Genomic DNA, 57,671 nt, shown 5'->3' on the forward strand with positions numbered 1-57,671 from the left:
AATAAACTCCTTCTCATTACCTCAATTTCTAGCTTTCTTTCACCGTCTGTTTCCGAAAGGGATTGCAAAGGTAAACACATTTTTCGTAAATGCAATACACCCAAAAAGAAAAAGTTACGCAACCGTTTTAACTACCTATTCCTCAACGGTATATTTTATCAACTTCCATGAAAATAAAAAAACCGGCCCTTCCCGAGGCCGGTTTCATTTTAAAAGACTAAGCTTATTTTTATTTAAGCCGGTACTTCTTCTTTAATAATTGTAGCTTCCCTGTCAGGCCCAATAGACACTAATGTAACAGGAACCCCTACATATTCTTCAATAAAGTCAATATACTCTCTTACTTCAACAGGTAAAGAATCGAAGTCTCGGATACCTTCTAGATCGCAATCCCAACCTTTGAAAGATCTATAAATCGGTTCAACCGTACTTGTGCTTAAGTCATACGGTAATTCTTGATTTATTGTTCCATCTTCATGTTTATAATCGGTGCACACTTTAAGCTCTTTAAAATCATTCAGCACATCTGCTTTCATCATATAAAGCTGAGTAACACCATTCAACATAACAGCATATTTCAATGCAGGCAAATCAAGCCAGCCGCATCTTCTTGGTCTTCCAGTAGTCGCCCCAAATTCGTTACCGATCTTTCTTAACTTCTCTCCTGTCTCATCGTTAAGCTCAGTTGGAAATGGTCCACTTCCGACTCTGGTACAATAAGCTTTAAATATACCAAATACTTCTCCAATTCTAGATGGCGACACTCCTAATCCTGTACAAGCACCGGCAGTCATTGTATTACTACTAGTAACAAAAGGATAAGAACCAAAATCAATATCAAGCAATGAACCCTGAGCGCCTTCGGCTAAAACCGACTTTTCAGTTTTTAGATAATCATTGATGACATATTCGCTTTCAATGAATTTGTATTGTTTTAAAAATTCGATTGCAGCATAAAAATCTTTTTCAAGCTCAGGAAGGTCATATTCAAATTCATAAGCCTTTAATATAGACTCATGATGCTTGACAAGTCGATCATATTTTTGAGAAAAATCCTTTGTGAGGATATCCCCTATTCTTAAACCAACTCTTGCAATTTTATCTTGATAAGTAGGTCCGATTCCTTTTAATGTAGATCCAATCTTTTTATCTCCTTTAGATTTTTCATAAGCTGCATCTAGCAATCTATGAGTAGGAAGAATTAGCTGTGCCTTTTTAGAAATAGATAAGCAGTTTTTACAATCAACTCCTGCATCAAGAAGCTTTTCAATTTCTTTTCTCAATATAACCGGGTCTAGCACAACGCCATTACCAATTACATTATCTACTCCTTCTCTGAATACACCTGAAGGGATTTGATGTAGGACATGCTTTCTGCCTTCAAACTCTAGTGTGTGTCCGGCATTAGGTCCGCCTTGAAATCTGGCAACCACATTGTACTTTGGAGCAAGTACGTCTACTACTTTTCCTTTGCCTTCGTCTCCCCATTGAAGGCCCAACAATACGTCAACTTTCATTAGCTGTTACTTAAGCTTTTTTTTGCTCCCTCTAGGGAATCTTCTATCTGAAAAATATTATTAAGTTTTGTTATGATGAGAAGTTTTTTGACCTGATCACCTGGATTAACCAATACTACTTCTCCTCCTCTATTCCTAAACTTGGTCAGGATTGTAATTAAAACTCCTATACCACTACTATTAATATATCTTAATCCTGAAATATCAATTGCACAAAGCTTCACTCCTTTATCAATATTCTCCTGAATCACTTCAATTAGCTCTGCACCATCGCTTTCACCAATAAGGTCTCCTGAAAATGAAAGAACAAAAACCTCGTCTTCTAATTTATAATTATATTTCATATCAAAATCAATTTGAAAAGGAATGTTTTTCTAAGATTTGCCTTTTCACCACAAATATATATAATTGATCGACAACAGCCGAAAAAAAGAAATTTTTATATATTTATTCCTTTGGATTATACCTTGTTACTGACTCTACACCATCAACATTCTTAAGTTTGTCCATTAAATTTTTAAGATGAAACTTATTATCAACATAAAGTTTAATATTTCCATTAAAAATTCCATTCTCAGTACTAATCTGCACAGAACGCATATTTACCTGTAATTCTGATGAAATAATTTTAGTAACATCATTAACAAGGCCAATTCTATCTGTTCCAGTTATTTGAAGTCCGGCAAGAGCAGCTGTCTCTTTTTGACTTTTCCATTTAGCTTTAATTACACGGTACCCATAATTGGAAAGTAATTCAACAGCATTAGGGCAAGATGTTCTGTGTATTTTAATTCCATCTGATACAGTAATAAAGCCAAAAACATCATCTCCTGGAATAGGATTACAACACTTAGCAAGTGTATAATCAACTTTATCCATATCTTCTCCGATCAAAAGCACATCGCGGTCTTCTTCCGTAACTCTCCTTAATTCGGAAGCGAATTTTTTCGGATCTTCGAGCTTTACTTTCTTTTTTGCTGGTTCGGTAGCAGGTTCATCTTTCTTATAGAGAATAGATTTTAACCCTTTGATATCTATAATCCCCTTCCCAATCTTATAGTACATATCAAGAGCGGTTCGTTCATTATATCTATCGCGAAGTTTATCAACTACACTACTATTGAAGTCAACTTTTAAGCGCTTAAGCTTTCTTTGTAAAATTTCCTTCCCATCTGCAGCAGCAGCTTTTTTCTCTTCTTTCAAAAAGTCTTTAACTCTTGCTTTTGCTTTACTTGTAACTACAAAACGCAACCAGTCTTCGGAAGGCTTTTGCTTAGATGAAGTAAGAACTTCTACCTGATCTCCATTTTTCAGGACATGATCTATCGAAACAAGTTTTTGATTAATCTTCGCACCAATGCACCGCTTCCCAACTTCACTATGTATCTCAAAAGCAAAATCTAAAGTGGTTGCACCATTTGGTAATGATATAAGATCTCCTTTGGGCGTAAAAACAAAGATTTCCTTATTGAATAAGTTATATCTAAAATCATCCACAAACTCGATAGCCTGAGTTGTATCACCAGCTTCAAGTACTTCACGTACCCTGCTTATCCATGCCTCAAGGCCAACTTCAGGATTGGCATTAGCAGAATCTTTATACTTCCAATGAGCAGCATACCCTTTTTCAGCAATATCATCCATTCTTCTTGATCTGATTTGCACTTCTACCCATTGGCCACCTTTACTCATTACTGTTGTGTGAAGTGATTCATAACCGTTGGCTTTTGGTGTACTAATCCAATCCCTTAGTCGATCCGGGTTAGGCTTATAAAAATCGGTAACTACAGAATATGCCTGCCAACAAGCTGGTTTTTCCTGTTCAAGGTCGGTATCTATAATTATCCTGATGGCAAAAACATCATAGACTTCTTCAAACGGAATGTTTTGCTTGGTCATTTTTGACCATATACTATAAACAGACTTGGTACGACCTTTAATTTCAAATTCAAATCCTTGCTTTTCAAGTTCAATCTTTATTGGATTTGTAAAGCGTCGGATAAACCTATCCCTTATTGGCTTATCCGCTTTAAGTTTTGTGACTATTTCATTGTATACTTCAGGCTCCGTATACTTGAGAAACAAATCTTCAAGTTCAGATTTTATAGCATACAAACCCAATCTGTGAGCCAAGGGAGCATAAAGGTATATTGTTTCGCTGGCTATCTTAAGCTGCTTGTTTCTAGGCATGCTTTCAAGAGTCCTCATATTATGGAGCCTGTCAGCAAGCTTTATCAGGATTACTCTTACATCTTCTGAAAGAGTTAGAAGCATTTTCCTGAAATTCTCAGCTTGTTGGGAAGTACCATATTCGAATACTCCCGATATTTTAGTTAGACCATCGATGATTTGAGCCACTTTCGGCCCAAACTCATGTTCGATATCTTCAAGCTCGATATCAGTATCTTCTACAACATCATGTAAAAGTGCTGAAACAATAGATGTAGTCCCAAGACCTATCTCCTTGACACAGATATGAGCTACTTCTAATGGATGAAAGATATATGGCTCACCAGATTTGCGTCGCATATCTTTATGAGCCTCGACAGATAGGTTAAAAGCCTTACGAATAATTTTTGCATCATTATTTTTCAGGAAGGGTTTTGCAGCCCTTAATAACCTTCTGTACTTATTTATTATCTCTTTGTTTTCTTCTTCTACAGCTACAACATCAGCCATATTTAAAATTTATTTTATTTTTTTTTCAAACCTTATTGCGAATTAAAAAATCTTTTTTACATTTGCACACTCAATTGCGGATGTGGCGAAATTGGTAGACGCACTAGACTTAGGATCTAGCGCCGCGAGGCATGGGGGTTCGAGTCCCTCCATCCGCACTTACTCACCCTCGATCAGATACAATAATATCTTGGTTGAGGGTTTTTTAATTATTGTCGTACTATAAATGTAAGTCAGCCTTGGATATTACGTTAAACAAGAAATCCAACACAGAAGCTACCATTAAAATTAGCTTAAATGAAAGTGATTACCAATCTCAGGTAGCCGAAAAAATCAAAGAGTACAGCAAAAAAGCTAACCTTAAAGGTTTCCGCCCTGGAAAAGTGCCTACAGGCGTAATTAAACGCATGTACGGAAAATCAATTCTTGTTGAGGAAGTTAATCATATCGTTTCTCATAAAGTTTCTGATTACATCAAAGAAAACAACATTCAGGTATTAGGACAACCTATTCCAAATGAGACAGCGATTAACTCTATTGATTGGGATACTCAGAAAGACTTTGATTTTGAGTACGAAATAGGATACGCTACAGAATTTAAAGCAGATGTTTCTAAAAGAAAAAAACTTACTAAGTACGTAATCAAAACTAGTAAGAAAAATATTGACGAAACAATCGAGCGACTTCAAAAACAACTTGGAGAAACAATTGAACCTGAAACTGCAGATGCCGGTGATGTTTTTACTGGAAAACTTACTGCTGAGGATGGTTCTTTTGAAAAAGATTTAAGTCTAACTATAGATAAGGCAACTAAAAAAGAGCAAAAGGTATTTATCGGAACTAAAGTTGGTGACGAGATAACTTTTGACATTAGAAAATCTTTCAAGAAAGACGAAGATCTTGCAGAAGCTATAGGACAATCTATCGATGAGGTAAAAGACTTAAATGGCAACTTTACTTTCAAAATTGAAAAAATTGAAAGAAAAGGAGAAGCTGAATTAAATCAAGAATTCTTCGACAAGGTATTTGGAAAAGATGCTGTTAAAAGCGAAGAAGAATTCAGAACTAAAGTTGAAGAAACTATAAAAGAAAACTACGATAGAGAAAGCGGATACCTTCTAGACCGAGATATCAGAGATAAATTCGTAGAGCTTACCAAGATCGAGTTACCTGAAGAATTCTTAAAGCAATGGATTGTTCAAAGTAATGATGGTCAAGTAACACTTGAACAAGTTGAAGATGAATTCGAAGCATATTCTCGTGATCTTAAGTGGAGTATGATCATTGATCAGATAGCTGAAGAAAATGAAATCAAAGTTGAAAACGATGAGATCGTGGATGAAGCTAAAAAATCAATTGCTCAACAGTTTGGCGGAATGCAAATGAATGAAGAAATGAGCCAGATGCTTGATCAAATTGCTCAAAACTATCTTCAGCAAAATAATGGTCAGAACTACATGAACATTTACAATCAGGTAAAAGGTCAGAAAGTTCTTGATTTTATAAAAGATAAAATTGATATCACAGAAGAAAAAGTTGACGTTGATAAATTCAACGAACTTGCTCAAAACTAAATTTAACGAATACCGTTAATAAAAAAGTCCGGCAGTAGTTGGACTTTTTTATTATTCAATTTAGTAAAAAAGGTACTTGTATTGGCAATTATAACCTACAGGTAGTAGATTGTTTGTGAAATTACAGTCACTTAAACCCATGAAAGAAATCAATACTGAAGAATTTAGAAAATATGCAGTTAAACACAGAGGCATTAGTGGCTCAACGTTTGACGATTATTCAAAAGAAATGCAGAACATGACTCCTTATGTTATTGAGGAGCGTCCAACAAATTTCAGACAGATCGATGTATTTTCGCGTTTGATTATGGACAGGATTATATTTTTAGGCACTCCGGTTAATGATGAAGTGGCTAATATAATTACTGCACAATTATTATTCTTAGAATCTGTTGATTCAAAAAAAGATGTCTTATTATACATTAATAGTCCAGGTGGTTCGGTTACTGCAGGATTAGGTATGTATGATACAATGCAATATATCCAACCAGATGTTGCTACGATCTGTACCGGTTTAGCAGCTTCTATGGGTGCTGTTTTATTAGCTGGAGGAACCAAAGATAAGCGTGCAGCACTACCTCATAGTAGAATCATGATTCACCAGCCATCCGGCGGAATGCAAGGAACATCTGCAGACATGGAAATCAGCTATAAGCTAATCATGTCTTTGAAAAAAGAATTGTATGATATTTTATCCAAACATACTGGTCAGACTTATGAACAAATCGAACTTGACTCTGACAGAGATTATTGGATGAAATCCGAAGAAGCCAAAAAATATGGCTTAATCGATGAAGTATTAAATAGAAATTAAAGGAAGGAAATTTATGTCCCAGGAAGTAACGTGTTCATTTTGCGGGAGGAATAAGAAGGATGTGGACCTGATGATTTCCGGTATTCATGCTCATATTTGTAATTTGTGCATCAGCCAGGCAAATCAAATCCTGACAGAAGAATTAAAAAACAACAAAAAAGCAGAGTCTCCTCAGTTTAATCTTCTTAAACCGAAAGAGATTAAAACTCATCTTGATGAGTACGTAGTTGGTCAGGATGAAGCTAAAAAAGTTATATCTGTTGCAGTTTATAATCACTATAAAAGATTAATGCAGCAAAAAACCGATGATGATGTGATTATTGAAAAATCTAACATTATTATGGTTGGAGAAACAGGTACAGGAAAAACATATTTGGCTAAGAATTTAGCTAAAATTCTTGAGGTGCCATTTTGTATTGCTGATGCTACAGTTTTAACAGAAGCTGGTTATGTTGGAGAGGATGTTGAAAGTATTTTAACACGACTTCTACAAGCAGCAAATTATGATGTTGAAGCAGCAGAAAGAGGTATTGTTTACATTGATGAGCTAGACAAGATCGCCAGAAAATCTGATAATCCATCAATAACACGTGATGTTAGTGGTGAGGGAGTTCAGCAGGCTCTTCTGAAATTATTAGAAGGAACTGCAGTTAATGTACCACCTCAAGGCGGAAGAAAACATCCTGATCAAAAAATGATCACTGTTAATACTGAAAATATTCTTTTTATATGTGGGGGAGCGTTTGACGGAATTGCCAACCATATTACCAGAAGAATGGACACAAGACCAATCGGTTTTGCAGGTGAAAAGGATAGAGCTGCCAAAGAAGTGGATGAACAATCTGTTTTAAGCCATGTTACAGCTCAGGATCTTAAAAGCTTTGGTTTAATACCTGAATTGATCGGTCGTCTTCCAGTACTGACATATTTAAATCCTTTAACTTCTGAGACACTTAAAATGATTCTTCAGGAACCTAAAAACGCTTTGGTAAAACAATATACCAAGTTGTTTGAAATGGAAGGAGTCAAAATTCGTTTTACTGAAGGAGCAATTGATTATATTGTTAAGAAGGCAACTGAATTTAACCTTGGAGCAAGAGGACTTAGATCAATTTGCGAAGCTATTATGAATGATAGCATGTATGAGTTACCATCAATGGAAGATGTTTCTGAACTAACTATTGATAAGGAATATGCTCAATCAAGATTTGAAAAATCAAATTTTAAAAAGTTAAAAGTGGCTTAACCTCTCAGATTAAGCCTTGAAAATATAAGCTTTCCAGTTTCCTGGGAAGCTTTTTTATTCCCCAAAATTTCCTTTATCTCACTAAAACCTTTCTTCATTTCTTCACCCTTCCCACTGTACAAAATAGCCTTTAATCCGGAAATCATTTGTTCTGAAGTCATATCATCCTGGATCAACTCTGGCACTACCTCTCGACCGGCAATTAGATTAGGAAGACCTATAAAATCAACCTTGATTAATCTTTTAGCTATCATATAACTAATCTTTCCTGCTTTATAACAAATCAGATGAGGCACATTAAAAAGAGCTGTTTCTAATGTCGCTGTACCACTTGTTACCAAAGCCGCATCTGCTGTTTTTAATAAATCATATGTCTGATCTGACAACAGAGTAACATTAGAGAAGTCATTTACTGTAGAATATAGCTCTTTTGGTAAATTATCAACTGCTGCAACGACAAAATGACAATCAGGAAATTCAGGAATCACCTGCAACATTTCCTTAAGCATTGAAGACACTTCCTGATATCTGCTTCCTGGCAATAATGCAATTATTTTTTTCGAGTTATCACCAATTATTTCCTTCGCAAAATTATCTTTTGGATTGAATGACCTGATTTGATCAAATAATGGATTCCCAACATAATCAGTCTGGTAATCAAACTGTTTATAAAAATTAACCTCAAATGGCAGAATACAATACATATAATCAACTAGTTTTTTGATTTTATATGCTCTTTTTGTATTCCATGCCCAAATTTTAGGTGAAATATAGTAATGCACTGGGATATTGTTTTCTTTGGCATGGGAAGCCATACGAAGATTAAAACCTGCAAAATCTACTAAAATAATGGCGTCAGGCTTTTCCCTGGAAATATCCTCCTTACACTTCTTAATAGCTTTTCTTATAGTTCCATAGTTTTGGATAACTTCCCAAAACCCCATAAAACTTATCGATTGGTAATGGGTAAGCACCTTCATGCCAGCATTACGCATATAGTCACCCCCCCAACCAATAAATTCTGAAGAGCTATCTATAGAACTTAAGGCTTTGATTAAGTTTCCGGCATGCATATCTCCGGATCTTTCTCCTGCTATTAAAAAATACTTCACCGATATCAGCTATTAATTACTCTCCAAAATACTCAACATAATTCTTATGTGTTTCGAAAAGTGTAAGTTTATGAAGAGCACAATCTTTCCCCATTGTTTGAATTTCTGGCTCAAGAATTTTCCAAATCTCTACAATCAGATTTTCACAACTTGGTAGCTTACCCTTCATAAACTCAACATCCAAATTAAGGTTTTTATGATCGATTTTTTCGATAACTTCCTCATTCACCAGGTCACCCAACTTTTTCATATCAACTACAAAACCCGTATCTTCATCGGGAGTACCTTTAACCGTAACGATTAATTCAAAATTATGGCCATGCCAATTAGAGTTTGCACAAGGACCAAAAACTTCCTTATTCTTTTCCTCAGTCCAGCTATCGTTATATAGCTTATGAGCGGCATTGAAATGCTCTTTTCTATTAACGTATATCATCTCATTCTAATTATTGTGCAAATATAGGAAAAGATAAGCCAATGACTTCCATACAAATAACTCAATGACTTATATTTGTTTCTCATTATGATATTTATTAATCACAATAAAGAACCAATATCCACTCAAATTATTGAATACCTAAATAAAATAGGTTTTAATAATCTATTAATTATTGATGAAGATGAATCAGTCAGTCAAGAACTTATTTATGAATTAGCTACTAAACCAGAGGACATTAATAACGTCATGTCTAAGTATCAGTGGGAAAGTGAACTATTTATATTTATAGAACCATCAAAAATTAGCTTTAAAGAAATTATTGGTCAGTGTTTCAAATATCAAATTCCTCTAATAGCAATCAATTCTTCATTTAATGTAAATGCTTCTGAAACACAGCTTCCCTTTTTCTATAAACACATTTCAATACCCGACAATACACTTAACTCTTCAGATCAACAGACATTACTAAATATTTTGGAAATGATATAAAAAAAGCCCGTTCTATTGAACAGGCTTTCATTTATAATTAATAAATCTTAATATTTCACAATCTTTATTCTATGCGATTTTTCTGGTGTCTGTACTTCAACTATATATAAGCCAGGAGTCCAGTTAGCTCCATCTATTTCTAGTTGCCTATCAGAAATTGATATATCTTTCATTAACCTTCCTTGAATATTGATAACTCTAAGACTTTCAACTTCCAGAGGTAGATTAATTATTTTCCATCTACCTGAAGCACTTGGGTTAGGATAAACCACAATAGCCTCTTCATTCAAATCATCCCCAACAGATGTAATAATCAAAGGTCTTGTACTTATATCCTGACAGCCATTTTCGCCAGTAACAGTAAGAGTTACATTAAAATCTCCATAATTTTCATAAACATGTTCAGGATTTTGATTTACTGAAGTTACACCATCTCCAAAACTCCAAAACCAAGCAACAGCATCAGTACTTTGGTCTGTGAACAAAATCGACTCCTTATCGAAAATTGAAGATTCATCAGTACTTGCACTAAATAAACTTGTTGGCTTAGCTTTTAATGTTATTTCAGTTTGACCTTGAATATTATTACACCCAAATTGATTATTAGTTACAGTTACTGTATAAACACCAGCATCCTTTACAGTAATTATTCTTTCAGTTTCACCTGTAGACCAAAGATACTGGTTTCCATCCTGAACCGATAAAACAATAGAATCACCATCACAAATCGCTGATGAGCCTTTAGAAAGCCTAATTTCTGGATTGGCAATTACATTTACAACGGCTGGAGTTCTCACACTTTCGAATGAGTTTGTAGCATTTGACACATATAAAATAGTATCGCTTTTAACATTTGACAAGGTAATTTGACTATTATTAGTCAATACAGGTTCGCCACCGGTAAAGTCTTTATACCAATTATACTTAGATGCTCCTGTAGCTTTAATAGTAACATTAGATCCATAGCAAATATTAAGAGTATCAACACTCGGTTTATTTGCCTTCAAGGTCTGATTATATTTAGAATATGCTATTTCTGCAGATTCAACCAATTCAGACAGTTGATCACCTGCTATTAGAGCAAAAGCGACTTTTGTAGACTCACCTGCATTTATAGCTAGCGGACCAATCGAAACTGTATGAGAAACATCATTACCATCTTCCTGTATACCTGCTCTTGGCTTACCAATACCAGATGTCATTGACTCAATTTTCTCTTCATCAGTATAACCATCATATACTCCCCATGGGTTATCTGGGATATCAGAATCATTATCAATTGCCCAATAATTAAAGTCCCCTACCAATGTTTGTATACCAACATAAATACTGTCTGATTCTTTTAAATTATGAACAAACCCTAAATTAATATTGCCATTAGAATAGTATCCAGCTCTATCCGGAGGCCCTACTAATTGAGAAATATCCCAATCAGCGAATAATCCAACATAAAGATCATTCATATCTGAACCAGATTGATTCTCTATTTCATATTCGACAATGATATATTTATCATCTGGCTCTTCACCCCAAACCATAGAGCGGTAATTCACTAATACATTTAATGGATTATCAGATTTAGAATCATCAAATGATCCGAATGCTTCTTCAGTTGAAAACTCACCTGGTACAATATTTTTAATTCTGTCAACTGGTTTAAAATCATCATCTGTATTTACTCCTTCTCCCCTAATATTATTTGAAAGTTTTCCACCTGAAGTCATTAAAAGTCCCATTTCAAATAATAAATTCCTATCATTATATAAAAAGCCAATCCCCTCTTCCGCATTAGTTAATGCATCATTAAACCCAATTCTTCCTTCTCCGGTTATGGTAGAGGAAACCAAGTTCCTTTGGATGTTTATGTAAGTAGGGTTTAATAATAACGTGATATATTGATAGTCTTCATATGCTCCATCCGAGAATGAAATCTTAAAAGGCACCTCTAAATCATTTGGAATATTTGCGGCAATTTTAATTCGGAATGGATTATCAATTGTGTTTAATTGAGTAGTACTATCAATTACACCAGGGAAAATTTCTGAATTTAAAATTTCAACAAAAGGTGAAACTGTAGAAATTGTCACTTTTGTAGCATTTGATGTTTTCCACAGGGTATTACTTAAAATTCCATAAGCTACTGCCGTATCACCTGCACTTGCAACTTGTCCGGTCCGTTCGTTCCTAATTTTCACATCATCAAAAGATAGCGAAGGTGTTTGAATAGTTAGAGCTTTAAAAACATCTAACCGTCCATACCCAAGCCTATCTCGATATTTGGACTCAACATTATTATAAATTGAAGGGTCAGCCGAAATTCTTAAAAGATCTAGAATTTGTTTTGGAGATAAGTCAGGATATTTACCCTTTACTAGTGCAGCAGCACCTGCTACAATCGGTGATGAAAAACTTGTCCCGTCTGTATATGTATATGAATTATTATAATTAGTAGTATAAATTCTTGAACCTGGAGCTATAATATCAACATAATACCCATAATTTGAGAATGAAGACACTTTATCTTCGCTATCTGAAGATGCTACAGCAAAAACCCCATCATATGCAGCTGGATATTCATTACTGTTCAAACCACTGTTACCCGCAGCGGCAATAAAAATAACTCCATTTTCGATACCATAATCAATAACTGACTGCCATATATCACTACGGCTTGTAGTACCAAAAGACATATTCACAATATCAGCACCTTGTTCAATCATATATAATACTCCAGCCAAAGTGAAGTATACACTACGGTCGTTTTGAGCCTGATTATCAAATGAGTGCTTAGTAATCAATAAACTTGCATTATAACCTACTCCGGCAATACCTAAATTATTGTTTGTTGCAGCTGCAGCTACACCAGAAACAAGGTTACCATGGTTTGTCCCAGGTACATTTTTTAAAACCCCAACGCCTGGATCCCCTGCATAATTAAGATTAGTTGTATCAGGCCCTGCAAAATCCCATCCTTGATAATTATCTATATAGCCATCGTTATCATCATCAATATTATTATTTGGAATTTCATCATCATTAATAGCTAATTTTGATACCAAATCATCATGATTCAAATCTATTCCACTATCAACAATTCCTATGACAACATTCGCATTCGACTTAGAAATATCCCATGCTTCAAATGCATTTATTAATTCTAAATAATACTGATTCCCAATAGATATATCATTAGGAGTTTCATATGTTTGATGAATAATATCCTTCTCGGCAAACTCTATCCTACCATCTGATTTAAGTGAGTTTAAAAAGGTTTTTTCAGAAATACCTTTTGGTTTAGTAACAAAATAAATTTCGTCAACAATGGTAGGCTTATTTCTAGCCTTAGCATTTATTATGCTCCTCGCTGAGTGAAACGAATAGCTTTCAGGAAAACTAACAGACAGCTCCTCTGTGGAGACAAAATCCCTAGTTTTTATTACATATCTTGTTTGAGCTTGTAATTGACCTAATCCAAAAAGCAAAACAATAAAAAGTATAAATTTTCTCATATAAATAGTATTGAGTGTCCTTTTAAAAATAAATAAGGGAGCTGATTTTATTCCCCATTATAAAAGCGTCACTAAAATAATTAATTTACCAGACAGTTCTTACATCATAAAACAAATTAATATATATTAAATAAAAGATAATGTGTTAAAGGCGATAAACAGACTTAATCACATAAGAAAAGGCCACAATATTTTTGTGGCCTTAACTTTTATATTGAACAAATAATAATCAAGGAATATTTGATCTATAAGAAATATCAACTGTCGAATTTGTTATAGGATCATAGCCTGAATCAACAACCTCAGCATTTAAGCTAACAGCATCAATTGAGATTAAAACAAATTGATTTTCTCCTGTTAAATCAGATAGCTTCAATATTATATATCCTCCTAAAGAAGCTTTATCAGTTAAATTTGAGATTGCCATAGAAGAAGGAGTCCCAGCATTAAAAGCATCCCTAACAGACTCATACCCAGAAAATTCTTCAGTAGGGTTAGGGATTACCCAAGTAACACCAGTACCCATTTCTAACACTAACTCCCCTCCAATTATACCAAGACTAATATCTTCTGTATTTTCAGAATCAGGAATCAAAGAATCTTCGCTAAAATCAAACTTATTATTCTCGGTATCAAGAATAGCAGGCTCTGTGTCGGTTGATGGAGTCACCACAAATTCATCAGGCAGTAATCTAAATACACCTTCAGTTGAAAGTGGAACCTCTATTGCCAAGATATCAGTTGTTAAAGTATCAGATAAGCCATCTGTAGATACAGCTACAATTGCTACGGTAAAAGCCTCGCCAACGCCTAAATCACCTTCTGAAGGAAAAGTAAGAGTCTGAGACTTTCCAGAAAAATCAGTAACTCCACCAGCATCAACGGTAGCCACTGGTGAAGTTTGAAAATCTGCCCCTCCATACTTTGTAAAAAACTCAACTCTATCGATGCCTTTATTTTTTGTCTTAACATTATACTCAACATCCACATCACTCCCAAAAGTTGAAAGTCCTGGTGTTCCGGAATCAAAAGAAATTGGATTTGCAATAGACAAACCAAAATCTCTAAATGCAGATTCTCCTCCTGCAGTGGCAGTTGTTCTTAAAACTACTGTTCCACCAGCTTCTTCCAAGCTATCTACAGAAACAGATCCAAGGATACTGCTCCAAGGCTCATTTATTTCAAAAGCCCCTGATGACTCGGTAATTGAATAGGTATGCATTTCACCACTAATCCATGATTGAACCGTTACAGATTCTGCTCCTGTGGCTTCAACAGGTATAATAACCTGATCTAAAGTAGTAAAAGTACCATTATACGAAGGAAAATCATCCCCAAAAGTAATGGGTACAACTGCTTTAGAAAATTTCAGCAATTCATCATCTTCGTCACAGCTAATAAACACTGCAAAGATTCCCAATAAAAATATTTTTATATAACTTTTCATAAATTCATAGGTCAAGGTTAAATTAATCAAATACAGGTGGATTAACATTAAGGACCTCTTCACCTCCAACCAGGAATCCTTGTCTTTCTGAAGCAGTTGTTAAATTCTCTTCATTAAATAAGAACTCACTTTCCGGATAAATAAACCTTAATGGAATTGTATTCACATCATCTCCTGAATAAAAATCAGCCTGAGCATCACTTGGAATTTCTAAGGTTGGAAAACCTGTTCTTCTAAAATCATTCCAAGCAACTCTTGTATTTGGATATACTGCCTTGTACTTCTCATTCATGACTCCCTCCAAAGTTGGAGCAGATATACTTAAATTATATACAATTATATCCTCTTCAGGCACCCCGATCTCCTCCATATTTGCTCTTACAGCTTGTTGGACCATCATTGTTACATCCTCGCCATTACGAGCAGCTATTTCTGCTTTCATAAACAACACTTCAGCGTAAGTTATTAATGGCAAAGGAGATGCTTGACTTGCCCAATATCCTCCTACAAAATCATCATCAGGAGTAATATATTCGGCTCTGGGATCTCTGTCTAATCGACTAATGAAATTCGGGTGTGCCGCCATTGTCCCTGGTCTTTCAAAGGCTCCAAAAGAATATAATGGATTTCCACTTGTCAATGAACTAGCAAAAGGATAAAGAGCTGATCCACTATTACTTGTGATAGCATTATCTAATGCTGCACTTGCGGCTGTATAATTTCCTTCTGTAAGAAGATATCTGGCTTTCAGACTATAAGCTGTAGCTATCCAACTATCCGGATCACCACCAAACACTACATCATCACCACCAGGCTGAATATCTCCGCCGTCAGAGGATAACTCTGTTATAGCTTCATCTAATAATGTTTGTATAGAAGTAAATATTTGTTCCTGAGTATCATAAATAGGACGAATATTTCCTTCATCGCCTTTAAACGCCTCCGAATATGGAATATCACCAAACATCGTAGTTAACATACCTAATGCTTCTGCCATATATATTTTAGCAATTCCAGAATAATATGGTGCATTTAATGCTCCCTCACCATTTGTTCTTTCTATAATGAAGTTCAGATCCTTCATGCCTCCACCATACATACCAAACTGCCAAAAGTTATCTAAAGCATTTCTAGGTATTAGATATTGACTGTACTGTTGCTGTTGAGCTTCCAGACCTAAGAAGTATTGCATTACAATCCCTGGGTTTCTAGCACCTAATGCGCCACTATTAAAAGCCATATGTGCACTACCAGAAGGTAAAATCAGACTTAATTCTGTTAGCTGATCTTCTGATAAGTTTCCTGGATCTATATTTGTCTCTGCCAAATCACAAGAGGAGGCAAAAACGAAAAAGATTCCAACGAGTATATATGAAATTTCTTTATTTATTCTCATCTCGATAATTTTTAGAATGTAAATCTTAATGCAATTGAATAACCTCTTGTGTTTGGGTTATTAAAATAGTCTAAACCGAAACCATTACTTGTTTGAGTAAGGTTAGTTTCCGGGTCAATGCCTGTATATGGAGTAAATAAGAGCAGGTTACGACCTGTTAAAGTGATATCCAATCCATCAAATGGCCCTGACTCCATGACGCTTCTTGGAAATGAATAGGATAAAGAAACTTGTCTCAACCTTATCCAGGACGCATCCTGAACATTTTCCTCCCCAAGAGTACCAAAACCGTATCTTTGCCATTTATTACTTCCAATCCCTATAGCATTATTATTCAAGTCAACTTGCTGTGTATTTGTAACATAAATTGGATTACCAGCATCATCGGTTCCTGACTGGACTACACCTTCAAAAACGACATTTTGACCAGCTTCACCGCGATAATCAGCAGTTTCTTGAGTAACTCCAAAATATTCTGCTACACCATTGGTACCATTCCAAACATCTCCACCATATCTAAAATCCCAAAGGAAGCTAAAATTAAAATCCCCAAATTGGAATGAATTACTAATCCCCATCAACCAATCAGGATTAGGATCTCCTATTATTTTGGGGTCGGCAGCTTGTAAAGGAAATCCATCAGTACCGATTATTAATTGACCATCATCCGTTCTTTGAAACCCTTGTCCAAATAAAACTCCAAATGGCTCTCCCTCTATAGCTCTGGATGAAGTACTAGTAAATCCATTTAAAAATATGTTATCTATACCTTCAGCTAATTCTTCAACAGTGGTTTCATAAGCCGTAAAGTTCAAGCTAATATCCCAACTAAAATTATCAGACTCATAAGCAACTCCATTTAATACTAGTTCAATTCCTTCATTACTAATTAAACCTGCGTTTTGGATTCTGTTCAAATACCCTGAAGACGAAGAGATATCAACCGGAATAATCTGATCTTTTGTCTCTGAATAATAATAAGTAACATCTAAGCCTAATCTATTATCAAAAAACTTTAAATCGGCACCAACTTCAAATGTGCTTGTTAATTCAGCTCGTAAATTATTATTGGCTAACACCCCATTTTGTTCAAAAGCATTATTCCCTAAAAATGGGAATTGAATAACAGCATCGGCAATAAATCCATCGCCACCACCAACTGCTTGTGTAAAGTAATTTTGTGTGGCATACAATGGTGCATCATTACCAACTTGACCATAACTGGCTCTAATCTTACCATAAGAAAGGAATGAACTTTGCATATTAAAGGCTTGAGTAAAATCAAAACCTAAACTTACTGCAGGGTAAAAAAATGAATTATCTCCTTCTGGTAAAGTTGATGACCAATCATTTCTAGCTGACAAGTTTAAGAATAGAAAATTTCTAAACCCTAATTTTACATTTGCAAAAACCCCAACAAGCTCTCTTTGATTTATATTTTCGAATGAAACTACATCTGAAGCATTAGCTATATTATAAAAGCCAGGTTGACTCAATGTATTACCTATCACTGTATTAATTCGAACATTACTTTTATAATAGTTATGACCTAGTAAAGCATTAATCGAAAAGTCTCCATCAAAATCCTTATTATAAGTTATATAGAAGTCAGAATTTAAATCCCTACTATAAATATTATCATTTCTAATCTGGCCTGGATTCCAATCTGGAACAATATCCACTCTCCCTAATCTTCTGTCCGAATACTGATCAATACCCAATTTATAAGTAGCTTTTAAGTTATCTATTATTTCATAATCAAAACTGACAAAACCAATTATCCTATTTACTTCATCAGTTGTATAATTCTTATTAACTACCCAAAAGGGGTTGTCATAAATACCATTACGGTAACTTCTTTGTGTTCCATCAGGGTTAGTGTAAGTTGCAGGATCATCTGCGGCATCTTGTCCAGTTTTACCGTTACCTATATCAAATGATGGGGCATTTCTAACTAACCCAAGCATGATACCTCTCAAATTAGAACCTTGTTGCATTCTAACTCCACCAGAATTCACATAGTTTGCAGAAATTGAAGCAGTGAACTTCTCTGTTAAATCTGCAGAAATATTAGATTTAAATGAATACCTCTCGAATTCTGAATTTGGAGAAATACCTTCTTGCCTTAAATATCCGGCTGAGGCATAATATCTAACATTTTCCGTCCCTCCTCGAACTGAGATATTATTATCAGAATTCAAACCCCTAATGAAGAAAGTTTCAAACGAATTATACCCATTCAAGTCAGGGTTTTCATCGATTCTTTCTCCCCAAGAGAATCCTTCAAAAGTTTCAGGACCTCTAAAGACACCATTTCTACCCTGAGAAAACTCTCGTTGTAAATCTGGTAACTTGTTGACTTCTGTTACTTCAAAACTCGTAGAAAAGGTTATGGAAGGCTTTGTATTTTTAACACCTTTTTTTGTTGTGATAATAATCGCTCCATTTGCTGCCCTTATACCATATAATACAGTAGCTGCAGGACCTTTCAAAACACTAATAGATTCAATATCTTCAGGGTTAATATCTACAGCTCTATTTGAAGTATTGGTTCCATCAACTCCAGGACCATTATCAGCAGCGGTACCAAATTGACTATTATCAATTGGAACACCATCAACAACAAATAATGGAGAGTTATTCCCGAAGATTGAGGTATTACCTCTGATTCGTATTGAAGAGGATGAACCAGGGTCTCCGGATGAGGAATAAACATTAACACCAGCGGCCTTAGAATTCAAGGCATTTACCAAATTTGGTTCTTTTGATTTGGTTAGATTATCTCCTTTTACCTCTTGAACCGAATAACCTAGCTCTCTTTGACTTTGCTCAATTCCTACTGCAGTTACTACTACTTCACTTAATTGTTGTACATCTTCCTGCAAAACAACATTAATTGTACTTCTAGCTCCAACAGGAATTTCTTGCGAAACATATCCAATTGAAGAAAATACCAACGTGACATCAGAAGAAGGAATACCTATGGAATAATTTCCTGAAATATCAGTAACAACTCCTCGGCCAGTACCTTGAATAAGGACATTTACACCTGGTATGCCTTCACCATTGGCACCTGTTACGGTACCAGTTACAGTACTCTCCTGAGCTAATGTTTGGAACATTAGCAATAGAAGAGCACAGAGAAACAGTAAACTTTTTCTCATACTCTTAAAGGTTTAGATTTAAAATTAACACCAATATTAATTTAACAATTTTTTGCAAATTGTTAAAGGAATAATCTAAATCAATGGTTAATTGCACTCAAAACCTTTAAAAATCTGGATATTAACGTATTAAGTGAGTTGTTAAATTTAAATATTCAAACTTAAATACTGAATTATTATAAAAACGACAATGTAATATCAAAAATTACAAATCATATTTGATATTCTCTTAAAAGCATAAAAAAAGGGACACATAATTGTGTCCCTTAAAACATTATCGTAATAATTTAAATATTAGTAGCCAGGATTTTGTTGCATATTAGAGTTTGCATTCAATTCAGCTTGAGGAATTGGTAAAGCAAACTTAAAGCTACCAGCATCAAGAGTTTGAGCTTCAGGATCTAGAGCTAGTCCACCACCATCAGATTCATCACCAAATGCCGAACGAGAAATAGTCTCACCCCATCTCTTAAGATCGAAGAATCTATGACCTTCAAATGCAAGTTCTTTTCTTCTTTCTTCTTTGATAGCATCAAGAAGTGCAGTTCCAACTTCGATACCAGCAACATAATCAGTGTATCTGTTAGATCTTAATTCATTAAGATCAGCTAAAGCTTCAACAGGTTGATTATCTCTGTAATAAGCTTCTGCTCTATTAAGATACATTTCTGCTAATCTGATGATTTTAGTATCTATAACATTTACATCACTACCAGGACGCCCGAAATGCTTTGCAATATGGTTAAAATCCTTACCAGCAAAAGCACTAGTAGAGAAGTACGCATCTTTTCTTACATCTGTATTTGAGAATGAAGAATAGAAAGCATAATCAGCAACATATTCAGATCTTACACCAGTAGGACCAGTTTGGCTATATTCTACACCAGGAGAAATATTGTCCTGATCAGTAATTATAGCTTTAAAAATCACACCAGTTTCAGTTTGATCTATCCAAATATCACCAAATTCACCTGTACCTGCTAGATCACCAGCAGCGTTAATTGCATTAGTTGAATGAGTGATAGCTGCAGACCAATTTTCAAGATAAAGATTCACTCTTGATAATAACCCTTGAACAGCAGCATAATTTAATCTACCTACTCCATTATCATCATTAATTAATGTAGCAGCAGTATTTAAATCATCCAATGCTAGATTGTAAACCTCATTAACATTACTTGACCTGCTTGGCTTTTGAGAAGCATCAGATGAAGTAATATAAGGAATTCCTAAATCATCTGAACCAGCATTTTGAGGAAGTACAGAAAAAACTCTAGCTAAGTCAAAGTGAGCCATAGCTCTAATAGCCAAAGCTTCAGCTCTAATATTATCTTTAAAAGCACCATCCTCAAGGTTATCAATATTCTCAAGAATAAGGTTTGCTCTGTTAATCACAATATAAGCATCAGACCAAAGCCCTCCCCAAGTTGCATTAGCTGCAAAATTCCAAACATGAAGAGTTCTTTTAGAGTTTCTTCCTTCTGAACAAATAATTAGATTGTCAGATGTTATATCTGGTACAGATATAAACCATCCACCATAATATGAACCTCTTAGTAGACCACTATACAAACCACGTGCAGCGTTTGAAAAATCACTAGGAGACGTGAAAGCATCACCCGTTTCAAGGGCATCATATGGATTCAGTTCCAATTTATCATCACATGACACAGCTGCAAACAGAGCCATAATCATTAGATATAATATACTTCTTTTCATAAGATTCTGTAATTTTTTAATTAAAAAGTAACGTTAACACCAGCTGTATAACCTCTAGTATTAGGATAAGTAAATAATGTAAACTCTCCTAAAGTAGTTAGGTTAGACTCATCACTACCTCTACCAACTTCTGGATCACCTGTGAAGTGAGGGTTGATTGTTAACAAGTTAGTTCCTTGTACATAAAACTCAACATTTGATAATTTAGCTTTTTCGATTAAACTCTTAGGTAGAGAATAAGCTAAAGTTACATTTCTAAGTCTTATGAAATCTCCTTTTTGAAGATATCTGTCAGAATCATAGATGTCATTGTTTGCATCCGGACGAGGTAACACACCTGTATCACCTGGGTTTTTCCAGTAATTCAATGCATCTTTTCTTTGGTTAATATTGTAGTTAGATCCATCACTCATTAACACAGCTTCATTCTGGTAGTTGTAAATATAGTTACCACCTTGATAGAAGAAGTTAACATTTAAGCTAAGACCTTTCCATGAAGAATTAAATCCAAAGTTACCAAAGTAAGTTGGAAGTGGAGACTTTCCTTCTAACGCAACAGCATCATCATAAGAGTGAACATTAGTTATTTCACCATTGATATCATAATATAATGCGTCACCATTATCAGGGTCAACACCTGCATATCTTACTAAATAATATGTATTTGCAGTTAATCCTTCTCTTAATAATGAAATACCTGAGTTACCGTCGATAATATCTTCTCCACCGTTATCTAGCTCAAGAACTTCGTTTTTAACAGTACTGTAAGATCCAAAAATGTTAAATTTGAAATCTCCTTGATCAACAACAATTGCATTTAATTCTAATTCAATACCACTGTTTTTGATCTTACCTACGTTCTCTGTTCTACTTGTGAAACCAACTGTTTGAGAAAGAGGTCTTGGGAATAATAAGTTATAAGTATCTCTGTTATAGTAATCAAAGCTACCAGATAATCTGTTATTCCACAATCCAAAGTCAATACCAACACTGTAGTTAAAGTTCTCTTCCCACTGTAAGTTAGGATTTTCTAACTGACCAGGGAATGATGCTGATGTGTTGTTGTAGTTACCAATGTTATAATATCCTAAGGCCGCATATAATGAAGTTGGAACGTTACCTGAAGTACCAGCAGATGCTCTAAACTTCAATTGCTCTAACCAACTTACATCATTAAGGAAACCTTCTTCAGTCATATTCCAACCAAAACTACCCGCATAGAAAATACCATATCTGTTATCAGCACCAAATCGAGACGAACCATCTCGTCTAACACTACCAGTAACAAAGTACTTTTCACCAAAGTTATAGTTAACATTTAAGAATTGAGACCATAAAGCCCACTCATCAATACTAGTAAAACCACCTGTGATCTCAGAAGCATTATCCTGAGTAAAGAAATCTTCTGAAGGAAAACCTTTACCACTAATGCTGTACTGCTCTAGTCTACTCTTAACATATTCAGTACCACCTAATACATTGATGTTGTGGTTACCCATTGGCTTAAAAGTATATTCTAAAGTATTTGTCCAAGTAGTTAATGATCTATCATATCCGTTATCAGTTTTGATACCAGGAGCATTCGGATCTCCAACATAACCATCAAGAACCGAATTAGGTTGGATATAATATTCTCTTCTGTAAATCTGATAATTCATAGAAACTCTTGAAGTATAAACCAGACCTTCAATTGGAGTGATTCTCGCGAACACACCACCTATCGCACTAAGTCTTTCGTTACTTTCCGGGTTATTTCTTAATGCCTCAGAAATACTAAAACCTTGTCTTGTAAGGTTATATACTTTATCACCATTCTCATCTAGAACAAAATCTCCATTAGCATCTAATTGAAATTCTGACTCATAAGGATTGTATGCATAAATAGCATAGAATGGATTTTGAACATTAAATCTGTCCCTTGTTTCTCTTTCCTTAGTTTGAGAAACAGTTAAATTGTTACCAAAAGTCAACCAATCAGTAGTTTTAAACTCTAAGTTTAAACGACCTGAAAGTCTTTCGAAATTCGATCCTACAGAAATACCTTCTTCATCATAAGAACCTAAAGAGAAAAAGTATTTCGCTCTGTCAGTTGTTGAAGCTAATGATAAATCGTGTGATTGTACCTGACCTGTTCTTAAAAGAACGTCCTGCCAATCTGTTTCAGGATAAGCTGGAGAAGTACTAACAAAATCAGCTGTAGCTTGTGACATTCCACCAGTAGCAACTTCATATGCAAGTTTTTCTTCTTTATTCATCATATCGAAGTTATCAGGAATTTTCTCCTTCTGACCAAATTGGAATTTGTAAGTGATTGTTGGCTTACCTTTTTCAGCAGCACCACTCTTAGTAGTAATTAAAACTACACCATTTGATGCTCTAGCACCATATATTGATGTAGAAGCAGCATCCTTAAGAATCGAAATACTTTGGATATCATTAGGGTTAAGCGCATTGTAATCGCTTTGCGTCATCTGGATACCATCAATAATAAATAATGGCTCATTAGATGCGTTAACAGAACCCACACCACGAATCCTAATGTAAGCATTACCACCTGGTCTACCGTTCTGGCTAACTGCCAAAACTCCAGGAGATTGTCCTTGAAGTAGATTATCAACACTACCGATAGGCTGTTGTGTTAAATTATCTCCATCAACAACTGCAATAGATGATGTAAGATCTGATTTTTTTACTGAACGATAACCAGTTACAACAACCTCACTTAGCTCAGAAATATCTTCTTCTAAAGTGATATTAATTGTAGTCTGATTATTTACAGCAATTTCTTGCTTAGTATATCCAACACTAGTAAAAACTAATATTGCATCACCAGGCGCACTCACACTATAGCTTCCACTTACATCAGTGGTAGTTCCTATAGTTGTTCCTTTAATCAAGACGTTTACACCGGGAATTCCTTCTCCGGCAACATCAACTACCTTTCCGGTAATTGACACATCCTGACCCATGGTTTGAAAAACCAAGAACAGGAACGTACTGAATAACAGTAAACTTTTCCTCATATTAAATAAAGATTTAGGTTTAGAATTGAATTGATTATTACATTTATTTTATAACACTAATTTTCCGTTTAAAAAAAAATCACCTTACCTAACTTCACAATTAATAAAAATGTTTAAAAAATAATGTGTTTCACTAATCATCAGCATAGATAAAGAGCCAGCTATGTAAGTTTAAATAAATTTACTACATTTTTGGAAGCACCAATATAATAAACTTAACCTTACATTGAAAATAATTAAGTCACATTGATTTATTTTTTTTTAACATTTGTTAAGAAGTTTTCATACACCTCAACAATAAACTTACTCACCATAAGTCTTTTAACTAATTGCACATAGATTTATCAATTATAAGGTTAATTAAATAATTTCAACCTTTAGGTCGTACAAAAGACATTTTAAAATTAAGTTATCAAATGATTTAATTAAAAAATAAGCGCCTAGAGGCGCTTATTCATAGTAATTACTAATTGATAATTATTTTATTTTTCCAGAGAATATTTTCTTTTTTATCATACACATTTAATATGTAGATGCCAGGGCTAAAGCATTTTTTAATTATTACACTTTTTGAATCATTAATCAATCCGGATTGAACAACCTGACCTGAGGTATTATATAACAAATAACTAATTTCACCTTCAACACCTTTAATCGTTATCTCTTCTCCATTTTTTAAGATGGTAGGGTAAATAACAACATCAGTTCTCAGATCAGGGTCAACTGATAAATATGCATTAGTACTTTGAATAATCAAATCGTCTATTAACCATCCCCAACCATTAACATTTGAATCTGTGGTCATTCTAAACCTAATTAATATTTCATCACCAGGGTTAAAAAAATCCAATAGATCAATATAATGTTCCTCAAAATCAGACATACTTGGAGAATCACCAGCTTCAAATAATTCTAGCCATGAATTTTGGTAGCTTGCATTATAGGGTTCAATTAATGAAGTCCAATTAAACCCGTCCAGGGAAGCTTCAACTACCACATAATCTTTCAATAAATTATTTTGAGTTAAGTATGGTTCGACTAGTGCAATATCTTTATAGCTTATAAATGCATCTGACTCTTTTACTTTTATTGGGTAATTAAGAGTTCCTATGTACTCAGTATTATCCTTGTAATTATGCGAAGTTTGCAATGGTTTGCCGTTGAATATTGCAGATGATAATTGCTTAAACTCTTTATTATTAAAATCATTTGTAATAGAAGAAAAATAATTTGTGTATTGATCTACAGAAGATGGCCAACTAACTAAAGTTGATTGATAACTTTTTCCTGGATAAGCCAATCCATCTTTATAGCCTATTAAAAAGAAATCTAAATTATTGTCTTTTCCAGATAATTCTACAAGAATTGATGTTGTTCCAGAAGGAATTTCTTTCACATATAATGTATCATAATTATTTATTAACAGACCTACACTATCAAAATCATTTCGTAACTCTAAATTAAAAATCGGATCCATTCTCAAGGATGATGTTACTGAATTTAACTGAGGGGCTAAAATTGTCGTCGGTAATTCAGATAATGTAACAGACCAAATACCTCTTCCATGTGTAGCCATCACAATTTGATCATCTTCCACCTTAATATCCCAAACTGAAACAGAAGGAAGATTTGAATTCAACTTATGCCACGAAAGTCCTCCATCAGTTGATTCTACAATACCTATTTCTGTTCCTACCCAAATCACATTTGGGTCAAATGGCATTACTTGAAGATCAAAGACCGCAACATCAGGAAACCCATTATTGGAACTACTTGAAGTGCCAAATCCTGAAATATCTGCCCAAGTTTGACCATAATCTGATGTTTTTAATACTTTAGGAGATTTTGCAAATGAAAATAATGCAAATGCAATTGACGGATCTTTTGGATGGGTGGCTAAACCCGAAATCAACCCCATATCCACATCTGCGTAGTTATTCACCGGTTCAAATGATAACCCGTTATCCTTTGAAACAAAAATATTTGAAACCCCTTCAACCATACCTGCACCAGCATAAACTACCATTGGAGTTGCTTCTGATATTTTCACCTGGGCAAAAGTTGAAAGTCTCCAGGTATCTCCCGGGTTTATCAGTTTCCAACTATCTGCAAAATCATTTGTTCTCCAAATTCCAGACCTACCTACGGCATATACCACATCAGGCTGGGAATTAGAATTTTCTAATTTGGTTATAAATGGTGCATTAGATGAATTATTATCGGTTATACCAGTAATTGCACTTTGAAAAGAACTTCCACTATTAATAGACTTGTTAATATCATTATAATAAACCGACCCTAAAACTTTTGTCGGCTCGGTATAATGCCATACAACACCAAACCCATCACCTCCCAATGCTCTTCTATAATTTGTAGTTGAAGAACTATTCATACTAAAAGGAGTCATCCACGTACCGTTATCTTGAGTTCCGCCTATATATCTATTTTCTCCGGGTGCCTTATCAACAAAATAAAATTGGGTTGTATTATATCCATTTCCGGCATTTGTCCAGTCACCATCGTTTTCACCTGGATTTGTGTCTACATTAGAAACATATACTCCACCATCATTTGCATTAATGATTTTCCATTTTCTTTCCTCTTCATCAACAATTAAAGGAACTAAATTATGATGATCAGGGTGGAGTCCACTTACGGTTGTTGCTCCTGTAGTTTGTCTAAAAGCATTTTCTCCTGAAAATTGAAAATATGCATCAGAAATATCTTCAGTTTCTCTAATTCTTCCATTCAAAGCTCCCCAATTAATTCGGAAGGTTGACTTTGGTAAATTCTCAGGCTCCCATGAGGCTGATTCTGCTAAGTATGGCCATAAAAAATAAAGCTGAGAAACTTCGTGCCCACCATCAACTGACAATTGATTAGAAGGAGACTCATTATAATCTATGTTATGTATATACAAGTATTCACGTGACTGCTGATTTTCTTGTCCCTCGGTTGTATTTAAAGTAATTAAATTATATTTACCATCCCTTTGCTGATCTCTGAAAGAAACCATTAATTGCCGATTATTATCAACATCCCAAACCTGAAATGGCACTTCAACATAATTAACATATGAATAATCCTCTTTAGCCACTCCAGGTCCACTCCCGGGTGGCACTACAAACCTATGAGCTTTTTGACTAATTCCAGGGCCAAATTTTATTTCAATTGAGGTGAAATGAGAAGGACTTAAATTTCCTTTTCCAATTTTCCCTCCTATAAATTCCCCTCCGAATTCAACCAAATCAAAAAGCTTTGCTCCATCAGAAGCAACATTTAAAACAGTAGGCTCGGTTTCAGTCTGATTATCACTGATAGTAAATTTCCAAAGATTTACACCTCCAACGTAAACAACATCTTTCTTAAAAGGATGGGCTAGAACTATATTATCATACCATCCTTGACCTCCTAAAAAATCAACATTCGTATTGATATCGTCAGCTCTATTTGATTCTATTACTAAATTCCAAGTTGCGGCCCCATCATCAGAAATATATAAATCAGATTCATTTCCGGATTTACCTCCTTCAACTGAAGCAAACAATCTATCAACCTTAACAGGTGAAACTGCTATTTCAACCCTTCCTGAAGGGTCCATTCCCGTTTTTGATAAAGACCAAGATTCACCTTCATCAATAGATTTCAACACCCCAAGATTCTTTTCAGCGGCATAAATTACATTAAAATTACCAGGCTCGTAATCTAAATCCTGTACATAAGATCGTTGAGCAGTATATACTCTTTTCCAAGATAACCCACCGTCTGTACTTTTAAATATCCCACTATTAAATTCTCTAGCATTTAATGGGTCATTATTAGCACAAACTAAAAGAGTTTTTTCATCATCCGGATGAACAATTATTCTACTTATAGTTTGAAAATCATCATTAGCTGTCGCTTCCAATTGGAACCAATCATCCCCGCCATTTATTGATTTAAAAACACCTGCTCCTTTAATAAACCCTGCCGAAGTTGAAAATCCTTCCCCAGTACCAGCATATAATACTTTCGAATTTGAAGGTGCGATAACTAGCCAACTAATTGATATGTTAGGAAGGTTAGAAGTTTTATTAACCCAACTATTTCCTGCATTGGTAGTTTTCCAAATACCCCCACCTACGGAACCAGCAAACCATGTATTTCCTGAGGGATCATCCGGGTCTACCACGATCCCTCTTGTTCTTCCAGGAACGTTAGCAGGACCTCTTTCGTCAAAGCTTACAGCTTGCGACCTTATTTGAGGTTGATTTAATAGCTTGTTATTTTCATTTACAAGATAATTAACATCATAATTAGGGTGTTGATCACCATACTTTGTACGAACAGCATTATAATATTTAAGATACTCATCAGGTTTATCAGCTTTATGAGCACCATTTTGCTTTGATTTCACTTTATTATTCCACCAAAATTGAAATTGATCATCATATTGAAAATTTTGACTACCAAATTCAGTGGGATTCCCTGAATCACTAATTTTTAAATAAACAATTACAAGGCAAAACAACCCTGTTAAAAGTAAAAGTTTTCTCATATTATTTTTGGTTAAAGATTGGTTGATAAGACTTTGTATTGGTTTTTAGGTTATAAAAATAATCACTTGTCTCGGTGTCAGACTGAATACCTTCGAACCTGTCAACTTTAATTATTTCATCAGTCATCCATGACACACTTCCATTTGGTATATGGTCATGATAATGAATGGAATCAGAATGGTCAAAAACATAAAATTCATTATCCTTTCTAGTGTCTATTTTATTGACACATTGAAGAAGAGTCATAGTATTATTAGAATTTGGTAGAGTTATCAATGTATCACATGACAAGTTATCAACTATTATCGAATTACATTCATTATGTGAATTTTGAGTAATTTTTGAAGAAGTGCATCCAAAAAAAAATACTACAACAATAAAAAAAAACAATAAAAACCGTAATACCACAATTAATCCAGATTGAAAGACCATTAAAATTAACAATAGACTATGGAATTATCCTAAATATCAAAAGAATAAAATAAAAAAAGGCCACCTCTATGAGGCAGCCTAATATTAATTTATAGTTAAGATATATTATTTAGCATCCCACCAAACTCGAGCTGTAAGCTCATCAACCTGATCAGCATTAGTAACAGAAGTACCGTTTACACTTTGCTCAACATTTGTATATTGCGCACGCAAAGGAATTTCATCAGCATCCAATACGCTTTCAGGTGCTGGAACAAGAGCCGGATAGTCAAGTCTTCTCCATTCGGCAAAAGCCTCAAGACCATTACTGTAAAGAGAAACCCACTTCTCATAACCAATTACTAGTTCCCAAGGCTTGGAAGCATAAGCAGCAGTTTTCGCTGTTGCGTAAGTAACAGCATCTGCATTATCTACGCCCCACTCAGCCATTGAAGCCATGATAGCATCATTGAACTTATCTGCAGCAACACCTGAAACAAAGCCTCTTTCAATAGCTTCAGCTTCTAGGAAAAGAACTTCAGCATAAGTCATCCACTTAGCAGGAGCTGTTGCTTCTCTTAAAACATCAGATGGTCTTGAACTTACACTTTTTAATGCAAATGCATCACCATCAGATAATCCGTAAGGCATACCAACAATATTGCCATCGATATTTTCTTCAGCGAAGAAAGGTAATCTTGGATCATTGTATAACTCCATTGAATCTGTTAATGTTTTTGAAATACAAAAATCATCTCGTACAGGAGCTACTTTAGCATCTAAATGCCAAGGGTTAGCAATACGTTGATCTGCACCAAATACATAGTAAGGAGCCTCTGCATTTGATGTAAGAACACCACCTGCAATAGCTTCACTAGCTAAAGTAGAGGCTCTATTTGCATCCTTATCAGAAATCCTCATCGCTATTCTTAACTTAAGAGAGTTTCCAAATTTCTCCCACATTGCCATGTTTCCATCGTAGATATTATCACCTTCAGTAAAACCAGCCGCAGTCGGAGTAATAGAAGAAATTGCAGTATTAAGATTAGTGATCAATTGATCATAAACACTCTCTTGAGTATCATATGCAGGAGAAGTAATTTCAGAAATTCTGAAAGCCTCAGAATAAGGCACATCACCCCACATATCAGTGATAGCCTGCATTGCAAACACTTCCATGATAGTAAGAGTTGCTAACCTATTATTTGTAACTGCATCACCTTGAGATTCTCTTTGAGACTCTACTATTTTCTTTGCTTCCATTATGTCCATTAATGGAGAAGAATACCAGCTATTCCAAGATCCATCGAAAGCATCCGGAGTTATCTGATATCTTGATTCAGAAGCATATTCATTCTGAGATAAATGTTGAACCATCAACATACCAAACTCAAAGCTCAGAGCACGACCCCAATAAAGATCAGACAAATTATTCTGAGCATTCGCCAATAATGAAGCCGCTTCAACACGAGTTGGTGCATTCGGGTTTTCATTTAGCTCTGCTAGGTCACACGCACTTGTCATTCCAAGAATAACAAAAAATACGGCTAATATTTTAAAAGATATTTTCATAATTTTTTCCTTTTTTAAAATCTCGACAAATTAATCTAGGCCAAACAAAAATTAGAATTTAAAGCTTAGATCAAATCCAAGAGATCTGGTTGTAGGAACCTGTGCATTCTCTAAGCCTTGAAGGTTACCAGCACCATTAACACCTTGAGGATCAAGGTAAGGAAGGTCGCTGTAAAGAATTGCAAGGTTTCTACCAAGAACTCCAAAAGTAACATCTCTAAATGGAAGGTTTCCAAGAACAGACTTAGGTAAAGTATAGCTTAATCTAACTTCTCTTAACTTCACAAAAGATGCATCATATACGTTTGGAGTAGCTATATTATAAAAAGTCTGGTAATAGGTTTGTGGATCGACCGGAGTTGTGTTCGGAGTACCATCTAAGTAAACACCATCAACAATTAAACCATTTTCACGAATACCATCAGCAGCTGTTTCAGGGTGCATTCCAGAGTATTTAGCCCACTGTAATGAAGTTGAGTGAATAACTCCTCCACCCTGGAAATCGATCAAACCAGTTAAAGAAAGACCTTTATAAGAGAATGTATTTCTGAAACCACCAGTGAAGTCCGCAACAGCGCTACCAAAATAGGTTCTACCTGCATTTGAAGGAAGCCCGTTAGCACCAACCACAACTTCACCTTTATCATTTCTTACAAAATCATTACCAAAGAATGCCATGTAAGGATATCCTTTTTCAACTCTAACATCTCCAGCCCAAGTAGTTCCCAAAATAATACTTTCAACACCAGGAGCTAATTCTACTACCTCATTATTATAAGTAGCAAAGTTTAATGACATATCCCAAGAGAAATCTTCTGTTTGAACAGGAGTACCTCTTAACATTACTTCGAAACCAGAGTTTCTCATCGAACCACCGTTAATATACTGCGAAGTATATCCAGTTGTTGCAGAAGTAGGTACTGTAAAGATCTGATCTCTTGTAGTTTTGTCGTAATAAGTCACGTCAAATGATAGTCTGTTCTTGAAGAAAGCCATTTCCAGACCGAATTCTACCTCATCAGTTTTTTCAGGCCCAAGGAACGGGTTAGCATTCTGATTAGGCACTGTAAATCTTGGAGTACCTATTGCTGGCTGAACTGAGTCAAATATAGGAGAAAGAGCAAATGGGTTTGGCGCGTTAGCTGTCTGACCAAATGATGCTCTTACTTTACCAAAACTAATAAGATCACTGTTTTGTAAAGATCCTAATTCAGTAAATACAAAAGCAAGTGAAGCAGATGGGTAGTAGTACTGGTTTTCATCCTCTGGAAGAGTAGAAGCCCAGTCACTTCTAAGACCTAAATCTAAGAACAACATACTTTTGTAACCTAATGATGCAGTCGCAAATAATGAGTTGATTCCTTGCTTAGATTCATAAGTACTTGGGATTGGTGCATCTACAGAGTTGTCAATGTTAAACCATCCTGGAATTACAAGACCACCGTTTGTTTGAACGGTAACACGTGTTGCACCTTGTCTCATGATATTACCTCCAGCCATTGCATTCAATGAGAAGTCAGAACCAAAGGTCTTTTCATACAATAATTTTGCTTCGTAGTTATTCTCAAAAAATGTTCTTTGAGTTTCACTGTAGTAAGCCTGATCTACTGAACCGTTAGGTAATCCTTCTTGAGCTCTAAAAGTAAAACCGTCTCTCATAGCCTTAAGATTTACACTAAGACCGTCAACGATTTCGTAGTTAAGATTTACGTTACCAAAGAATCGATCACGAGAATCTTCTTGAAGAATATTATTTCTTAACCAGTATGGGTTATCAAAGAAATAAGGGGCTGGCTCAAAACCAACAAGATTTCCGCTTCCATCTATGATAGGACCTGTAGCGTTCCAAGTGTACTGTCTTCCATCCTTCCAAGTGTAATTATCTTCTAAACGCTTAACATCAAGCTGTGTCTGCCACCACTGAGTGAAAGCCTGCATTGGGTTTTTGTTATCATAACCAGTAGCGTTACGTCCGTTTGCAGCCTGGTTAACAAAGTTACCAGCTGATGAAACTGTTAATTTTTCAGATAAGTTATAAGAAACGTTGAATGCTACTGTGTTTCTCTGAAGGTTAGATACAGGAGTGATACCATCCTGATTTAAGTTTGTATAAGAAACTCTGAATGTACCATTGTCATTTCCTCCACTAAAAGCAACTGAATTTGTAGCTGTTAGACCAGTTTCGAAAAACTCTGAATAATCATTAGCTGGTGCTGTCCAAGGACGAGTCTCACCATAGTTTGCAGACTGAGGATCCCAAGAATCCCAATGTCTAACCATTGTATTCGGATCATATTTTGGTCCCCAAGAACCATCTTTTGAATAAATTGGAGCAAGAAAATCAACAGATTGGCCGTTAATTTGCTCTGTAAATTCAACAAAACCAGAACCAGTTGGAGAAATAGCTCCTCCTCCATATTCTTGCTGATATTCGATAAGAGCAAGTGGCTTTTCGAATGTCCAGCTAGAGTTAACTGCAACTCCGATTCCTTTAGACTTAGCTCCTGACTTAGTAGTAATTAAAATCACACCATTAGAACCTCGAGTACCGTAAAGTGCAGTTGCAGAAGCACCTTTCAACACAGTTACAGACTCTATATCCTGAGGGTTAATATCAGCAGCAGCGTTACCATAATCGTAAGCACCACCACCAAAACCTCTTTGCTGAGCTGTAGTAGCGTAGTTATCATTGTTGATTGGCATTCCATCAACTACGAATAACGGCTGGTTTTCACCAAGGAAAGAGTTAACACCACGAATTGTAATACGTGAAGAACCACCTAGAGCACCTTGAGTACCCTGGATCTGAACACCAGCAACCTGACCTTGTAAGCTGTTTACGATGTTAGTTTCTTTTGTTTCAGCAAGTGCCTCACCAGCTACGTTCTGAACTGCAGAACCTACTGCTCTTTTGTCTCTTGAAACACCGAGCGCAGTAACAACTACCTCAGTTAATTGTTGTACATCTTCCAGTAATACAACATCAATTGATGATTTTCCTGCTACAGAAATTTCTTGTGTCAGGTAACCAATTGAAGAATATTGTAATACTGCTTCACCCGAAGGAACTTGTAAACTATAATTTCCTTGGATGTCAGTCACCACACCGAGAGTCGTTCCTTTTACAAGGACGTTAACACCCGGTATGCCTTCTCCATTTTCGCCGGTTACTGTACCGGATACCGATTTCTCCTGCGCCTGTGCTATAAAGCCAAGGACACAAAAGAATGATAAGAGGAAAATTCTCTTCATACTGTTTAGGTTTAGGTTTAACGGTTTTTAATAAAAGTTTCCTATCAAATCTAAATGATAATTAATGTTAAAAAAAAATTATTATCAAATAAATATTCGACATTTTGAAAAAACAAATTTATCAAAATTTAATTTTGCTATTATAAGAAAAAATAACCTTATATTCTAGCCTTTAATAAATCCTAAGTATTTAATAGAAGATGAAAAGGAGTGCTTGTAATTGTTTCGTCTAGATTTATTAATATTTTTTACGTTTATATTACAAAATCCTAACAACAATTCTTCTATTTTCTGCTCTATGTTTTTCGCTATCATTTGGAACTGCAGGCATAGAATCTCCATATCCTTTTGAGCTTAATCTGGACTCAGATATACCTTTATTTACAAGGTAATCATAAACAGATCTGGCTCGTTTTTGAGACAATGACAAATTATAAGATGGCTCCCCTTTATCATCTGTATGCCCTTCAATTTGAATCTTAATATCGGGATTTTCTTCTAGCAAAGAAACAATATTATCTAACTCTGGCTTTGATTCAGGCTTTAATTTAAAATCATCAAAATCGAAATAAACATTCCCGAGTCGATAGTATTCCCCGGACTTTATTGGAACTAGTTGAATGTCCCTATTAAAAGTATTTATTGATTCATCTTTTAGATTAATTGATAAGCTTTGGTACAAATAGTTTTCTGCTTTAGTAAACAGTCCATAATTCTTTCCTTCAGGGATAACAATTAAATACCTACCGGTAAATCTATCCGATTCAACCTCTTGAATTAAACTACCATTTTCAAGATCAATCAAGCTTACCACAGACTTAAGTGGCTCTTCGGAATACTTATCTGTCACTATTCCTGTTAAATGTCTCGCTTCTTCAATTTGAAACTTTCCAACTGGAAAATCATAACGATATAAGTATCCTTCATAATAAGTATTCAGTCTTCTCTCACTACTAAAATAGCCTTTTCTACCATCTGGAGTAATATATATTGAAGGCTGATCCTGGCTATCATTAATTGGCCACCCTAGGTTTTTAGGGTTTGACCACTTGCCATCATCTTTCAAATTACTATAATAAAGGTCTTGTTTTCCAAAGCCTTCAAGGCCATCAGTTGAGTAAAACAAGGTTCTTCCATTAGCATGAATGAATGGCCCCGAATCATCTCCTTTAGTGTTTACCGGTTCCCCCAAAGTTTCAGCAAGAGACCATTCTCCTTTTGAATTTCGATAAGAAACATAAATATCTTTACCTCCAAATGAAGGTCTTCTGTCACTAACAAAATAAAGCATTCGACCATCTGCTGACAAAGAAGGTTGAGATTCCCATGCAGAAGAATTAATTCTATTCCCTAAATTCGCAGGCTCTGTCCAAGTGTCTCCCTCTTTATAACTAATATAAAGATCGCAGCCTCCAAACCCTTCTCTTTCATGGCAATAGGTATAAATTATCGTTCTCCCATCTCCTGATACTGAACAGGTGCCTTCATTCTTTTCCGAATTAATATTCTCACTTACTGAAACTGGCTCTGTCCAATTACCTTGAGAATCTTTAGTAGAAACATAAATGTCCTCATCATGGTAATTATAAAACCCTTTCCTTCCTGTAAAAAATATTTGTGATTCATCTGCAGTTAAAGCTGGGAAATATTGTAATTGAAAATTATTTAACGGGTCAGGAAGTTTTACTTTTTCTACGTCCGTAGTATCCTTATTTGCTTCAAAAAATTTAATCGCATAGTTGGTATTTTCCAGACGCTGCTTAGCTAACCCTAATAGTTTTTGATTAGGTCTGCTAAATATAAATTCTTCATAATACTTCTTAGCTTCATTATATTTATTATTATTAAAATACAATTCTCCTAATTGAAGCCTAATAATCGGGTAATTATTATTTTCATCAAGAGCCAGTGCTGTCAAGAAAGTTTGTAAAGCAAGATCAGTTTGTGAGGTAGCTTGATAGCATTGCCCAAGTCTAAGATGGGCCTCGATAAAATCATCATCTTTGTTTAAGGATTGAGTAAGCAATTCGATAGCCTGGTCATACTGTCTTCTGACCATATAATTTTCACTTGCCTCAAAATATTCAATGGCTTTTTTATTCTTTGTAGAATAAGATGCTGGTCCACGCTGACCTTGAATAGTAAAACTTAAACAAATAAAAAGCGCTAATACAAAAAATATTGAGTTTTCAGACATATTTCAATTTAAGGTATTTGCATAAATTTATGCACCTGAAGTGAAATATTCCAGTTTGGATTCATTTTTACGTAATCAATTATTAAAGGGATCATTTCATCAGCCTTTGACCATTCAGGCTGAAGATAGAGTTTACATGAGCTTTTCACACGCTTAGAGTGCATTTCTGCCCATTCAAGATCAGATTTATTGTAAACAACTATTTTTAGCTCATCGGCTGCATCATAAATCTCATCAGTTGGTTTTTTAAATTTTTTTGGTGAAAAAGTAACCCAGTCCCAATTACCAGTTAATTTATGCGTTCCTGAAGTCTCTATATGTGTTCTCTTGCCATTATCCTTGATCGCATGGGTAAGCACGTCCAAATCATGCATTAAAGGCTCACCGCCAGTAATAACCACAATATTACCTTCGATATCCGAAATTTCATCAATTAGAGACTTTATGGATTTTTGAGGATGAACAGATGCGTCCCACGACTCTTTTACATCACACCAATGGCAACCAACATCACATCCACCAAGACGAATAAAATAGGCTGCATGACCTTGATAAGCACCTTCTCCCTGAATAGTATAAAAAGACTCCATTACAGGGAGTGTGACAGACTTAATTTCTGCCTGAGATAATTTGATTTGATTTTGCATACAACTTTTTTAAAGCGGGTGGTTGGAACCGCTGATTAACAATATATTATTTCTTATCTGCTGCTAATAACGTATTATGAAGCAATGCGGTTATGGTCATCGGACCAACACCTCCCGGAACAGGAGTAATAGCTGACGCCTTCTCAGATACTTCCGCAAACGCAACGTCACCTTTAAGCTTAAAGCCACTCTTTTTCTCCGGAGCATCTATTCTGTGTATACCTACATCAACAACAACAGCTCCTTCCTTAACCATATCAGCAGTTACAAACTCAGGTTTACCTATTGCAACGATAAGAATATCCGCTTGTGCTGATATTTCTTTTAAGTTTTTGGTTCTACTATGAACAAGAGTCACAGTAGAATTCCCTGGCTTTGTATTTCTAGAAAGTAAAACACTAATCGGTGTACCTACAGTATGGCTTCTACCTAAAACTACTGCATGCTTTCCTTCCGTTTCAATATTATTCTTTTCAAGAAGCATCATAATGCCTTTAGGAGTAGCAGGAATAAGCCCTGGCAATCCTAACAACATTTTACCCATATTCATTGCATGAAACCCATCAACATCTTTGTATGGGCTTATAGCTTCAATAACTTTTTCTTCATTAATATGATCAGGAAGAGGTACCTGAACAATAAAACCATCGATACTACTATCGTTATTCAAGTCATTCACCTTATCCAGTAAATCACTTTCTGATGTAGATGCTGGTAATTTTATTAAGGTAGAATCGAAACCTACTCTTTCGCAGGCTTTTACTTTTGCATTAACATAGGTTAAACTTGCACCATCATCACCGACTAATACCGCAGCCAAATGAGGAACATTAAGTCCGGCTTTTTTTCTGCGTTCAACTTCATATTTTATTTCATCCTGAATTTGTAATGCGGTTGCTTTACCATCGATGATCTTAGACATATTTTACCTACAGTTAAATTATTTGGTTTTGATTAATCTATTTTAAGTACTGCCATAAATGCTTCCTGAGGAATTTCAACATTACCTACCTGGCGCATTCTCTTTTTACCTTTCTTCTGCTTCTCTAAAAGTTTACGTTTTCGGGAAATATCACCACCATAACACTTTGCAGTAACATTTTTACGTAATGCTTTTACAGTTTCCCTTGCGATAACTTTAGTACCAATAGCAGCCTGAATCGCAATTTCAAACTGTTGTCTTGGCATTAATTCCTTTAGTTTCTCACAAAGTTTTTTACCCCATTCGTATGCTTTATCTCTATGAACAATTGCCGAAAGGGCATCAACACGGTCTCCATTTAACATGATATCAAGCTTAACCATGTTACTTGTCTTATACCCCATCAATTCATAATCAAGTGAAGCATAACCTCTTGATATTGTCTTTAATTTATCGAAAAAGTCAAAAACAATTTCTGATAATGGTAACTCAAAAGTCAATTCTACTCTATCTTGAGTTAGATAAACCTGATTTTTGATTTCTCCACGCTTATCAATACAAAGACTAATGATATTTCCAACAAACTCAGATTTAGTAATTACCTGAGCTCTAATATAAGGCTCTTCAATATAAGATATATCTCCCGGATCCGGCATTTCAGACGGAGCACTTACAGGAACAATATTCTGGTTTTTCATATGAACGTTAAACTTCACTGACGGCACTGTTGTAATCACCGTCATGTCAAATTCACGTTCTAATCTTTCCTGGATGATTTCCATGTGAAGCATTCCAAGAAATCCACATCTGAATCCAAAACCCAGGGCTAATGATGTTTCAGGCTCCCAAACAAGCGAAGCATCATTTAACTGAAGTTTTTCCATTGAAGCCCTTAATTCTTCGTACTCAGTCGTATCCACCGGATAAATACCGGCAAATACCATTGGCTTCACATCTTCGAATCCTTTTACCGGAGGGCAAGGTCTTTCTACGTGAGTTATGGTATCTCCTACTTTTACTTCTTTAGCTACCTTTATACCTGAAATCAGGTAACCAACATTACCGGTACTTATGTCTTTTCGAGGTTCCTGTTTTAGTTTCAGGACACCAATTTCATCAGCATCATACGTTTTACCGGTATTAACAAATTTAACCTTATCACCCTTCTTGATAGTTCCGTTGAAAACCCTGAAATATACTTCTATTCCCCTAAAAGGATTAAAAACACTATCAAAGATCATTGCCTGAAGTGGTGCTTCAGGATCTCCCTTTGGAGACGGGATTCTATCAACAATTGCTTCGAGAATTTCAACGATCCCAATCCCTTCTTTGGCACTTGCCATTAGGATATCATCTCTATCACAACCAATTAAATCTACAATTTGATCTTTTACTTCCTCTGGCATAGCTCCAGGAAGATCTATTTTATTTAATACCGGGATTATTTCAAGATCATGCTCTATCGCCAGATACAGGTTTGAAATGGTTTGTGCTTCAATACCCTGCGCTGCATCAACAATTAGCAAAGCTCCTTCACAAGCAGCAATCGACCTGGATACTTCATAGGAAAAGTCAACGTGACCCGGAGTGTCAATAAGGTTTAAAATATAATCTTCTCCCTCATGATGATAATTCATTTGAATAGCATGAGATTTGATTGTTATACCTCTTTCTCTTTCAAGGTCCATATTATCAAGTAACTGATCCTGCATTTCTCTGTCAGACACAGAACCTGTAGCCTGTAGAAGCCTGTCAGCTAAAGTACTCTTACCATGGTCAATATGTGCAATAATGCAAAAATTGCGAATGTTCTTCATATAGAAAATATTTCAATAATCAGAGAGAACCCTCTATGATCCTCCTCTAACGAAATGCAAAATTAGTCAATATTTTATAACTCGTGCAGCCTAACTAATAATTATATTTAATATGAACATTTGTCGTAATGATCTAAAAAAAATAATGGAAGACTAAATGCCTTCCATTAAATCAATATTTATATAAATTCTTATTATTCAGACTTGTAAACTTTACCGTCTTTCATAACAAATTTGACATTGTTCATTAGTTCAATATTTTGAAGAGGATCGCCTTCAATCGCTACTATATCAGCATAAAGACCTTCTTTAATTTGTCCAACCTCTTCTTCAACTCCAAATAATTGAGCCGTTGTCAAAGTAGCCGATTGAATTGCTTCAAATGCAGGCATTCCTGCTTCCACCATATAAGCAAACTCTTTGGCGTTATCTCCATGAGGAGAGACTCCTGCATCGGTACCAAATGCGATTTTAACTCCTCTTTTATAGGCTTTTCCAAAAGTGTCCTGAATTTTAGGACCTATTGCTAATGCTTTTGGCACAATTACAGCTGGATAAAACCCTTCAATCTTAGCTTTTTCAGCAACATATTTACCTGCACTTAATGTTGGCACAAGGTAGGTTCCTTTTTCTTTCATTAAGTCCATTATTTCTTCTGTCATCAAGGTACCATGCTCAATTGATGTTATTCCGGCTTCAACAGCTCTTTTCATTCCTTCAGCTCCATGTGCATGAGCAGCTGTACGCATTCCATACTCTTTTGCTGTTGAAATTATTGCTTCAAGTTCATCAGCTTTAAATTGTGGCCCCTGACCATCTTTTGCAACACTCAACACACCTCCTGTGGCAGTAATTTTAATTACATCGGCACCATTTTTATACCTGAATCTCACCGCTTCACGAGCTTGATACGGGCCATCAGCCACTCCGTTTTCTGGTGTAGCATCACCTGAAAGTCTTTTTTTCATTCCGTTTGTCGGATCAGCATGACCACCGGTTGTTGCAATACTCTTACCTGCGGTTATAATCCTTGGTCCAACAGCCCAGCCAGAATTAATCGCATTTCTAAGTGAAATATTTACTCCTGATCCACCAAGATCTCTGACATAGGTAAAACCAGCCATCAATGTTCGTCTGGCATATTCTCCCGCCCTATAAGCCACATCAGCATCTTCAAGTGTGAATTTTTCAATATAACGGTTAGGGTTTGATTCACTTTCAAGGTGAACGTGAGCATCCATTAAGCCAGGTATCACTGTGTACCCTTTCAAATCAATATAAGATGCTCCGGAAGGCACTTCTGTAAACCCTTTTTTTACCGAAACAATTTTATTTCCCTCAATAACAATTGTGTAATCCTTAAGCTCCTTAAGGGCATCAACATCTAAAATTGTACCGCAATGTATATAAGTTGCTGGTTCGTTTTGTGCAAAAAGAATAGTTGCAAACAAAAAAACGAACAGTGTAGAAAATATTCTATTCATGGTATAGTAGATATTATTGTTTTTCTAGTTTTACGAGGTAATGGCCTGTTTCCGAATCTTCATCAATCATTGTTACCTTCCAGCCAGACTGCTTAGCCAATGACTTCAGCTTATCATAATCGAGATATAGCCATTTGAACCATTCGCCTTTTTCTCCATTATATTCATACTGATAATCAACCTCACCAAAATAACCCTCAACCTTCAAATCAGTCTCATCATACAAATAGGTTATATCTGAACTATCAAATATAATAATCCCATCGTCTGTCGAAAGTTCATCTGCTTTTTTCAGAAAATCCTTAAACTTTTTGACTTCACCTATAAACCCAATCCCATTCATTAAGAGGAGAAGGGTATCATATTTTTCTTTAGATTGATAATGAAAAAAATCAGCACATTCAACTTTTTGAACACCTCTTTTCTTCATTACCTCACAACAAAATTCTGACGTATCTAGAGCGGTTATATCATACCCTTTAGATTGCAAAAACAAAGCATGTGTGCCTGCTGCTGCTCCAATATCGAGGATTTTTTCTCTTGTTGATTCAAGAAGTGCTTCTTGTTCTATGGAAGTAAAGTCTTCAAAATCTTTAAAATAATGAATCAGAGGCATTTCTTCAGGATCTCCATAATAATTATGAATTATTAAAGGCCCTTGCTGCTTTTCATTATAATAATCTAATAAAGCTTTACCGTGAACATCGTATTTTTTGTATGCAGACATAATCAGGATGAATGATCAGAAACGATCTTCCATTTGCCGTTTATCAATTTCCAAACTAAAGTAAAATGCCCATTTAAATTACCCTGTAGTCGGGTTAGATGCCACTTCCCTATCATAAAATAAGTATTATCTGCAATTGGGTATAAATCGACAATATCAAATTTTAAGGTACCCATGGCTGCCTTATTTGGGTATGAACTCTGGTAATTTTCAAGTGTTTTTTCCCAGCCTTTAGTTACACCTTTACTTCCCACAAAAACCAACGAATCAGATCGCCAATAGCCATTCATATACTCAGGGATATTACCCTCATTCCATGCCATTGCCTGCTCGGCAAGCACCATCATAATTTCTTTCCGGTCTTCAATATTGCCTGACTGTGCATGTAAAGCGCTTAATGACATTAAAAAAATGAAAGCGCCAAAAAAAATAAATCTCATTTTAGATTTCGTTTAAATATCCGTTTATAGTTTCTTTTAAAGATTCTTTATCTTCTAGCAAATGTGGTTGCATATAGATGGTAGTTACAAAATTAAAAAAAACTGACTCATCATAACCAAGCCATTTGGTTACTCTCAAGCAATAATTAACTTCACTTCGTTCTAATTTTCCATCGGCTTTCATCAGAGCAATGATATCATACAAATATTCAATTTTCTGATCTTTAGACAATAGTTGCTTATCAGGAAGCGTATCTTCAGTATTTACTTCCTCAAAAAAACGATTCATTTCCGATTCATCTACATTATGCCGAGCAGCAATCCGCTCAATTATACCTCGCTCCTTATCGTGGATGTGTCCGTCGGCCTTGGCAAGTTGTATCAGAATTTTGATATGCGCAGGTATCATATAATTGTACAATTTATCCGAATTTAAATAATTTTTGGTAAAGCATCCTTGCTTAATTAAATTTAATCAACTTGTAAGCTATATGAATTTTTTAGCACACTTATATTTAAGCGGAAATAACCAGGGAATCAAGGTCGGTAATTTTATCGGTGACTTTGTGAAAGGAGCGGATATATTTAATTATCCACGTTCAATCCAGGATGGTATCAGACTACACAGAGCAATCGATGAATATACTGATTCTCATGAAGTTGTATTAGAAAGCAAGAAAAGACTTCGTGCTCGTCACAGTCATTTCTCACCGGTTATTGTTGATATCTTCTATGATCATTTTCTAGCCTCCTTATGGAATGATTACCATGATGATGAACTCATATCTTTTGCTCATAATTCATATAAGCTCCTGGAAAACCATGAAGAGTTTTTACCGTCAAAGACAAAGCATATGCTTCCATACATGGTTGAGCAGGACTGGCTTACTTCATATGCAGAAATTGAAGGAATAAGAAGAGTAATGCATGGAATGTCTCGAAGGAGTAGCTTTTCTAATAAAATTGACTCTTCGGTAGATGACCTTTTAAAAGATTATGAACTTTATAAAACAGAATTCCAATTATTTTTCCCGGACCTTATTGATTTCACCAAAAAGTATATGATAAAAAAGCGGATAACTTAATACCCGCTTTTTATAATTCTTATTTCTTTCTTGTTTTCACTTCAAATTCCGAGGTAGCTGTTGACTTTCCAAGGCTATAAGTCACCGAATATTTGCCAGGCTTGAGGTATGACTTTTCTTTTGATTTCTTCTTTCCATCAAATGAATAACCTTTTATATCATACGTTGTGGCCCCATAACCGGCATCAACATTTTCTTTCCAGCTAGAAATCTCATTCCCAGACTCATCTTTGATTAATATTTTAAGCTCCCCGACACCACGAGAATACCAGCTCAATTTAACCTTTGGAGTATATGGTTGCTGCCATTTATAGGTACTCTCTCCCCATTTATCTGAGTGCATAACCGACTCAACTTCATATGCTATTAAAGTTTTAGCCGGATCAGCTACAATTTTTCTCAATGGCTTTATGTCAGCTACATAAATACTTCTTCCATGAGTTGCGATAACCAATTCACCTTCACGTGGATGGAACACCATATCATAGGAGGCAACATTTGGAATCGAAGCCATTATTTCCCAATTGATTCCGCCATCGAAGCTTACATAACTACCTGCATCTGTCCCTAAGAATAATAATTCCGGCTGCACAAGATCCTGCACAATGATATTAGCAGCTTCATATTCGATTCCATCACGAATAGAAGTCCAGGATTGTCCAAAATCTTCACTCTTATAAACATGAGTTTCGAAATTATCTTCTCTATATCCGGTCATTGTAATGAATACTTCTCCTTCATCATGATTAGATGGATGAATGCTACTAACCCACAGTCCTTCAGGAAGACCATTAGTTATTTTTCTCCAGTTACCCCCTCCATTATCCGTCATCCAAATATTTCCATCATCAGTTCCAACATAGATCAAACCAAATTTTAATGGAGACTCTTCAATAATCGATATTGTTGAAAAAGGCACATTACCCTGAGGTAAGTCCCTGGTTAGGTCATCACTTATAGCTGTCCAGTCATTTCCTTGATTCATAGACCTGAAGACTTTCTGAGCACCCATATATAAAATCTTGTTATTATGAGGACTCATTTCCAAAGGAGTTCTCCAATTAAACCTTAATGGATCTTCACCAATATCATGTCTAGGACCAATTTTGGTATAATCATTTTTATCCATGTCAATTCTGTAATAATTACCAAACTGGAATCCGGTATAAATCAAATTATGATTTTCAGGATCTGGAAAGACATACATCCCATCACCGCCAAAAATCTTATCCCAATGCTTACTTTTATTCGGAACCGACTTACTTGAACCTCTTAGCGAACCATTATCTTGTAAACCACCATAAACCATGTAAGGTTCCTGATTATCAACAGCTACTGTATAAAACTGTCCTATAGGTAAATTATTAATATGCGTCCAATGGGCACCTCCATCATAGGTACGATATAGTCCTCCGTCATTTCCCAATAGTATATGTTTGGGGTGTTCAGGGTTTATCCACATCGACTGATGATCGACATGTACATCACCAATTGAATCCAGCCTGTGCCAGGTAGATCCTCCATCATTACTTTTAAGAAGAGGAACGCCCATGATGTATAACTCATCATCATCTTTTGGATTCAAACGAATTTCACCAAAATAATATCCATAGGTGAAATAAACTCCATCAATAGGATATGAATTAACTAGCTTCCAGTTTTCACCAGAGTCAACTGATTTGTACACTTGAGCACCAATTACTGAAGTATTAAATAATGCGTTATTAGCGTCACCAAGGTAATCTGATAAAGCTTTAGGGCTATATTTATTATCTCTTATTTCATTTTTAACAGAAAGAGCATTGTACTTCTCCGGAAATCCATTGTCTTTAAGGTAATCATTAAGCTTTTCATCACTTAAAGCAAGAAAATCATCTTTACCCATATCTATGAAGTCTGAAGCCAACAATTCATCTCCCTTTCTTTCTTTCTTTTTCTTCTCCTCTTTTTGATTATCGAGCAAAGCATAAATTACTGAAGGATTTTCCCTACTCACCGCCAGACCAATTCTTCCTCTGCTCTCAGGCTCTGCAAATCCATTATTAACTGCTTTCCATGTTTTACCTCCATCATCAGACCTGAAAATCGATGATCCGGGACCATGCCCCTTGAAGTTCCAGGCTTTTCTGGTACGCTCCCAGGCAGATGCCCAAAGCTGATCCGGATTATTAGGATTAATAACTAGATCAATTATCCCTGTGCTATCATTTACATACAACGTTTTCTCCCATGTTTTACCACCATCTGTTGTAAGGTAAACGCCTCGTTCTTCATTTGAAGAATATAAATTACCCATTGCTGCAACCCAAACCTTATCCGGATTACCTGGATGAACTATTATTCTTCCGGTATGCTGAATTCCTTCCAACCCAAGAAATTGCCATGTTAACCCACCATCATCTGAGCGATAAACACCATCTCCGGCATAGCTACTTCTACTTGAGTTGTTCTCTCCTCCTCCAACATATATAATTTGACTATTTGAAGGAGCTAGTGCGATATCACCAACACCAATTGTTCTTTGATTATCAAATATTGATTCAAAACTTTGCCCGTTATTGGTAGTCTTAAAAACCCCACCGGAGGCGTAAGCTACATAAAACTCATAAACATTTTCGGGATTGACTTCAATGTCAACAATTCTTCCTCCTTGAACAATTGGTCCGATATTTCTTACCGGCAGATCTTTAACCGGAGAGGAGCTTCTCAGAGCCTGTCTTTTTGAATAGGCCTTTCCAAAAACATCCTGATTTGATGGACTAACTTGTGCCCATGCATCACTTGCAAAAAGTATACAAACGGCAAAAATTAAGATCGCGGGAATATTTTTTCTCATTTTTCGTGGGTTATTATCGAATTAAAATAATCTTAGCATTAATATTTCTTTATTTCTCTAAACTGAAAATAAGGTATATTTGAAACAAGATAAATATAATTAGTTAAAATTATTATGTTAATAAGCAGACCCAGAAGAAATACTCTTTTTTCAATGTTCCTTTTTATTATTATCCTGTTTGCAGGTATTTACTTTTTATTGAACATGTATAACCAGAGCGGACACTGGGGGTGGATTATAGGAATTGTATTTCTAGGGCTTGTCGCGATAGCTTTAATTCTTAAAATCATGTTTGGATATAAAATCATTAAAGCTGAAAAAAGTAAATTTCTGGTTTATTATCCTTTCCGATTCAGAAGAGAGAGCTTTTCACTATCAGATTTAATCCAGTGGCAGATAGTTGTCATTGACACAGGAAAACAACCATTTGAGGAAGTACAGGCTATATTTACAAATGGAAAATTCACAATAAACCTTCCTGAAAACAGCAATTATCAAAAATTCAAACAATATTTTGAAAAGAAGGCTCCCAAGAAAAAGGTTAAATAATGAAATACATCTTATTAGTAGGTATAGGAGGATTTTTAGGAGCTGTTTCAAGATATCTCGTTGGAAAATGGCTGTATACAGTCACCATATTTCATATTCCATGGGCGACATTATTGGTCAATTTATCAGGTAGCTTTTTAATAGGAGTAATTCTTGGGCTAACGACTCAAACTGATAATCCATCAGAAAATTTAAAACTTTTGTTAGCTACCGGATTTTGTGGTGCATTTACTACATTTTCAACATTTTCATTTGAAAACTTAATTCTAATCAAAGAACAAAATTATCTGGTTGCAATCATTTACACTTCAATAAGCTTTGTTGGTGGTCTATTGCTTGCATGGGGAGGCTTTGCATTAGCAAAATGATGAATACAACTAATAATTGCTTCTGATTAAAGCAGATATTATATTGCAATTCACACTTTAACCAGAAAAATATTTCCCATGAAGAAGTTCCTGATTATTTTATTGGTATCCGTTTTAGCGCTGATTATAGCATTTTTTATTGGAACCAGCCTGGCAAGTGAAGCTCTTCCTCAGGGTGAAAAAGGTGCTCAAGCAGATAGTCTGGCGAAAAAAATGCTTTATGCTATAGACAATAATGCATGGGGGAACACAAAATTTGTTGCATGGAACTTTTCAGACCGGCATTCCTTCATTTGGGATAAAGATTCTCATTTTGTTTCTGTAAAATGGAGTGATAAACATGCGGTTATTGACCTAAATAAACAAACAGGGATTGCATTTAAAGATGATGAGCTTATCACTGATATTGATGAAAAAAATGCCATTATAGCCAAAGGCATTAAACATTTTAATAATGATTCTTTTTGGCTTAATGCTCCGGCAAAGGTATTTGATTCAGGTACAGAGAGGCGATTAGTTAATTATGAAGGTCAAAAAGCCCTTTTGGTAACCTATACTTCCGGTGGCACAACTCCCGGCGATTCCTACTTATGGATATTAAATGATAATGGACTGCCGGAAAGTTATAAAATGTGGGTTAGTATTATCCCAGTAAAGGGAATTAGTGCAAGTTGGGAAGATTGGGAAAGTCTTTCAACCGGAGCAAAAATCGCAACCTCTCATAAAATCTCATTCTTAAACATAAGAATCAAGGATCTTAAATCCGCTGAAACTTTAACTGAAATTTCTCCTGATACACCAGATTTATTTTCTTCATTAAAAAAATAATCCCCGATTATTAAACCGGGGATCCAATTACTTAAATATAAAAATCTTTAATGACTCCAGTCATAAGTATTAATTTCTTCAAGACAAGACTTTAGTAAATTAATACAATCTTCAATATCATCTTTATTTGCCATTTCAATTACCTGATGAAGGTACCTTGTTGGTATTGAAATAGCTCCGCTTATTGCTCCTTTTTTTCCCATTCTCTGGATTCCAGCTGTATCCGTTCCTCCTGCAGTAAGGATTTCGGGCTGCCACTTAATTTTTTTATCATCGGCCACCTTCTTCATAAAGTTAACCATTCGGTAATCGCAGATAGTCGATGCATCCATAACCTTTATAGCTGCCCCTTCTCCCAATTTAGTAACTTTTTCATGCTCACCAGCACCAGGAGTATCAAAGGCAATTGTTGTATCCAGACCTATACCAAAATCAGGATTGATATTATGAGCAGCAACGTTTGCCCCTCTTATACCAACTTCTTCCTGAACTGTAAAGACACCATATACATCAATATCGTTATTCTCAAGATTTCTTAAAGCTTCAATTAGAATAAATACGCTAACCCGATTATCAATCGATTTACAGTTAACGCAATTCCCCATTTTAATTAGCGATCTTTCTCTGGTGATCGGGTCTCCAATTGACACATATTTTTCAACCTCTTCTTTGGAAAGGCCAAGGTCAATGAAATAGTCAGTAGTCTTTGGATTTTTATTTCTTTCCTCAGGACTCATCACATGTATTGGTTTAGTTCCCATAACACCAACCAGATCCTTCTTTCCATGTACAATTACACGTTGGGCTGTTAGTGTCTTCGGATCAAAACCTCCTAATGTATGAAATCGAATAAATCCTTCTTTATCTATATGAGTAACAATAAATCCGATCTCGTCCATATGAGCTGCAACCATAACACTTAGGTTGTCAGGATTATTTTTCCCTTTTTTCAGCGCATATACATTGCCAAGATTATCAACCTTGACATCATCGACTAATGGAGTCACCTCCTTTATCACTCTGTCACGAATTCTCTTTTCAAAACCGGGTGCTCCGGCTTCCTCACAAATTTCCTTCAGTAACGAAACGTTTATCATGGGTTATTTTTTAATTAATGCATTTCTATGAATTACAGCTTCATTAATTTTATGCTCATCATCCTGATAAATAAACACGACATACTCCTGCTCATCCCATTCTTTCGAAGTTTTACCTTCGTATGAATCACGATAGCCTACAACTACATATGGTCTATTGTCTAAACCGTTAAAAAGTGTAACCTGTCCTAACTCTAGTGGTGGTTCAGGATGACCATTCGATGATGAGTCAATATTACAAGAAGTAAGTATTAGTACTGTAAACAATGTCAAAAAAATATATCTCATCTCATTCCAGTTTATTATCGTAGAATATACAATTTACCAAATCCGTTTTTAAAGGCTCTTGAATCAGGTCTAAGACTCCTTGTCTTTATCTGCTGGCCGTTATTTCTAATTGAAACTTTGTAAAGATAAACTCCATTTGCCAATCTGTCACCAAATTCGTCCGTTCCGTCCCATGCGAACTCGGTCATATTATTACCTGCATAAATCGGACCAAGTTCATCTTGAGTGATTTCACGCACAATTCTTCCACTAATGGTCATTATTGTAATCTTAACCTCATCGGGAACCTCCACTCCTGTCAATGTAAATACAAATCTCGTTGATGTAGAAAAAGGATTTGGGTAAGGATAGAAATTAGTGATTGTTGACTCATTAATCACCTCAAAGGTAATTTCATAAGGCTCTCTACCGGTCTGATTTCCTGAGGCATCAGCTGCTTTTACCCAAAGTGAGTAAATGCCATCTTCTAAAGGACCAGGCCGAAAGTTAACAGTATAATCCCGGTCTTCAAGTGCTGGCAGGATTTCAACTTGATCAGAAGATAGCACAACCTGCTGAAAATCACACCCTTCACAAACCTTTTTAAATAATAATTCAACTCCGGTAGTATCAGATTTCCTCAGGGTATTCTGGTCATCTCTTACCTTTATCGCGATTAAAGGATCAGGAGAAACAATCTCACCATCCATAATAACTCTTCCGTCAAATGTAACCTTTAGTGTAGGTTGCAAAGTATCCCGGACAACTTTTAATAATCTATCGCCGGAAAAAACATTGTTATTATAATATATCTCAGGTTCTACATAAGGATTTACAAATACCGAGATATCATTTTCACCAGTAAAACCACGAGTATTAAAATCTATTGTAAACAACTCTTCTACACCAGGAGTTGGCGCTAAAATTTTTACCGTATCACTAAAATCCTTACCTGTATCCCGGTTTCTTATTCTGTATAATACATCTAAAGAATCAGAAAAACTCTTCTCAGAAATATTTTTAAACGCAAAATCAATACTTTTTATCTCTCCTTCGTTTAATTCTGTTCTGACAGTTTGAGTTTCATCTGTTGGATAAAGAATTCCCTCTGCAGGATAATTCAAAGTAACAAACCAATAATCTAATGGAGACGGAGTTCGATCTTCTGTATCCCTGACACTATACCTTAACCGGAGATAAGGGTACTGATCAGGATCAATCATACTGATATCATATTCACCATTTTGAAGATTTGTAAATCCGGATAACTCTGATTGCTGGCCACTAAACGTTTCCCCTAATAGAGTTACAGAATACTCATCATTAGATTCTACATTTGCTTTTACCTTTAGTGTTTGAAATTCAGTAGCTGGTCCTATTCGAGTTGAAAGTAATTCTCCCTCTTCAAAACTTCCATTGATAATCCCGTCAAAATCTATTGATTGTAGCTCTTCAGGAGTCATTTCTGCTAATATAACAGTTGCACCGCCTGGTGAAACACCTTTTTCTCCTACAATAATTAAAGGATGACCATTTGAGAGATTATTCCAGATTGTCAGAGGAACACCTATTGATTGTAGAAGTTGCTTTGTTTGATCGGTTATACCGCTGTAGTTAACACTTCCAATGCTAAATAAAATTACTTTATCTCCATTTTTAAGACCATTTATATAATCAGTCAGATCCGGACCTGAATTTTGATTTATCTGACTATTAAGGAAGTTATTTATAACCTGAGGTCTTCTTCCACAACGGTTTGGATCGAGTAAGTCAAAATTGCCATTATCTAATACTGCATATGGATTTGCATTCTGACGGTCAAATGCAACTGCATTTAAACTATTATTACGGCAGATTTTTCTCGAATCATCAGTAATAATATAATTCAGGTTATTTATAAATAATCTGATATTCTCAGGAATTCCATCCGGATTAGAAGCTCCGTAGGTAGTTAATCCGACAATTGCTTCGGTGTTTTCAAATTGCCATTGGCCTGTTATCGGGTCGATTATAATTCCTTCTGCATCATTAAATTTAAATTGATCCGGTCGAAGCTGCGCCCAGGCTTCAGGGTGATTATTGATATAACTAAAAGAGCTTCTAACAAAAGATGTATCTTCTTCCGGTGCGGGTTCACTATACTTTGATCTCCAAAACCATGCAACACTATCGGTATCTGCAATTGAAACCTGAAGTGAAGCTTCAATGACACCACTTACCTGAATTGAATTAAATGCCGGACTATTAAATAGCAATAATGAATCAATATCTATATCAAATGACCTGTTTCTTTCTCGTGAATCAGAAGAGCTTACAACCAAAGTAGTTTCTGTTTCAGGTAAAACTGAAAATTCAGGAGGAAGTAAAGTAACAACACCAGACTTGGGTATAAATACCGGAATGCGGATAGTATTGTTTGTTTCATTTAATTCGGTAACAAAACCCTCAGAGTCGACAGTAATTTCAAATATATTATTTCCAAATGCCCCCGAAACGTTCGGAATTTTAAATACAATCGTATCACTATACAAAATTGATGACCGGAAAAAATCATCGTATATAAATGTTGTACCGTCTTCTAAAATCCGTGTGATTCTATAGTTAATTGAGTCCTTTGTAGTTATACCATAATTATGAAATGCTACTTTTATAGAAATGGAGTCAGACTGGTCATTTAATGATCCTCCATCACCATCACTAATTGTAAATGTTTCTGCAATTGCCGCATAATCCGGCTTTCCGGCTCCAAACAAACGAACTGCAGGATCAGCGTACAACATCATCTGGTGAACCTGAGCCATATGACGCTCACTAGGAAAGATACTTGTATAATATTCCCTTTCAGCAATTACCTTTATTTCCCCAATGGTCTTGTTGATATAAGTGCTGTCTGAAAAGGCAAAGTCATAAATATAACCTGAATATAACCTCAGGTCTGTACTAAATGCAAGGTTTGCATGTGCAATGAATCCGATAGAACCTTTGTCTGGTATGATGACCCAGTCTTCACTGAAGGCAATAGCTGTACCAAACAAATTACCAGCATAACACCCATTTATAAGCATAAAAGGGTATTTACCCTTATTTTCATATCCTTGGGTTGGATCTGATGCTTTACCAATGTCAATATCAGAAGCAACGGTTCCCGAATGACCGAAAAATGTGATCATTGCTAACCCATTATTTGCCTGTTCAGCAATATTTATTTCTTCAACTGAATTATTCGTGTTTTTACCCTGAGTAGTAACTTTTCCACCCATAAAATGAGATTCGGCATCAATCTTAAACTCATCTACATATCTTCTGAATGATATCAGCTCATTTTCTGTCAGACCACCGCTTAGATGAAGAAAGTCTTTTCTCCATAACTCAACATATGGCAATTGTTCAATTTCTTTAACCTTATTTAAATAAGCTGCCAAATCATTGGCATTCTTAGCAGGAAACCTACCCGTTGCAATTGTTCCTCTTGGGTCATTTCCATTGAGATAAGCACTATAAATAGCATCACTTCCTGGAAATCCTGCAGTGGGAACTAAGTCATGTAAAACATCACCGTCATCGCTATTAATTGGTCCATTTCGGTAATAATCACTATACCAGTATAAACCTCTCCCAGCTATAAATATAAATTCAAGATTTCCATTTTCACCGAGATATTTTACCAGATTATAGATACCTCCGGGCCCTGGTTGACCATAATTAAATTGATCAAAGATCTGATCAACATCCATTGTCATGGTATCATATCCACCACCGGAGATTGAGGCACGATATTCTGCATACGCTTTAACAGGATCATCATAATCATCGGCCGGAACATGCAACAATTTATTAGAGATAATTAAATAGTTTGCAGATAGATCAATCGGACTAAACTCTACCCTGCTTATTTGTGGTACCCCAAGATAATTCGACGCTGCAAATATTCTCCTTTCAATAAGTGCACCATCATAAATAAAACTTATATCATTTCCCTGTCGGTCAAATGCAATTGTTCTGATGTTATCAGGATCAGTCAAATCATATATTTCTTGTACTGAGGAAGCATTTTTTATAGTCCCAATTGCATCTCCATTTGTTTGTCTGTCGAAAAGAAATTCTTTATTCCCTTCTCCAAACATATCAGAAAACTGGCTATAATTTAGACTGGCATAAGAAACAGATATATCGTCCGTAGTAGTATTATTTACGGTGACTCTTACAAAAACCTCATCATTTGATCCAATTGCCGACCATGGTATCTGACCAGTCCATGACTCATTGACAAATCCTGTAAATGTTATTGTTGTGACTAAAGATAATTCATTAGCATTCGGGCCAACATAAATCTCTGCAATATGACTTCGATTATTTCTTCCTGTAAGTTGAATAGTGAAAACAGGTAATTTGCTTGCCCCGGTACCTCCTGAAACAGGAGCCAGAGAAAAATCAAATGATTGTCCTCTTCTTACCCTTTGACCTGTCCATTGCTCACCTTTATCAAAAGGAGTAATCATAATGTCACCGATATACCTTACCCCGGTCGCAGCCTGATCTGTAAACACTCTGACAGTCTCTTCAATATGAGTTTCTAACAAAGGAAGACCTCCCAAATCATTTCCTGTGTAGGAGTTCATTCTCTTTCCCAGGCTACCGTCAAGGCTCCAGGTCAGGAAATAAAATGACGAATCTGTATATATATTATAATATTGATGTGGCTGATCTCCCGGATTAGAATACAAAGATTGATCAAGCTCTCCATTATTTCTGACTCCATAAAAGATTATGTTATCCCCGGGATTAAATTCACCATCACTTTCTCCTTCAATTTTGATAGCTTGTTCCTTCCCCAGGTAATATAATTTCATCAATCGAGGATCAACACTATTTACCGGGAAGTCATTTGCCTGTAATTGTTCATATGAAACAGAGTACATACCAGACTCGGCCAATTGAAGCTTATAATATTGCTGATTCGTGTTAATCCAATCATTAGCATATTGGGCGTTTATTTGGATTAAAGCCGAAAGCAAAAATGATATAACTAATAATATTTTCTTCGGTCTAATCATTTTTTAATAGCAAAATCGATTTTCAAACTAAACACATGAGAGTATAAAGCCTCACTTACATTCCCAACATCCGTTAAGGCATAATCAACGTATAGATTTTTGATTTTCAGTCCAATTCCAGCTGCCGGAGTCAATTCATAAGATTCAGAACCATCAAAATCTTTAGTTTTTTGAACTTTTCCAGCCCCGGCTCTTAAGAAAACAATATTTTTATAATCCATTTCAAGTCCTGCGTATGGATCTACAGAAGTAAAGCTACCCGAAATCAAGGTGTTTCTTTTTCCATCAAAAGTCAATAATAAATCCAGTGAAGGCCTGATCCCAAAGTTTTCGGATCCGATATTAAACCTTCTGTTTGCGCCAATGATCAACCTTGGAGGAGAAATCTCCAGACTTTGTTCTGAAAGCTCATTACCTGTTTGGGCATAAACTTGTGAAAGTAAACTCGTTTCATGGTACCAGGCAACATAAGTTCCGGTAGCATCACGTAAGGTAGCTCCAAGATCCCAATTCCCTATAGAAGTTTTAACCCCCAAATCAAATCCAAAACCCCAGGCAGTAGCAAAATCACCAGCATTCCTGTACAGAACTTTAACATTTGCTCCAAACTCAAGATTAGGAGTTTTTGGAAAAATATGAGCTACAGAAAATATAAAGGCATAGTCTGCTGCAGAAAAAAATCTGATATTATCATAATTTATAGAGCCATCAGCATCATATAAGAACCGGGTATCGGGTATGTCGTCGACTCCAAGCCTTATAAAACTAAATCCAAGTACTGTAGATGAATCAGTCCGGGCAGCAATTCCGGCATAATCATAATTGGCAATGCCCGAAAATAAGGATGTATGCATGGCAGCAACTTGCACCTGATCAGAGTTAATACCCAGTAGTCCGGCAGGATTCCAATAGCCGGAATAAACATCTGAAGCAACAGATTGAAACGCTTCACCCATACCATAGGCACGGGCCCCCACGCCTAATGCAAGGTACTCATTAGCATATTTTGGTGTGCTTACCTGGGCAATGACCATTGAAGGGAATAAAAAAATCAACCAATAAAATCTGATCATAAGGCAAATTAGCTAAATATACCTTTCAGCAAAACCCTTAATCCAATAAAAATTCAATTTTTTTTTATTTTTTTTCACTTTTTAGTCCCACTCAAACCAGCAAATCATAAAGTATTGATAAGCAGCACTTTATAAAATTAAGTTTTTAAAAAACTGTTCACTTTTGTACACCTTTATGTTCAAGTTTGTAACAAAAAACCAACCGAATTCAGATGCGTTAAACATAACAAGGAACATGTCATAAGACAGTACCTTGCATTACAAAGTACATTGTATTACTTTAGCAAATAATGACAGAAAAGAAAAACGTATTAAGCAGATGCATAAAATAGAAAAAAGATGAAAGTTGAAAATACACAAGTGCAAATGCGGAAAGGAATTTTGGAGTTTTGCATTTTGCATATAATTTCGAGAGGTGAAGTTTATGCTTCCGACATGCTGGATGAACTAACCTCAGCACGGATTATGGTTGTGGAAGGCACCTTGTATCCGTTACTGACTCGCTTAAGAAAAGCTGGATTAGTTGAGTATAAATGGGTTGAGTCTCAATCAGGCCCACCCCGTAAGTATTATACTTTGACAGAAGAAGGCGAAGACTTCCTGAAAAATTTGAATGATACCTGGGAAGACCTCGTAACATCGACAAACCAAATCATCCAGGAAAAATAACTGAATAGAAGCCATGAAAAAGAATATAAGTATAAATATTGGAGGAATCATATTCCATATAGAAGAAGAGGGATATGATAGTTTGAAATCCTATCTGGATTCCATCAACAAATACTTTTCTACGTATGAAGACAGCAGTGAAATTATTGCTGACATAGAAAACCGCATTGCAGAGATCTTCTTAGCTAAACTTAATGAAGGCAAACAAGTCATTAATTCAGAAGATGTTTCGTCCTTAATCAGTACTATGGGTAGTATTCAAGATTTCGAGGCATTAGAAGAAACTCTTGATGATGGAACCTTTAGAGAAGAGTTCAGCCATAAAAAACAAGCAACTTATGATGAACCAAGTCATGCTACAAGAAAGCTTTTCAGAGATATGAATGGCCGATTAATCGGAGGTGTATGTAGCGGATTAGCACATTATTTTAATGTAGATGCTTTATGGATCAGATTATTATTCCTGATTCTTACGTTTGGAGGTTTTATATTTGAACCTGCCCCGGTACTTGTAATTATAGGTTACATAGCAATGTGGATTATTGTACCCCCTAATTACACTCTCGAGGAAAACCAGCAAATCAAAAAGCTATACAGAAATCCTGACGATAAAGTTATTGCAGGTGTAGCAGGAGGTATAGCTGCATATTTTGGAACAGACACAACATTAATAAGAGTACTTTTCATCCTTGGTATTTTTGCTGGAGGAACAGGACTGATCTTATACCTGGTATTATGGATCATTACCCCTATAGCAGCTACCATAACTGAAAAAGTACAAATGCGGGGGGAGCCAGTAACCCTTTCTAATATCGAGTCTAATATTAAGAAAGGGTTGAACTTAAAAGAAGATGATCAGGAAAACCTGTTAGTCAAAATTCTTTTATTCCCATTCCGACTAATTGCAATGTTTTTCCAATGGTTATCTCGTGTGCTTGGTCCATTATTGAAATTCATTGTTGAAGCAATCCGTGTAATCATTGGTGTATTCATCACATTTGTTGGCTTAGCGGTAGCTGTTTCTACTATAATTGGTCTTGCAGCAGTATTAGGTATTACGGCAGCACCTGACAACATGGTAATCGATGGAGTTCCGATAAGTATATTCACTGAAATGGTACCTACCATAGGTGTGTTAGGAGCATTTTTGATTGTGATTATTCCTGCAGTAATGTTGGCCATAGCAGGTATTTCGATAATCTCACGAAGATGGGTTTTAAATACTGGAGTAGGTTGGAGTTTCTTAGCTGCATGGTTTATTTCAATTGCAGTTGTTGCTGCCACTATTCCAAAAACAATTAACAATTGGAGTGATGAAGGATATGTTGAAACTGAAGAAATATTCAATAATGTACAGGGGAAACAACTTGTATTAAGACTTTCTGATATATATGAAGATGATAATAACTTATTCAGCAGAGACATCAATGACTATAATGAAATCAGACTTCAGCTAAGAGGGCATGATGAAGATTATGTGAAAGTTGTTAAAAAAATCTCTGCAAGAGGAAGTTCATTTGAAAATGCTAGAAATTATGCTGAAAAAGTTAGTTATGATGTAGTTCAAGATGACTCAACAATAGTCTTTGACAGGGAAATAAAATTTGATAAAGAAGCAAGTTGGAGAGCACAGGAAGTTACTGTGACCTTATACATCCCTTATCAGACTCCAGTTCATGTTGAAAGCGGATTTAACTCAATCATTTCACG

39 protein-coding genes and 1 tRNA gene (1 of these 40 running past the window's edge) are annotated in these 57,671 nt (G+C 35.5%); 12 read left to right on the forward strand and 28 right to left on the reverse strand.

The window, feature by feature from the left end; translation table 11 throughout:
• A partial coding sequence (locus HH304_RS21265; RefSeq protein WP_271711615.1) for a hypothetical protein occupies positions 1–256 on the forward strand: 256 nt, incomplete at its 5' end.
• Here the strand turns inward: HH304_RS21265 and HH304_RS13050 are convergent.
• The 3 genes from HH304_RS13050 to HH304_RS13060 form a co-directional block, all read right to left on the reverse strand.
• The gene (locus tag HH304_RS13050; protein WP_169682367.1) at positions 234–1,517 is read right to left on the reverse strand and encodes an adenylosuccinate synthase; all 1,284 of its coding nucleotides are present in this window, start codon (positions 1,515–1,517) and stop codon (positions 234–236) included. The genes HH304_RS21265 and HH304_RS13050 overlap by 23 nt on opposite strands.
• Entirely contained in the window at positions 1,517–1,861 is a 345-nt protein-coding gene (locus HH304_RS13055) for an STAS domain-containing protein (RefSeq protein ID WP_169682369.1), read from the reverse strand. The genes HH304_RS13050 and HH304_RS13055 overlap by 1 nt, the downstream gene beginning before the upstream one ends.
• 103 nt (positions 1,862–1,964) lie before the next feature.
• Positions 1,965–4,196, reverse strand: a complete 2,232-nt coding sequence (locus HH304_RS13060) for a RelA/SpoT family protein (RefSeq protein WP_169682371.1) — start codon at positions 4,194–4,196, stop codon at positions 1,965–1,967.
• A gap of 76 nt (positions 4,197–4,272) precedes the next feature.
• Here HH304_RS13060 and HH304_RS13065 point away from each other — a divergent pair.
• The 4 genes from HH304_RS13065 (at position 4,273) to clpX (ending at position 7,830) form a co-directional block, all read left to right on the forward strand.
• A tRNA-Leu gene (locus HH304_RS13065) sits at positions 4,273–4,354 on the forward strand.
• Between the two features lie 81 nt (positions 4,355–4,435).
• Entirely contained in the window at positions 4,436–5,770 is a 1,335-nt protein-coding gene (gene tig / locus HH304_RS13070) for a trigger factor (RefSeq protein ID WP_169682373.1), read from the forward strand.
• Between the two features lie 139 nt (positions 5,771–5,909).
• Complete coding sequence (locus HH304_RS13075) at positions 5,910–6,584, forward strand: ClpP family protease (protein ID WP_169682375.1); 675 nt, start codon at positions 5,910–5,912, stop codon at positions 6,582–6,584.
• A gap of 13 nt (positions 6,585–6,597) precedes the next feature.
• A complete protein-coding gene (gene clpX / locus HH304_RS13080; protein ID WP_169682377.1) occupies positions 6,598–7,830 on the forward strand; it encodes an ATP-dependent Clp protease ATP-binding subunit ClpX in 1,233 nt (410 codons plus the stop codon).
• Here the strand turns inward: clpX and lpxB are convergent.
• Together lpxB and HH304_RS13090 are read right to left on the reverse strand one after the other, a co-directional pair.
• Entirely contained in the window at positions 7,827–8,942 is a 1,116-nt protein-coding gene (lpxB, locus tag HH304_RS13085; protein ID WP_169682379.1) for a lipid-A-disaccharide synthase, read from the reverse strand. The genes clpX and lpxB overlap by 4 nt on opposite strands.
• 16 nt (positions 8,943–8,958) lie before the next feature.
• Positions 8,959–9,378 (reverse strand): 6-pyruvoyl trahydropterin synthase family protein, encoded by a 420-nt coding sequence (locus HH304_RS13090; RefSeq protein WP_169682381.1) that lies wholly within the window; start codon positions 9,376–9,378, stop codon positions 8,959–8,961.
• A gap of 87 nt (positions 9,379–9,465) precedes the next feature.
• Here HH304_RS13090 and HH304_RS13095 point away from each other — a divergent pair, with 87 nt between their 5' ends.
• Complete coding sequence (locus HH304_RS13095) at positions 9,466–9,870, forward strand: hypothetical protein (RefSeq protein WP_169682382.1); 405 nt, start codon at positions 9,466–9,468, stop codon at positions 9,868–9,870.
• 47 nt (positions 9,871–9,917) lie between these two features.
• Here HH304_RS13095 and HH304_RS13100 read toward each other — a convergent pair whose 3' ends face one another.
• The 18 genes from HH304_RS13100 to HH304_RS13185 form a co-directional block, all read right to left on the reverse strand.
• Entirely contained in the window at positions 9,918–13,379 is a 3,462-nt protein-coding gene (locus tag HH304_RS13100) for a S8 family serine peptidase (RefSeq protein ID WP_169682384.1), read from the reverse strand.
• 229 nt (positions 13,380–13,608) lie between these two features.
• Positions 13,609–14,826 (reverse strand): hypothetical protein, encoded by a 1,218-nt coding sequence (locus HH304_RS13105; protein WP_169682386.1) that lies wholly within the window; start codon positions 14,824–14,826, stop codon positions 13,609–13,611.
• A gap of 22 nt (positions 14,827–14,848) precedes the next feature.
• Positions 14,849–16,222 carry a SusD/RagB family nutrient-binding outer membrane lipoprotein gene (locus HH304_RS13110; RefSeq protein ID WP_169682388.1) on the reverse strand — a complete coding sequence of 458 codons (1,374 nt, stop codon included), beginning with the start codon at positions 16,220–16,222 and terminating at the stop codon, positions 14,849–14,851.
• Between the two features lie 11 nt (positions 16,223–16,233).
• On the reverse strand, positions 16,234–19,386 hold the full coding sequence (locus HH304_RS13115; RefSeq protein ID WP_169682390.1) for a SusC/RagA family TonB-linked outer membrane protein: 3,153 nt from the start codon (positions 19,384–19,386) through the stop codon (positions 16,234–16,236).
• A 294-nt stretch (positions 19,387–19,680) separates the two neighbouring features.
• Positions 19,681–21,105 (reverse strand): RagB/SusD family nutrient uptake outer membrane protein, encoded by a 1,425-nt coding sequence (locus HH304_RS13120; protein ID WP_169682392.1) that lies wholly within the window; start codon positions 21,103–21,105, stop codon positions 19,681–19,683.
• Between the two features lie 20 nt (positions 21,106–21,125).
• Positions 21,126–24,128: a SusC/RagA family TonB-linked outer membrane protein gene (locus HH304_RS13125; RefSeq protein ID WP_169682393.1), complete on the reverse strand. Its 3,003-nt coding sequence runs from the start codon at positions 24,126–24,128 to the stop codon at positions 21,126–21,128.
• Positions 24,129–24,594: 466 nt separating this feature from the next.
• A complete protein-coding gene (locus HH304_RS13130; protein WP_169682395.1) occupies positions 24,595–28,665 on the reverse strand; it encodes a hypothetical protein in 4,071 nt (1,356 codons plus the stop codon).
• 1 nt (position 28,666) lies between these two features.
• Positions 28,667–28,912 carry a hypothetical protein gene (locus HH304_RS13135; protein ID WP_169682397.1) on the reverse strand — a complete coding sequence of 82 codons (246 nt, stop codon included), beginning with the start codon at positions 28,910–28,912 and terminating at the stop codon, positions 28,667–28,669.
• Between the two features lie 291 nt (positions 28,913–29,203).
• Entirely contained in the window at positions 29,204–30,649 is a 1,446-nt protein-coding gene (locus tag HH304_RS13140; protein WP_169682399.1) for a SusD/RagB family nutrient-binding outer membrane lipoprotein, read from the reverse strand.
• A 51-nt stretch (positions 30,650–30,700) separates the two neighbouring features.
• Complete coding sequence (locus HH304_RS13145; RefSeq protein WP_169682401.1) at positions 30,701–33,901, reverse strand: SusC/RagA family TonB-linked outer membrane protein; 3,201 nt, start codon at positions 33,899–33,901, stop codon at positions 30,701–30,703.
• A 259-nt stretch (positions 33,902–34,160) separates the two neighbouring features.
• Positions 34,161–36,098: an OmpA family protein gene (locus tag HH304_RS13150; protein ID WP_169682402.1), complete on the reverse strand. Its 1,938-nt coding sequence runs from the start codon at positions 36,096–36,098 to the stop codon at positions 34,161–34,163.
• 8 nt (positions 36,099–36,106) lie between these two features.
• Positions 36,107–36,745, reverse strand: coding sequence for a 7-carboxy-7-deazaguanine synthase QueE (locus HH304_RS13155; RefSeq protein WP_271711616.1), 639 nt, complete (start codon positions 36,743–36,745; stop codon positions 36,107–36,109).
• Positions 36,746–36,791: 46 nt separating this feature from the next.
• Complete coding sequence (gene folD, locus HH304_RS13160) at positions 36,792–37,667, reverse strand: bifunctional methylenetetrahydrofolate dehydrogenase/methenyltetrahydrofolate cyclohydrolase FolD (protein WP_169682404.1); 876 nt, start codon at positions 37,665–37,667, stop codon at positions 36,792–36,794.
• A gap of 32 nt (positions 37,668–37,699) precedes the next feature.
• The gene (gene lepA / locus HH304_RS13165; RefSeq protein WP_169682406.1) at positions 37,700–39,484 is read right to left on the reverse strand and encodes a translation elongation factor 4; all 1,785 of its coding nucleotides are present in this window, start codon (positions 39,482–39,484) and stop codon (positions 37,700–37,702) included.
• 194 nt (positions 39,485–39,678) lie between these two features.
• A complete protein-coding gene (locus tag HH304_RS13170) occupies positions 39,679–40,968 on the reverse strand; it encodes an amidohydrolase family protein (protein ID WP_169682408.1) in 1,290 nt (429 codons plus the stop codon).
• Positions 40,969–40,981: 13 nt separating this feature from the next.
• Positions 40,982–41,695, reverse strand: a complete 714-nt coding sequence (locus HH304_RS13175; RefSeq protein WP_169682409.1) for a class I SAM-dependent methyltransferase — start codon at positions 41,693–41,695, stop codon at positions 40,982–40,984.
• A 2-nt stretch (positions 41,696–41,697) separates the two neighbouring features.
• Complete coding sequence (locus tag HH304_RS13180) at positions 41,698–42,135, reverse strand: YybH family protein (protein ID WP_169682411.1); 438 nt, start codon at positions 42,133–42,135, stop codon at positions 41,698–41,700.
• A 1-nt stretch (position 42,136) separates the two neighbouring features.
• On the reverse strand, positions 42,137–42,544 hold the full coding sequence (locus HH304_RS13185; RefSeq protein ID WP_169682413.1) for a tellurite resistance TerB family protein: 408 nt from the start codon (positions 42,542–42,544) through the stop codon (positions 42,137–42,139).
• Between the two features lie 82 nt (positions 42,545–42,626).
• Here HH304_RS13185 and HH304_RS13190 point away from each other — a divergent pair, with 82 nt between their 5' ends.
• Positions 42,627–43,220, forward strand: a complete 594-nt coding sequence (locus HH304_RS13190) for an acyl carrier protein phosphodiesterase (protein ID WP_169682415.1) — start codon at positions 42,627–42,629, stop codon at positions 43,218–43,220.
• 19 nt (positions 43,221–43,239) lie between these two features.
• Here the strand turns inward: HH304_RS13190 and HH304_RS13195 are convergent, their stop codons facing one another.
• Entirely contained in the window at positions 43,240–46,056 is a 2,817-nt protein-coding gene (locus HH304_RS13195) for a WD40/YVTN/BNR-like repeat-containing protein (protein ID WP_169682417.1), read from the reverse strand.
• 204 nt (positions 46,057–46,260) lie between these two features.
• Between HH304_RS13195 and HH304_RS13200 the strand changes: the two genes are divergently transcribed.
• The 3 genes from HH304_RS13200 to HH304_RS13210 all read left to right on the forward strand — a co-directional run bounded on the left by HH304_RS13200 (position 46,261) and on the right by HH304_RS13210 (position 47,801).
• Positions 46,261–46,605, forward strand: coding sequence for a DUF5605 domain-containing protein (locus tag HH304_RS13200; RefSeq protein ID WP_169682418.1), 345 nt, complete (start codon positions 46,261–46,263; stop codon positions 46,603–46,605).
• The gene (crcB, locus tag HH304_RS13205) at positions 46,605–46,973 is read left to right on the forward strand and encodes a fluoride efflux transporter CrcB (protein ID WP_169682420.1); all 369 of its coding nucleotides are present in this window, start codon (positions 46,605–46,607) and stop codon (positions 46,971–46,973) included. Before HH304_RS13200 ends, crcB begins: the two co-directional genes overlap by 1 nt.
• Before the next feature lie 78 nt (positions 46,974–47,051).
• Positions 47,052–47,801: a hypothetical protein gene (locus HH304_RS13210; protein ID WP_169682422.1), complete on the forward strand. Its 750-nt coding sequence runs from the start codon at positions 47,052–47,054 to the stop codon at positions 47,799–47,801.
• A 47-nt stretch (positions 47,802–47,848) separates the two neighbouring features.
• Here the strand turns inward: HH304_RS13210 and HH304_RS13215 are convergent, their stop codons facing one another.
• From HH304_RS13215 to HH304_RS13230, 4 genes are read right to left on the reverse strand one after another with little or no spacing between them, the layout of a single operon-like run.
• The gene (locus tag HH304_RS13215) at positions 47,849–48,898 is read right to left on the reverse strand and encodes a M42 family metallopeptidase (protein WP_169682424.1); all 1,050 of its coding nucleotides are present in this window, start codon (positions 48,896–48,898) and stop codon (positions 47,849–47,851) included.
• A gap of 3 nt (positions 48,899–48,901) precedes the next feature.
• Positions 48,902–49,186 (reverse strand): hypothetical protein, encoded by a 285-nt coding sequence (locus HH304_RS13220; RefSeq protein WP_169682426.1) that lies wholly within the window; start codon positions 49,184–49,186, stop codon positions 48,902–48,904.
• A 14-nt stretch (positions 49,187–49,200) separates the two neighbouring features.
• Positions 49,201–54,219 (reverse strand): putative type IX secretion system sortase PorU2, encoded by a 5,019-nt coding sequence (porU2, locus tag HH304_RS13225; protein WP_169682427.1) that lies wholly within the window; start codon positions 54,217–54,219, stop codon positions 49,201–49,203.
• On the reverse strand, positions 54,216–55,292 hold the full coding sequence (locus tag HH304_RS13230) for a putative type IX sorting system protein PorV2 (protein ID WP_271711617.1): 1,077 nt from the start codon (positions 55,290–55,292) through the stop codon (positions 54,216–54,218). Before HH304_RS13230 ends, porU2 begins: the two co-directional genes overlap by 4 nt.
• Before the next feature lie 339 nt (positions 55,293–55,631).
• On the opposite strand from HH304_RS13230, the gene HH304_RS13235 reads away from it, so the two are divergent.
• Positions 55,632–55,961 carry a PadR family transcriptional regulator gene (locus HH304_RS13235; RefSeq protein ID WP_169682430.1) on the forward strand — a complete coding sequence of 110 codons (330 nt, stop codon included), beginning with the start codon at positions 55,632–55,634 and terminating at the stop codon, positions 55,959–55,961.
• Between the two features lie 13 nt (positions 55,962–55,974).
• Positions 55,975–57,671 carry the 5' portion of a PspC domain-containing protein gene (locus tag HH304_RS13240; protein WP_169682432.1) on the forward strand. It continues 727 nt past the right edge of the window, so only the first 1,697 of its 2,424 coding nucleotides appear in the window; its start codon is at positions 55,975–55,977; its stop codon lies beyond the right edge, outside the window.

The sequence above is a fragment of the Marinigracilibium pacificum genome (genome assembly GCF_012926615.1).
GTDB classification, from domain to species: domain Bacteria; phylum Bacteroidota; class Bacteroidia; order Cytophagales; family Cyclobacteriaceae; genus Mangrovivirga; species Mangrovivirga pacifica.

What these genes read in the sequence shown, in the direction of transcription:
- HH304_RS13050 (WP_169682367.1), bottom strand. Translation starts at nt 1,517, where the DNA reads ATGAAAGTTGACGTATTGTTGGGCCTTCAATGGGGAGACGAAGGCAAA.
- HH304_RS13055 (WP_169682369.1), bottom strand. Translation starts at nt 1,861, where the DNA reads ATGAAATATAATTATAAATTAGAAGACGAGGTTTTTGTTCTTTCATTT.
- HH304_RS13060 (WP_169682371.1), bottom strand. Translation starts at nt 4,196, where the DNA reads ATGGCTGATGTTGTAGCTGTAGAAGAAGAAAACAAAGAGATAATAAAT.
- HH304_RS13075 (WP_169682375.1), top strand. Translation starts at nt 5,910, where the DNA reads ATGAAAGAAATCAATACTGAAGAATTTAGAAAATATGCAGTTAAACAC.
- clpX (WP_169682377.1), top strand. Translation starts at nt 6,598, where the DNA reads ATGTCCCAGGAAGTAACGTGTTCATTTTGCGGGAGGAATAAGAAGGAT.
- HH304_RS13090 (WP_169682381.1), bottom strand. Translation starts at nt 9,378, where the DNA reads ATGATATACGTTAATAGAAAAGAGCATTTCAATGCCGCTCATAAGCTA.
- HH304_RS13095 (WP_169682382.1), top strand. Translation starts at nt 9,466, where the DNA reads ATGATATTTATTAATCACAATAAAGAACCAATATCCACTCAAATTATT.
- HH304_RS13100 (WP_169682384.1), bottom strand. Translation starts at nt 13,379, where the DNA reads ATGAGAAAATTTATACTTTTTATTGTTTTGCTTTTTGGATTAGGTCAA.
- HH304_RS13105 (WP_169682386.1), bottom strand. Translation starts at nt 14,826, where the DNA reads ATGAAAAGTTATATAAAAATATTTTTATTGGGAATCTTTGCAGTGTTT.
- HH304_RS13110 (WP_169682388.1), bottom strand. Translation starts at nt 16,222, where the DNA reads ATGAGAATAAATAAAGAAATTTCATATATACTCGTTGGAATCTTTTTC.
- HH304_RS13115 (WP_169682390.1), bottom strand. Translation starts at nt 19,386, where the DNA reads ATGAGAAAAAGTTTACTGTTTCTCTGTGCTCTTCTATTGCTAATGTTC.
- HH304_RS13120 (WP_169682392.1), bottom strand. Translation starts at nt 21,105, where the DNA reads ATGAAAAGAAGTATATTATATCTAATGATTATGGCTCTGTTTGCAGCT.
- HH304_RS13125 (WP_169682393.1), bottom strand. Translation starts at nt 24,128, where the DNA reads ATGAGGAAAAGTTTACTGTTATTCAGTACGTTCCTGTTCTTGGTTTTT.
- HH304_RS13130 (WP_169682395.1), bottom strand. Translation starts at nt 28,665, where the DNA reads ATGAGAAAACTTTTACTTTTAACAGGGTTGTTTTGCCTTGTAATTGTT.
- HH304_RS13135 (WP_169682397.1), bottom strand. Translation starts at nt 28,912, where the DNA reads ATGACTCTTCTTCAATGTGTCAATAAAATAGACACTAGAAAGGATAAT.
- HH304_RS13140 (WP_169682399.1), bottom strand. Translation starts at nt 30,649, where the DNA reads ATGAAAATATCTTTTAAAATATTAGCCGTATTTTTTGTTATTCTTGGA.
- HH304_RS13145 (WP_169682401.1), bottom strand. Translation starts at nt 33,901, where the DNA reads ATGAAGAGAATTTTCCTCTTATCATTCTTTTGTGTCCTTGGCTTTATA.
- HH304_RS13150 (WP_169682402.1), bottom strand. Translation starts at nt 36,098, where the DNA reads ATGTCTGAAAACTCAATATTTTTTGTATTAGCGCTTTTTATTTGTTTA.
- HH304_RS13155 (WP_271711616.1), bottom strand. Translation starts at nt 36,745, where the DNA reads ATGCAAAATCAAATCAAATTATCTCAGGCAGAAATTAAGTCTGTCACA.
- folD (WP_169682404.1), bottom strand. Translation starts at nt 37,667, where the DNA reads ATGTCTAAGATCATCGATGGTAAAGCAACCGCATTACAAATTCAGGAT.
- lepA (WP_169682406.1), bottom strand. Translation starts at nt 39,484, where the DNA reads ATGAAGAACATTCGCAATTTTTGCATTATTGCACATATTGACCATGGT.
- HH304_RS13170 (WP_169682408.1), bottom strand. Translation starts at nt 40,968, where the DNA reads ATGAATAGAATATTTTCTACACTGTTCGTTTTTTTGTTTGCAACTATT.
- HH304_RS13175 (WP_169682409.1), bottom strand. Translation starts at nt 41,695, where the DNA reads ATGTCTGCATACAAAAAATACGATGTTCACGGTAAAGCTTTATTAGAT.
- HH304_RS13180 (WP_169682411.1), bottom strand. Translation starts at nt 42,135, where the DNA reads ATGAGATTTATTTTTTTTGGCGCTTTCATTTTTTTAATGTCATTAAGC.
- HH304_RS13185 (WP_169682413.1), bottom strand. Translation starts at nt 42,544, where the DNA reads ATGATACCTGCGCATATCAAAATTCTGATACAACTTGCCAAGGCCGAC.
- HH304_RS13190 (WP_169682415.1), top strand. Translation starts at nt 42,627, where the DNA reads ATGAATTTTTTAGCACACTTATATTTAAGCGGAAATAACCAGGGAATC.
- HH304_RS13195 (WP_169682417.1), bottom strand. Translation starts at nt 46,056, where the DNA reads ATGAGAAAAAATATTCCCGCGATCTTAATTTTTGCCGTTTGTATACTT.
- HH304_RS13200 (WP_169682418.1), top strand. Translation starts at nt 46,261, where the DNA reads ATGTATAACCAGAGCGGACACTGGGGGTGGATTATAGGAATTGTATTT.
- crcB (WP_169682420.1), top strand. Translation starts at nt 46,605, where the DNA reads ATGAAATACATCTTATTAGTAGGTATAGGAGGATTTTTAGGAGCTGTT.
- HH304_RS13210 (WP_169682422.1), top strand. Translation starts at nt 47,052, where the DNA reads ATGAAGAAGTTCCTGATTATTTTATTGGTATCCGTTTTAGCGCTGATT.
- HH304_RS13215 (WP_169682424.1), bottom strand. Translation starts at nt 48,898, where the DNA reads ATGATAAACGTTTCGTTACTGAAGGAAATTTGTGAGGAAGCCGGAGCA.
- HH304_RS13220 (WP_169682426.1), bottom strand. Translation starts at nt 49,186, where the DNA reads ATGAGATATATTTTTTTGACATTGTTTACAGTACTAATACTTACTTCT.
- porU2 (WP_169682427.1), bottom strand. Translation starts at nt 54,219, where the DNA reads ATGATTAGACCGAAGAAAATATTATTAGTTATATCATTTTTGCTTTCG.
- HH304_RS13230 (WP_271711617.1), bottom strand. Translation starts at nt 55,292, where the DNA reads ATGATCAGATTTTATTGGTTGATTTTTTTATTCCCTTCAATGGTCATT.
- HH304_RS13235 (WP_169682430.1), top strand. Translation starts at nt 55,632, where the DNA reads ATGAAAGTTGAAAATACACAAGTGCAAATGCGGAAAGGAATTTTGGAG.